Here is a 47,397-nt window from a genome sequence, read left to right as displayed (position 1 = left end):
CGGGGCTGGCCCCGCCGATGAACTCGAACGCATCCGCCACCCCGAAGTGCCGCAGGATCCGCTCGGCGAACACCTCGTTCTTCGACGTCGCGATCGCGAGCCGGCTCCCGGCGCCGCGCACCGCGTCCAGCATCGTCTCGACCCCGTCGAACAGGGCGTTCTCCGCCCAGCCGGTTGCCGCGTAGTACTCGCGGTAGGCGGCGGTGCCCCGATCCACCTGGTCGTCGTCGAGGCCGAGCGCGCGCAGCGAATCGGTCATCGGCGGGCCCAGCAGCCGCACGAGATTGCCGGCCGGTACCTCGACGCCGAGCGTCGTCAGCGCGTGCCGGAACCCGTTGATCACACCGGTCGCGGAATCGGTGAGGGTGCCGTCGAGATCGAACAACACCACCGGCGACGGCAGCACCGGCGGGCGGGTGTCGACGAGGAGAGTCACCGGCCCATTGTCGCTGCTGCCCGCCGCGGCCGCCGCGTAGGGTCGTCTCGGAACCACGGAACGACGGGCGAGGAGGGGCACGTGTCGGCGGCGACATTGCGTGAGGTGCGGCTGCGTGAGGTGATCCAGGTGCTGGAGGCGGCCTACCCGCCGTCGCTGGCCGAGTCGTGGGATTCGGTCGGCCTCGTCGCCGGTGACCCCGACGAACCGGTGAGCAAGGTGCTGCTGGCTGTCGACGCGACCGCCGCGGTCGTCGACGAAGCCCTCGCGTGGGGAGCGCAACTGCTGCTCGTCCACCATCCGCTGCTGCTGCGTGGCGTCGACACCGTCGGTGCGCACACCCCGAAGGGCGCACTGATCCACAAACTGATCCGCGGCGGCTGCGCCCTGTTCACCGCCCACACCAACGCGGACCGCGCCGACCCCGGCGTGTCCGACGCGCTCGCGCAGGCGCTCGGCCTGACCGGGCTGCGGCCCCTGGAACCGAAGCCGGAACCGGCCACCGACAAGTGGGTCGTGATGGTTCCGTCCGAAGCCGCCGACACCGTGCGCGACGCCCTGTTCGCCGCGGGGGCGGGAGCGATCGGCAACTACCGGGAATGCTGCTGGACCGCCTCGGGCACCGGACAGTTCCGGCCGCTCACCGGCGCAGACCCGGCGATCGGCAGCGTCGGGGAACTAGAACGGGTCGCCGAGGACCGCATCGAGGTGATCGCGCCGCGCCGCGCCCGCTCGGCGGTCCTCGCCGCCCTGCGCTCGGCGCACCCCTACGAGGAACCCGCCTTCGACGTGTTCGAACTGGCCGAACTGCCCAGCTCCCGGGGCCTCGGCCGCGTCGGCGAACTGCCCGAACCGCAGACCTTCCGCGCGTTCACCGAGACGGTCGCGGCCGCGCTGCCCGCCACCGAATGGGGGGTGCGCGGCGCCGGCGACCCGGACCGGCAGATCCGCACCGTGGCCGTGTGCGGCGGATCCGGCGACTCTTTCCTCGGGACGGTCGCGAAACTCGGCGTCGACGCCTACGTCACCGCCGATCTGCGGCACCACCCCGCCGACGAGCACCTGCGCGCCGGCGGCCCGGCGCTGGTCGACGTCGCGCACTGGGCCAGCGAATACCCGTGGTGCGAGCAGGCCCGCGGCGTACTCGACGCCGCGTTCGGTGATCGCCCCGGGTGGGTCGCGCGGGTCAGCGAGCTCCGCACCGACCCGTGGACGACCGCCGCCCGGTGACGCGCCCTCGCGCGGTACCGTAATCAGCTACGACCGTCCTCTCCGAAGCCCCTATTCCGAGTTCTCGAAAGCAGGAACCACCCGCGTGAACGTCGAACCCGCCGTGCAGTCCAAGCTTCTGTCCCTCGCCGCCGTGGACGCCGAGCTGAACCGTCTCGCACACCGGCGTCGCACCCTGCCCGAGCAGCAGGAGGTCGAACGTCTCGAAGCCGAGCGCACCAGCCGCAAGGACGCGGCCGTCGCCGTCGAGATCGTCCTCGACGACCTCGACCGGGACATCCGCAAACTCGAGTCCGAGGTCGATGCGGTCCGCCAGCGTGGTGATCGCGACCGCAAGCTCCTCGAGAGCGGAACGGTCGGCGCGAAGCAGCTCACCGAACTGCAGCACGAGCTGAACAGCCTCGAACGTCGTCAGGCGGCACTCGAGGACGAGCTCCTCGAGGTCATGGAACGGCGCGAGGCAACCAAGGCCGATCACGATCACGCGGGCGCGCAGGTCTCGAAGATCGACGAGGAGATCGCCGCGGGCGAGCGGCTGCGCGACGAAGCGCTCGCCGACATCGAGGTTGCCGAGCAGCGCTGCCGCACCGACCGTGCCACCCTCGTCGACTCGTTCCCCGCCGACCTCGTCGCTGCCTACGACAAGCAGCGCGAACGCGCAGGCATCGGCGCAGCGCTGCTGCAGGGCCGCCGCTGCGGCGCGTGCCGCCTCGAACTGGACCGCGGCGAGATCGCCCGGATCACCGCCGCGGCGCCCGACGTGCTGGCGCGCTGCCCCGAATGCAACGCGATCCTGGTCCGCAAGGAAGCCGGGCAGTGACGACGGTCGTCGTCGAAGCCGACGGCGGCTCGCGCGGCAATCCGGGTCCGGCCGGCTACGGCGCGGTCGTGTTCGACGCCGACCGCCGCACGGTGCTGGCCGAGCGCAGCGAGAGCATCGGCATCGCCACCAACAACGTCGCCGAGTACCGGGGGCTGATCGCGGGTCTGACCGCGGCCCGCGAACTCGGCGCCGACGCCGTCGACGTGCGCATGGATTCGAAACTCGTCGTCGAACAGATGTCGGGACGCTGGAAGATCAAGCACCCGGACATGATTCCGCTCGCGGCCCGGGCCCGGGAGCTCGCGGCCGGTTTCGGCCGCGTCGAGTTCACGTGGATCCCGCGCATGCAGAACGCGTACGCGGACAGGCTCGCCAACGAGGCGATGGACGCCGCAGCCGCCGGGGTGGTCGGGGTAGTCGACCCGGTAGTCCCTGTCGACCCGGTCGCGGTGGAGGCTCCCACGACCGCACCGGCCGAGAACACCGCACCCGGCTGGACCGGAGCGGTCGGCTCACCCACCCGGTTCCTGCTGCTGCGGCACGGCCAGACCCCGCTGTCGGTCGAACGGCGCTATTCGGGGCGGGGCAACCCGCAACTCACCGATCTCGGTCGTGCGCAGGCCGAGGCTGCGGCGAACCGCATCGGGGAGCGAGGCGGCGTCGCGGCGATCGTCTCGTCGCCGCTGGACCGGGCACGCGCCACCGCCGCGGCGGCAGGCCGGGCCCTGGACCTGCCCGTGGCCGTGCACGACGGTCTCACCGAAACCGATTTCGGTGCCTGGGAGGGCCTGACCTTCCGCGAAGCGGCGGACCGGGACCCGGATCTGCACCGCGCGTGGCTCGGCGACACCTCCGTGCGGCCGCCGCAGGGGGAGAGCTTCGACGAGGTCAACGCGCGCATCGCGAAGGTCCGCGACGAGCTGATCCGGGAGTATCCGGGACGGACCGTGCTGCTGGTCTCGCACGTCACGCCGATCAAGACGATGCTGCAGTTCGCGCTCGACGCCGGGCCCTCGCTGCTGTACCGGCTGCACCTGGATCTGGCGTCGCTGTCGATCGCAGAGTTCTTCGCCGACGGCGGATCCTCGGTGCGGCTGGTCAACGACACCTCGCACCTGTGACGGTGCGGAGGTGACGTCGGACCGGTGGTGACGGGCGGCTGAGGCTCAGGCGCCGCAGTTGTTGCCGGTCGGTCCGCCGGCGAACTGCGTGTCGAGCCACTGCAGACCCTGCGCGGCCGCGGGTAGCAACCCGACCCCGTGCCCGACGACGGTCTTCTCCAGGACCGGCGGGAGGGGATACCGCTGATAGTCGACGGATACCCCTGCGGCGCACCATTTCCCGACCATCTTGTCGACGCCTGTCACGAGCACGAGATCGTCGGCGGCGTTCTGCCCGACGAACATCGGGATCGACGGAGGGGTGTTGCCCAGTTCCTGCCGTTTCACCGCGCTCGCCCACGGCTCCGCCGACAGATACTCGGCGATGGGCCGCCCGTCGAGCGTGTACCGGGTGGTGGGCGCCAACGGATTCATCAGCGGGAAGTCGTACACGCAGGAGTCCGCGGCCCGGTCCAGAACCTCGCGACCCTCGGGATTGAACACCGCGAGCATCTCCTCGGCATCGTCCGGGTAGGCCGCGACGAAGCCGTTGACGACCCAGCCGATGCCACCGGACAGGATGGAGCTGTCGCCGGCGACGGCGAGATCGGCCAGGGACGCGGGCGGGGATCCGGCGACCGCCGCAACCACCGGCAACTCGGGTGCGTAGCTGTCCTTCAATTCCGCGGCGGCCGCCGAGCTCATTCCGCCCTGCGAATATCCCCAGAACGCGAATGGGGTGTCCTCGGCGATGCCCAGCTCGGTCAGCGACCGTGCGGCCCGCGCCAGATCGAGCATCGCGTGACCCTGCGATTCGCGGTTCAGGTACGGATGGATCCCCGGCGTGCCCAGGCCCTCGTAGTCGGTGACGGCCACGGCGTAGCCGCGCGCGAGCAACGGAGCGATCTGCAGATACTCGTACTCCTGGCCGAAGACCATGAGCTTCGACGGCGCACACTGGTCGCCCATGCCCTGCGTTCCCGGACCGACGATCACCGTCGGCCGCGGTCCGGTCCCGGCCCACGGCAGTGTGGGGACCAGCACGGTGCCGGTGACGGCCACGGGGCCGCCGGCCGCGCCGACGCTCCGGTACATCACCCGGGTGACGGTGGCGTCGATGGCGAGGGGGGTGCCGGGCACGATCGCCGCCACCGACGGCTCGACGCGCAGCACCTCCCCCGGGGAGCCCGCCGGCAGCGGATCGGGTGGCAGGTAGAAATCGGTGTACTCGCCGGAGCGACCGGCCGGGTCGGCCGCGGCCACCGGCGCGGCGAGCGGCGCCGCGACGGTGATTCCCGCGACGGCGATCATCGCGAGATTCCTGAGCTTGCGTGCCATTCGGGTTCCTGCCTGTCTTCAGCGGGTCTGTCTTCAGCGGCCGGAGACCGCGGGATGTGCCTGGTGCACGGACACGTCGACGCGGTCCTGGTAGAACGCGACGTGCCCGCGCAGACGAGCGACCTGCTCGTACGGATCGTCGTAACTCCAGCACAACGGTTCACCGCCGTCGCCCTCGACGCTCCAGTAGGTGGCTTCCCCCTTGTACGGGCACCGGGTCGACGGGGCGTCCGACGGCGCGAGGTCGACGAGGACGTCGGCGCGGGGGAAGTAGAAGACCAGTCCGTGGTCCTGTTCGTCGACGAGCAGCGACCTGCTCGTCTCCGCGAGGCGCACGCCGTTGAGGGTTGCGCGCACCAGGTTGCGGCGCGCGTGGATGTCGACGCGGTAGTCGGGCCGGGCCGCGAAGCCCGGGGAGCGGGTGCTGTCGGTTCCTGTGCTCATGGGTGTCCTCGTTCGGATCGGTCGGGCGCGGTTCGAGGTGTGCTCACAGCCGAGCAGCGGCCGGAATCGCCGCGTCCTCGGGCCGGATCGGCCGGATCATCGCCTCCTGCGTGAACGACGCGAGCAGGTCGCCGGACTCGGTGTGCACCTGACCGCGCACGTACGACATGCCGGAACCGACCTGGGTGCTCTCGTGCGAGTACAGCAGCCAGCCGTCCCAGCGGACCGGTTCGTGGAAGCCGACCGTGACCGTCATGACCCCGGTCGAGATCGTCCGGTGCGCCTGGCTCGTGCCCACGCCCTCGTGCGGGCGCAGCGTCGCCGACACCGACAGATGGTTCGTGAAGTGCGCGAGCAGCGCCTTGGCGAGGTCGGCGCGCTCGGGTACGGGGTCGTAGCGCAACCACGCGTGCAGTTCCGGGGGCCCGACCTCCTCCGGGCTGCGGACGTCCACCACGTCGACGACCCGCAGGTCGCGGCCGGTCATCGGCATGTGCACCGGATGAGCGGCTTCGGGACCGGCGACCTGAGGCCGGGCCGCGTGGTGCCGGACGACGTCGCCGGTGGGCACGTCGGCGAGCACCGAGACCATCGCGTGCCTGCGGCCGTTCTGCCGGACCGTGACCTCCGCGTCGGCCATCGTGCGGCCCTCGTGCAGCACGTCGACCTCGAAGTCGACCGGAACCTCCGAGTCGACCGCCCGCACGAACACCGCCCGCACGGACCGGATCTCCTTGTCGGGGAAACGCTTCGCGGTCGCGACGATCGCCTGGGCGAGCAATTGGGTCGCATCGGCGACACGCCGGCCGCCGCCGTCGCTCTCGCCGGTGAATCGGTTCTCGCCCTTGGGTACGACGTCGAAGATGCGGAGCATGCGCTCCACCGACGATTCCTCGACGGTGGTCACCGGATCCGGTGTAGTCGTCAAGCCCCGCCCCTCCGAAAGCTCCCCCCGTACTCCGAAAGACCCGAGAACGTTGTTCCCCGGCCGTGGGAGTCCGCTTACGTCTGCAATTTGCGGAGCGTACGCATATTCCGCGTCGTTGTCACGGACTTGTACCGTGCACGCCCCGTGCACCTGCCGAACGCGCTGCTCAGCGTCGACCCCTTGACGACGTGCCAGTAGACGACGCCGTCGCCCGGTGCGGTCCGCTCGATCTGCGGGTCCACGGCGACACCGAGCAACTCCTCGCGCACGACGGGGTCGGCCACGAACACGACATAGGTGTGCCAGCCGTCCCGGTTCTCCTCGAACGGGCAGGCATCGGCGAGACCGGCGAGTCGGGCCTGCTCGAGCACGAACACGAACGCCTCGTAACCGAATCGGACGCCCAGAGCCGCCTCGATGTCCGCCTTCAGCGAGGCAGGGTCGGTGTTCTCCGAGTCGAACACGACGTTGCCGGAGGCGAGCACCGTACGCACGTCGCCGTAGCCGAGTCCGGTGAACACATCCTTCAGGTCGGCCATCTTGATGGTGATGCCGCCGACATTGATCCCTCGCAGCAGAGCCACGTAACGCGTCATGGACGGCACCGTAGTTCGCGTAACCGACAGACGGGGCAGTATGGTGGTCGACGCGGACGAGTTGGCCGGGCGGCCGCGGATCAGGGAACCGGCACCACATGGTGTCAGGCCCCGAGCCGAGGAAAGTCCGGACTCCACAGAGCAGGGCGGTTGCTAACGGCAACCCGAGGTGACTCGCGGGACAGTGCCACAGAAAACAGACCGCCTGCCCTTCGGGGCAGGTGAGGGTGAAACGGTGCGGTAAGAGCGCACCAGCACCCCGGGTGACCGGGGTGGCTCGGTAAACCCCGCCCGGAGCAAGGTCGAAGGCCGCACCGCCGCCCCCACGGGGCAGCGGTGCGGCTGCGCAGGTGTTCGAGGGCTGCTCGCCCGAGCCTGCGGGTGGACCGCTCGAGGTACCCGGTGACGGTGTGCCCAGATGGATGGTCGCCACCCCGCCTCGGCGGGGGACAGGATCCGGCTTACAGGCCGACTCGTCCGCCCTTCACGGGCACCGCCGGGTGACCGGAACGGGTCCGATCAGAGCGGGCCGACCACCAGCAGCTGCGCCCAGTAGGTAGCCGCGTCGGCACCCAGGTAGGGCAGCAGGTTGTCGAAGATCAGGTAGGACATGCGGTTCTCCTCGGCTCTCGTTTCGGGTTCGGGGGACCGGACGCGACGGTACCAGCCACGCCCGACCGGCGGGTTCGGCCCGTTCTCGCCCACCGGTGCGGCAGACTGTCGATATGAGTGACGACGGTTGGTACTACGACGTGAGCACCGGCAAGGTCTCCCAGGGCAAGGACCCCAACGCGCTGAATCGGATGGGCCCCTATCCGGACCGTGCCACCGCCGAGCGTGCGCTCGAGATCGCGGCCGAACGCAACAAGGCCGCGGATGCCGCCGACGAAGAGTGGAACAACTGAGGAGCCTCACGCGCCCGTGGTGAACACACGCATTGTCGTCGCGCCCGCGATCGACTTCGGTGCCGTCCGCGCCGAATTCGCGCTCGACGACCGCTACCCCGCGTCCGCGATCGCGGAAGCGGAGAAGACCGTCGACCGTTTCGCAGCCCAGCGGGAGGACCACACGGACCTGCCGCTCGTGACGATCGATCCTCCCGGGTCGATGGACCTCGATCAGGCGCTGCATCTCGAACGCACCGCTGACGGCGGGTTCGTCCTGCACTACGCGATCGCCGATGTGCACGCCGTCGTCGAACCGGGTGGTGCGATCGACAAGGAGAGCCACAAGCGCGGCCAGACCTACTACCTGCCGGACGGTTCGGTACCGCTGCATCCGCGGGCGTTGGCGGAGGGTTCGGCGAGCCTGCTGCCCGGCGAGATCCGGCCCGCGGCGCTGTGGCGGATGGAACTCGACGCGGCCGCTGAACCCGTCTCGGTGTCGGTGCGGCGGGCGCTGGTGCGTTCGGCTGCGCGGTTGGACTACGCCGGGGTGCAGGCCGACGCGGTGGCCGGGACGCTGCATCCGTCGATCGCGGCGCTGCCCGATTTCGGTCGCCTGCGTCAGGCCGCAGCGCGGGCGCGCGGCGCGATCGAGTTGCGGCTGCCGGAGCAGGATGTCGTCGCCGACGGTAAGGGCTGGACGCTGCAGATCGAACCGCGCACCGCGGCCGACGACTGGAACTCACAGGTGTCGCTGCTGACCGGCATGTGCGCGGCGTCGATGATGATCGAGGCGAAGGTCGGGCTGCTGCGCACGCTGCCGCCCGCCGACTCGGAAGCGGTCGCAGCGTTGCGGCACACCGCCGCCGCGCTGAACGTTCCGTGGCCGGCGGAGGTGTCCGTCGGCAACTTCCTGGCGGGCCTGGACGCGAACCTGCCCACCACGCTGGTGCTCATGAGCGAGGCACCGGCGCTGCTGCGCGGTGCATCGTACGGACTGCTCGACGGGTCGCTGCCGGATCTTCTCGTGCACGGCGCGATCGGAGCGCCCTACGCACACGTCACCGCGCCGCTGCGCCGGTTGTCGGACCGCTACGCCACCGAGGTGTGCCTGGCCGTCAGCGCGGGCGAGCCGGTGCCGCAGCAGATCCGGGACGAGCTGGCCGCGATGCCCGACATCATGTCGGCGTCGGATTCGATCGCCGGGAAGATCGCCCGCACGTGCATCGACCTGACCGAGGCGACGGTGCTGGCGCCGCGGGTGGGCGAACAGTTCGACGCGACCGTCATCCGGGGCGCGAACGGCCGGCGCGACGCGCAGGTGTTCGTCCCGTCCGAGACCGTCATCGCCCCGTGCAGCGGCGAGCCGGACGACGGCACCCACGTACGGGTCACGCTCGACGTGGCCGACCCGGTGACGCGCAAGGTGCAGTTCGCGTACTCGCCACCGACGGTACCGTCGACGGCGTGACCGACACCCGATCCGACGCCACGCCCGGTTCCGGCCGCTCCCGGAATCGCCGTCTCGCTGCCGTATTCGTTGCCGTCGTCGCGGTACTCGCGGTCGTGGCCGGGTTCGTGCTGTGGCTCGCGCCGAGCCGCTATCTGCCGTGGGACACCGAACCGTTCCCGGAGATCGACACGACCGCGTTGTCGCCGCAGCAGGCCCGCGTCGTCGAGTTGCTCGAGCAGGAACACGACGCGCAGCGGCCCGGCACCTTCTATTCCGAGGGCGTGAAGGAACCGTGGTGCGCCGACTTCGTCAGCTGGATCATGCGCGAAGCCGGAATGCCGCTGTCCAACCCCAATTCGGGGCACTGGCGGATCCCCGGCGTGTACACGCTGCAGGAGTACTACGAGCAGGAGGGCCGCTTCGTGCCCGCCGGCTCCGGCCGTGGACCCGAGGTCGGTGACGTGGTGCTCTACGACAACACCAGCTGGGTCGGTCAGCACACCAATATCGTCGTCGCGGTCGACGGCACCACCGCGATCACGGTCGGCGGCAACGAGATGGGCCGGATCCGGGTCCACAGCCTGGACTGGGCATCGGACCCGGCCGTCGTCGGATTCGGCCTCCTCGCCGGCTGAGGAGACCGAACGGGGATCACCGGAATCGGTCGGTGGCCTCGACGAGATGGTGGGTGATGCCGGGCTCGTTCGCGGCGTGCCCGGCGTCGTCGACGATGTGCAGTGTCGACTCCGGCCACGCCCGGTGCAGTGCCCACGCGCTCGCCGCCGGGCACACCACGTCGTAGCGTCCCTGCACGATGACCCCGGGAATGCCGTTCAGCAGGTGCGCATCCCGCAGCAACTGACCCTCGTCGAGGAATCCGCGATGGTGGAAGTAGTGGTTCTCGATGCGGGCGAACGCCAGCGCGAAGCGCGGCTCCCCGGTCTCGGCGACGTGTTCCGGCCGCGGCAGCAGCGAACTCGTCGCACCCTCCCAGGTCGACCAGGCGACCGCCGCGTCGAGCGCGACCTCGGGGTCGGGGGAGTGCAGCAGCCGGTGGTAGGTGTCGACCGGATGCTCGCCGGGCTCCGCACCCGCCAGCGGGGCGCAGAACTTCTCCCACAGGTCCGGGAAGATCTGCCCGGCCCCACCGTTGTAGTACCAGTCGATCTCGCTGCGCCGTAGCAGGAACACCCCGCGCAGCACGAGTTCGGTGACCCGTTCGGGATGCTTCTGCGCGTACGCCAGCGCGAGCGTCGATCCCCACGATCCGCCGAAGACCTGCCAGCGATCGATCCCGAGCCGGGTGCGCAGCAGTTCGATGTCCCGCAGCAGATGGCCGGTGGTGTTCGTCGACAGGTCCGCGCCGTCCGCGACGTGCGGCAGGGACCGACCGCAACCACGCTGGTCGAACAGCACGATGCGGTATGCGTCGGGATCGAAGAACTGCCGGTGCAGCGGGGACGTGCCGCCACCCGGGCCACCGTGCAGGAACACCACAGGCTTGCCGTCCGGATTTCCGCTGACCTCCCAGTACACCTGCTGGCCGTCACCGACGTCGAGCATGCCCTGCTCGTACGGCTCGATCGGCGGATAGGGCTTGCGCAACTCGGTCATCAGTAGCCCACGAGCGCCGACGCGAAGTCGGGGATCTCGAGTGCCCTCAGCGCCTCGTCGCGAACGTCCGGGCACTGCGTGGTGGTGATCTCGTCGATGCGGGCGCGGTCACCGGCCAGGGCGATCAGATCGATGCCGTTCGTGGCGGCCCACTCGCCGACGAGCAGGTTCAGGCCGGGCTTGCTCATCGACGGGGTATAGGTGCGCCAGCTCTGCAGCTCCCCCTCCATCCGCGTGCACAGATCCGCCGCCTGCGTCTCGGTGACCCCGCCCGGCAGCGCCGCCGGGGCAGTGGTCTCGGCGGTCGGCGGCGCGGGGTTGGTCGAACCACTCGGCGCGGGTTCGGATCCCGGGGCGCAGGCACCGAGCACGGTGATCGTGGCAGCAGCGACGACGGCCGCGGTCAGCGTGCGTCGGAATCCGGTCATGGAGTCACCTCGGAGGTCGGGCGGTCGATGTCGATACCGAGTCTGCCACCCGCGGACCGCACGGCGGGGGTGCCGTCCGTCACCTGTCAGCCGCGCTCGGCGATGATCCGCGCGATGTTGCGTTCGGCGAGCGCGGCGATCGTCAGCGACGGATTCACCGTGCCGGTGCTGCCCGGGATCAGGGCGCCGTCGACGACGTACAGGCCCGGATGACCGTGCACGCGACCGTAGCCGTCGGTGACCTCGCCGAGGACGGCACCGCCCAGCGGATGGGCGGTGAAGGACGCGTTGACGTCCGGAGCCATCGGCCGCGCGCCCGGCACGGTGCCCCCGGCCTCGGCCATCGCGTTGTGGACGGCGCGCAGGGCTTCCACGCCCTCCCGTTCGCCACCCGACGGCCAGTTCACGACGGCACGGCCGGCGCCGGCGTCGTAGGTGACCTCGGCGCGGCGCGGGTCGAGGGTCATGCCGAGCGAGGCCAGCATGCCCACGTCCTTGGCGGTGCCCGCGACGAACCAGTTCTCGAGGCTCAGCGGCATGCCCGATTCGTCGACGATCCGGGAGGCGGACGGGGCGCCCTGGTCGCCGGCGAATCCGTCGGTGACCGCGAACGAGCGGACCAGCACGGCGTCGCCGTTGGTGCCCCAGCCACGACCGACGCGTTCGTCGAGGTTCGCCAGCGCGCCTGTGTGGCGGGCGCGCAGCAGCAGTTCGGTGGTGCCGATCGATCCGGCGCCGAGCACCAGCCTGTCGCAGGTGAGTGTCCGCGTGCGCAGCACGGTGCCGAAGGGGTCGACGACCTCGACGTCGACGCGGTAACGGCCGTCGGGTTCCTGACCGACGGCGAGCACGCGGTGCGCGTGGCACACGAGTGCGCGCCCGGTGGCCTCGGCGGCCGGAATGTAGTTCTGCGTGAGGTCGAACTTGGCGCCGTTGGAGTTGCCGAGGTTGCTCTCGCCGGCGATCGCCGAGCGCCGCACCCGCCCGGCGAGTTCGTCGCGCACGACGTCCCAGTTCCAGATCCCGTCGATTCGATGCGGGCTGTAGCCGGCCGCGCGGGCGTCCGCGTCCCACCGCCGCGAGTGCGTGAATTCGGGGGCGCCGTAGATGTCGTCGGGCATCGCATCGAGGCGCAGCATGGAGCGCACCTTCGGATACCAGGTGGAGGTCATCTCCCGGTAGTCGAGCCGCGAGCCGAAGACATGCTCGAAGAAGCGCTGCTCGGGCGCGATCATCACGCCGGTGAACACGACGGAGCCGCCGCCGACCACGGCGCCGCGCCACACCGACAGGTTGGGGTAGTCGACCACGTCGAGGACCCCGGCGAAGTCGTCGCAGGTCACCGGGACACCGGTGGGGCCGATGAACGCCACGCGGTGATACAGGCCGCGGCCGTCGGCGAGCAGGTCGGTGGTGAAGATCTCCCGCTGCGGATCTCGCGGCCAGCGCAGGCCGCGCTCGAGGACGGTGACGCGACTGCCGGACTCGGCCAGGCGCAGCGCCGCGGCGCTGGCCCCGAAGCCGGATCCGACGACGATGACCTCGGAGTGGTCGGGCGCGGTTGGGGGAGCGGCGAACAGTTCGGGCACCAGACGCAGGTAGGCATCGGCCCCCACGGGCAGTGCGGAAGCGGACCGCGTTCCTGCGAGCCCCGGCCCGAACGCGACGGCAGCAGCCGCCAAGGTCGATGCCTGCAGGAATCGACGACGCTTCATCCCAAAGCCCCCCAAGGATGTCCGTGATACCCCCGGACATGACCGATCGGTCCCGCCCGCTACCGGCGGTCACTGTAACCGGAGGACCGGCCCGGAGGCCATCCCGGGAGATGCGCGGTGGATTGCCGGCCCCGAATGCCGACGACGGGTGCCACGGCGTGGCCGTGACACCCGTCGGGGCGTGGGGATCAGGGGGTGGGATCAGAAGGAGTGCTCGGGGCCCGGGAACGTGCCCGCAGCGACCTCGGCGGCGTAGTCGGCCGCGGCGCGGCGCAGTTCGTCGCCGACGTTGCCGAACTTCTTGACGAACTTGGCGGTCTTGCCGCTGGTGTAGCCGGCCATGTCCTGCCACACGAGCACCTGCGCGTCGCACTCGTTGCCCGCACCGATGCCGACGGTGGGGATGGTCAGCTTGCGGGTGACCTGACCGGCCAGCTCGGCCGGAACCATCTCCATCACGACGGAGAACGCGCCGGCCTCCTGGACCGCGATCGCGTCGAGGATCAGCTGCTCGGCGCCGTCGCCGCGGCCCTGCACCCGGAACCCGCCGAGGGTATTGACGGATTGCGGGGTGAAACCGATGTGGGCCTGCACCGGGATACCGGCCGCGGTGATCGCCGCGATCTGCGGGGCGACCCGCTCGCCGCCCTCGAGCTTCACCGCGTGGGCGCCGCCCTCCTTCATGAACCGGATCGCAGTCGCGAGGGCCTGCTCGGGGGACGCCTCGTACGTGCCGAACGGCAGGTCGGCGATCACCAGCGCGTGCGGTGCGCCGCGGACGACGCCGCGTACCAGCGGCAGCATCTCGTCGACGGTGACCGGGACGGTTGTGTCGTAGCCGTAGACGACGTTCGCGGCGGAATCGCCGACGAGCAGCACCGGAATGCCAGCATCCTCGAAGATGCGTGCGGACGAGTAGTCGTAGGCGGTCAGCTCGGCCCAGCGTCGACCCTCGGCCTTCATCGCCTGCAGGTGATGCACGCGAGTCTTGCGCTTGGGGGCATCGGACGCGGCAGCGCCGCCGTACACGGAAGTCATGTTGTCGGACATCGCTGTCCCTTTCTGCCTCGAGGCCCGTGCGGGGTCCCCGGGTTGGTGATGACGATCTCGAGTCTGCCACCGCACGCTCCGCGCGTGTACCGGGCGGGTCGTGCGATTGGTCACATTCCCGCTCGTCGCAGCTGCCCGGCTGCGGTCGCTCGCGGCGGCGCCGGACCGTGCGTCGCTAGCATCGCTGGAGTGCCGATCCTCACCTCCGGACTGCGATCCCGTGTCCTCACCGGCCTGGCAGTCGCCGGTCTCGCGCTGGCCACCGCCTGCGGCTCCCCGTCGGACACCACGAGGGCGGTCCCGGCCGAGCCTGTCGGAGTTCCGGACGGATTGGAGCAGTTCTACACCCAGCCCGTGAACTGGGAATCCTGCACGGGTTACGGCACGGACGGTCCCCGCCTCAGGCGCGAGGGCGCGGAATGTGCCCGCATCACCGTTCCCCTCGACTACGACGACCCGGACGGGGCGACCGCGAAGATCGCGATCTCCCGGATGGCCGCGAGCGGTGACCGGATCGGATCCCTCCTGGTCAACCCGGGCGGACCGGGGGCATCCGGTCTGGGCATGGCCACCGTCGCCGCGTCCACCGAACTCGCGGAACGTTTCGACGTCGTCGGTTTCGATCCGCGCGGGGTCGGCGCGTCCGAGCCTGCGGTGCGCTGCCTGACCGACGCGGAGACCGACGCGGAACGGGCCCTCGACGACGGCGACATGTCCCCCGAGGGCATCGCCGCGAGCGAGAAACGGAACCAGGAGTACGCGGACGCGTGCGCCGAGCGGTCCGGACTCGATCTGCTCGCCCACGTCGGTACGCGCGAGGTGGTCCGCGACATGGACGTCATCCGCGGCGTGCTCCGCGACGAGAAGCTCAACTACCTGGGCTTCTCGTACGGCACGCGGCTCGGCACGGTCTACGCCGAGACGTTCCCCGACCGGGTCCGCGCCCTCGTCCTCGACGGCGCGCTCGACCCCGAGCAGGAACCCGTCGACGAGGTGGTGCTGCAGGCCGCCGGTTTCCAGCGGGCGTTCGACGCGTTCGCCGCGGACTGCGCCCGCTACGACACCTGCGCGCTCGGCACCGATCCGGCGCAGGCCGTCGCGCGGTTCCGGGCGCTCGTCGACCCGCTGATCACCGCCCCGGCCCGCACCACCGACCCGCGCGGGCTCAGCCACCGCGACGCGATCACCGGTGTGCAGCAGGCCTTGTACTCGCCGAGTCTCTGGGGGTCGCTGCGCGGCGGCCTGCGGTCGCTGGCCGACGGCAACGGCGACACGTTGTTGTTGCTGGCGGACATGTACGAGGGCAGGGGCGAGGACGGCACCTATACGAACATCAACGACGCGTTCAACGCGATCCGGTGCGTCGACGATCCGCGGATCACCGACCGGGCCCTGGCCGGGGAGGCCGACACCCGGTTCCGGGAGGCAGCGCCGTTCCTCGACGACGGCCGCGGAACCGGGCAGGCCCCGTTGGATCTGTGCGCGTTCTGGCCGGTGCCGAACACCGGCGAGCCGCACACGCCGGAGGTTCCGGGATTGCCTCCGGTGCTGGTGGTCTCGACGACCGAGGATCCCGCGACCCCCTATCAGGCCGGCGTGGATCTGGCCCGTCATCTCGGCGGCGCGCTCATCAGTTTCACCGGTACCCAGCACACCGTGGTGCTCGACGGGGAGGGGTGCGTCGACGACCCGGTGACCCGGTATCTGGTGTCCCTCGAGGTGCCCGAATCCGACCCGCACTGCTGACCTGTAGCGGCTGTGAGCGACACGCCGCATCGATAACTCGCCGATGTAACACGGAGTTAACTCCCAATGCCTAGTCTCGCCACTATGGATCGCCAGAAGGAGTTCGTGCTCCGCACCCTCGAAGAGCGCGACATTCGGTTCGTGCGCCTGTGGTTCACCGATGTCGTCGGTACGCTCAAATCCGTGGCGATCGCCCCGGCCGAACTCGAAGGAGCCTTCGAGGAGGGCATCGGGTTCGACGGCTCGGCCATCGAGGGTTTCTCCCGCATCTCCGAGGCCGACATGGTCGCGCGGCCGGACGCCACGACCTTCCAGGTGCTGCCGTGGATGGACGATCGCGGGCACCAGTACTCGGCGCGGATGTTCTGCGACATCACCATGCCGGACGGCACCCCCAGCTGGGCGGACCCGCGGCACGTGCTGCGCCGCCAGCTGAACAAGGCGTCGGATCTGGGCTTCAGCTGCTACGTGCACCCCGAGATCGAGTTCTTCCTCGTCGAGAACGGTGAGCCCGGCCGGCCCCCGGTCCCGGCCGACGACGGCGGCTACTTCGACCAGTCCGTGCACCGCTCGGCCCCGCACTTCCGTCGGCACGCGATCGACGCGCTCGAATCGATGGGTATCTCGGTCGAGTTCAGCCACCACGAGACCGCCCCCGGCCAGCAGGAGATCGATCTGCGCTACGCCGACGCGCTGTCGATGGCCGACAACGTGATGACCTTCCGCTACGTGGTCAAGGAGATCGCGATGGCGGAGGGTGTGCGCGCGACCTTCATGCCCAAGCCGTTCCGTGAGCACGCCGGCTCGGCGATGCACACGCACATGAGCCTGTTCGAAGGCGAGAACAACGCCTTCCACGATCCGGACGATCCGCTGCAGCTCTCCGCGACCGGCAAGGCGTTCATCGCCGGGGTCCTCGAGCACGCCAACGAGATCAGCGCCGTCACCAACCAGTGGGTGAACTCCTACAAGCGCATCGTGCACGGCGGGGAAGCCCCCACGGCTGCGTGCTGGGGTCCGTCGAACCGTTCGGCGCTGGTGCGCGTGCCGATGTACACGCCGAACAAGGCGTCGTCGCGCCGCGTGGAGATCCGCACCCCGGACTCGGCGTGCAACCCCTACCTGACGTTCGCGGTGCTGCTGGCCGCCGGTCTGCGCGGCATCGAGAAGGGCTACGAGCTCGCCCCCGAGGCCGAGGACGACGTGTGGGCGCTGACCTCCGCCGAGCGGCGCGCGATGGGCTACCGCGAGCTGCCCACCGACCTCGACATCGCGCTGCGCGAGATGGAGAAGTCCGAGCTGGTCGCCGAGGCGCTCGGCGAGCACGTGTTCGACTACTTCCTGCGCAACAAGTGGCGTGAATGGGAGAACTACCGCAGCCAGGTCACCCCCTACGAGCTGGAGCAGTACCTGGGTCTGTAGTCGGCGGCGATAGGGTGAGTGGCGTGCGGACGCGGGTAGAGGAGATCACGGCAGAGCCGACCGGTGCGGGACCGGGGGTGGGTGCGTGGTGAAACCGCCACCCGCCCGGTCCGCGATTCCCGGACCGGGCCGGCTCGGGCTCGTCGAGCCCACGGCCGCAGCCGAACTCGAACAGCTCGCCTGGAACGACACCGACAGCATCGAACTGCTGTGGTCGTTGTCGCGCGCCCCGAACGCCGACCTGGCGTTGCGGAACCTGGCTCGGCTGCAGGAGGCACTCGGCGAGGCGGGGTGGGCCGAACTCGACGCCGCGCTGCGTTTCGACAAGGGACTGCGGGGACGGCTGTTCGGGTTGTTCGGTGCCTCCGCCGCGTTCGGCGACCATGTCGTCGCCCACCCGGATCGCTGGCGCATGCTCGCCGGGAAACTCGAACTGCCCGACCGGCACACGTTCACCGCGCGCATGCTCGACTGCGTGGGAGCGGTCGCCGAGCCGGGCGGTCGCACCGACACGCTCGTCTATCGGGCGCAGCTCACCGGCCCCGCGGCGATACCGGCGCTGCGCACCAGCTATCGCGATCAGCTGATGCTCATCGCCGCCGTGGATCTCGCGGCGACCGTCGAGAACGAGCCGGTGCTGCCGTACATCGAGGTGGGACACAAGCTCGCGGATCTCGCCGACGCGGCCTTGACCGCGGCGCTGGCCGTCGCGGTCGCCACGATCGTCCCCGAGGGACCGTGCCCCGTCGACCTCGCGGTCATCGCGATGGGCAAATGCGGTGCGCGCGAACTGAACTATGTCAGCGACGTCGACGTCGTGTTCGTGGCGGAGCCCGCCGACGCCCGCGCGAGCCGCATCGCCGGGGAGATGATGCGGATCGGCACATCGGCGTTCTTCGACGTCGATGCCGCGCTGCGGCCCGAAGGCAAACGCGGCGAGCTGGTCCGCACGCTCGACTCGCACATCGCCTACTACACCCGGTGGGCCAAGACGTGGGAGTTCCAGGCGCTGTTGAAGGCCCGGCCGATGGCCGGCGATCTCGAACTGGGCCGGCGCTACATCGAGGCGTTGAGCCCGATGGTGTGGACCGCGTCCGAGCGTGAGGCGTTCGTTCCGGAAGTGCAGGCGATGCGCCGGCGCGTCGAGGAACTCGTCCCCGCGGAACTGCGCGAACGCGAACTGAAACTCGGACGCGGCAGCCTGCGCGACGTCGAGTTCGCAGTCCAGCTGCTGCAGCTCGTGCACGGTCGCGCCGACGAATCGCTGCGGGTCCCCAACACGGTCGAAGCGTTGTCGGCGCTCGCGGAAGGCGGGTATGTCGGCCGCGACGACGCCGCGAACCTGCGGGCGTCGTACGAGTTCCTGCGATTGCTCGAACACCGGCTGCAACTGCAGAAGCTCAAGCGCACCCACACCCTGCCGCCCGCCGAGGACCGGGAGGCACTGCGCTGGCTGGCCCGTGCCGCGCACATGCGGCCGGACGGTCGCAACGACGCCCTCGGGGTGCTCGAGGCCGAGATCAAACGGAACTCGGCCCGGGTCCGCAAGCTGCACGCCAAGCTGTTCTACCGTCCGCTGCTCGAATCGGTGGCCCGTCTCGACGCGGAGGCCGTGCGCCTGTCGCCGGAAGGCGCGGTGCGTCAGCTCGCGGCGCTCGGCTACAGCGCACCGGAACACGCGCTCGGACACCTGACCGCGCTGTCCGGTGGTGCCTCGCGCAAGGCGCGGATCCAGGCACTGATTCTTCCGCAGCTGCTCGAATCGCTGAGCGACACAGTCGATCCCGACGCGGGCCTGCTGGCGTACCGGCGTCTGTCCGATGCGATGTACAACGCGGTCTGGTTCCTGCGGACACTGCGCGACGAACCCTCGGTCGCCGAACGGCTGATGACGGTGCTCGGATCGTCGGCGTTCGTGCCGGACCTGCTCATCAACGCCCCCGACGTGGTGCGCCTGTTCGCGGACGGCCCGAACGGTCCGCGCCTGCTCGAACCGCAGCCCGAGGAGGTCGCGAAGGCGATCGTCACGTCGTCGGCGCGGTACGACGATCCGGTGCGTGCGATCGGGGCGGCCCGATCGCTGCGGCGCGCCGAACTCGCCCGCGTCGCCAGCGCCGACATCCTCGGCATGCTCGACGTGCCCCAGGTGTGCCGGGCCCTGTCGAGCGTGTGGTCCGCGGTGCTCGAGGCGGCGCTGGCCGCGGTGATCCGCGCGTCCGTGCAGAAGCAGGGCCCTGCGCCCGCGCGCATCGCGGTGATCGGCATGGGCAGGCTCGGCGGCGCCGAACTGGGCTACGGGTCCGATGCCGACGTGCTGTTCGTGTGCGAGCCGCTACCGGACGCCGACGAAACGGTGGCCGTCAAGTGGTCCAACCAGATCGCCGAACAGGTCCGCAAGCTGCTCGGGGCGCCGAGCACCGATCCGCCGCTCGAGGTGGACACGGGTCTGCGGCCCGAAGGTCGCACCGGGCCGTTGGTGCGCACACTCGCCTCGTACCAGGCGTACTACGCGCAGTGGGCGCAGGCGTGGGAGGTGCAGGCGCTGCTGCGCGCGCACACCGCGGCCGGCGACCCCGATCTCGGTGAGCGGTTCCTGCGCATGATCGACGCGGTGCGCTATCCGGCGGGCGGGGTGTCGCAGGAGGCGGTGCGCGAGATCCGGCGGATCAAGGCGCGCGTCGACTCGGAGCGGCTGCCGCGCGGTGCGGATCCGGCGACCCACACCAAGCTCGGCCGCGGTGGACTGGCGGACATCGAGTGGACCGTGCAGTTGCTGCAACTGCAGCACGCCCACCGTATTCCGGCGCTGCACAACACCTCGACGCTCGAGACGCTCGATGCGATCGGTGCCGCGGAACTGGTCAGCGAGGAGGACGTCGCGCTGCTGCGGGAGTCCTGGCTCCTGGCGACGCGGGCCCGCAACGCGCTCGTGCTGGTGCGGGGCAAACCGACCGATCAATTGCCCGGGCCGGGTAAGACGCTGACCGCCGTCGCGCGGGTCGCCGGATGGGACGGGGACGCCTCCGAGTTCCTGGACCACTATCTGCGGGTCACGCGGCGTGCCCGGGCCGTCGTCGAGCGGGTCTTCGGCGGAACCGACAACGGTTACGGAAGCGCGCACGGGTACGACGGTCACGGATAGGGGGCCACGGGTAGGGGCCTTGGGTCAGGGGGAGCGGTCAGCTCTGCGCGAAGAGGCGGATGCGCTGTTCGCGGCTGCGCTCGAGATGTGCGCGCATGTGCTCGCGCGCGGCGCTTTCGTCGCGGGCCCGCAGGGCGGCCAGGATCTGCTCGTGCTCGGCGTTGAGGAGGTCGGGTTCGCCGTAGTTGGACGGCGGCCCCGAGTCGTAGATGCGCAGCTGGGTGGTCAGGCGCACCAGGAGCGCGGTGATGGTCGAGTTGTGCGCGGCCTGCCACAGGGCCTCGTGGAACCGGAAGTTCCCGCTGCGTACTTCGGCGTCGTCGGTTGCGGCGCAACAGAATCCGTGGAGCTGTTCGAGGCGTGCCATGTCGAGTTCGGTGTGCCGGACGGCGGCGGCCCCGGCGGCTTCGGATTCGAGCGCGACACGTGCGGCGTAGATCTCGATGACATCCTCGGCGGTTCCCGAGCGCACCCGGAAGCCGCGGGTGGCGCGCTCGAGCAGCCCGTCGTGGGCGAGCCAGTTGAGTGCTTCGCGGATCGGGGTGCGGGAGGCTCCGTAGGTCTCGCTGAGCTGAGTCTCGTGCAGGGCGGCGCCCCGGGGGAACTTGCCGGCAAGGATGTCCGCGCGCAGACGCAGGTACTGCTTCGACGTCTGGTCGTCGCGTCCGGTCGGGGGCTCCGAGAGCAGGGAACCGGTCAGGTCCGCGGTGGTGTCGCCGTGGGTCATGGGTCAGATTATGCCATCGACGACATCCGGATACTTGCGTATACGTTATTCGTCGTTTAGCGTCGCTGCGGTGAGCGACGACAGGCGAGACGTACTGATCAGGGCCGAGGACCTGGCCCGGAATCCGGGTGCCTACACGATCCTCGACGCGACCGTCTCGTTCCCCAAGCCCCGCTTCGACGGCGACTACCGGCCCGAATCCGGTCTCGCCGACTGGGAGCGCGCCCACATTCCCGGCTCGCTGCACGCGGATCTGCTCGGCGATTTCAGTGCCGTCGACGCGAACCTGCACTTCACCCGCCCGGCACCCGACCGGCTCGCGGACGCTCTCGCGTCGCTCGGCGTCACACCCGACGCCGAGATCGTGGTGTACGACCAGGGCACGAACACCTGGTCCGCGCGACTGTGGTGGATGCTGCGCAACATCGGGATCGCCGCACGGGTCCTCGACGGCGGACTCGCCCGCTGGACGGCACTCGGACTGCCCGTCGAGACCGGCGCGGGGGAGCTGCGCGCGGCGACCGAACGGTGGGCACAGCCGGCCGACCGTGGCCTGTGGCGCGACCGCGACGCCGTGCTCGCCATCAGCGCCGGCGATGCCCCCGGCACGCTGGTCTGCGCGCTCGACCCGGAGCAGTTCGCGGGCACCGCGACGACTCGCTACTCGCGGCGCGGCCACATCCCGCGCAGTCTCAACCTGCCGGCGAAGAGCCTGCTCGACGACGGGCTGCTGCGGCCGGACGAGGCGGTGTCGGCGGAGGCCGAGGCGGTGCTCGCCGAGGTCGAGCGCCCGGTGGTCCTCTACTGCGGCGGCGGTGTCTCGGCCTGCCTGGTCGCACTCGCCCTCGTGCGCGCGGGGTTCGACGACCTGGCCGTGTACGACGGATCGCTCGAGGAATGGACGGCCGATCCCGCACTGCCGATGGTCACGACCGTGCCTTCCGGGGACCGGGAGGGTGACACATGACGCGATGTCGCCGCTCCTGATCGTCCCGAACCCGACTTCCCCTCTCCGACAGGAACTTCTGTGACTACTACGACGAAAGCCCCCACCGTCGACGATGTGGCCGCCGCGCTCGAGGCGCTGCGTGCCCAAGTGCCGCTGGTGCAGTCGCTGACGAACATCGTCTCCGCCAACTTCCTGACCAACGTGCTGCTCGCGGCCGGTGCCAGCAACGCCCACATCGACAACGCCCACGAGGCCGGTGGGTTCGCCCGGATCGCCGGCGGTGTGCTGGTCAATCTCGGCACCCCGGACGACGGCACCACCGCCGCGTTCACCGAGGCCGCCGGTGCCGCCCGCGAGGCCGGAACTCCGTGGGTCCTCGACCCGGTCGGCGTCGGCGGGTTGCCGTGGCGCACCGGCCTGGCCGCCGATCTGCTGGCCCTGCACCCGACCGCGATCCGGGGCAACGCCTCGGAGATCATCGCGCTCGCCGGTCTGGGCGGCGACACCCGCGGCGTCGACAGCGCCGACGAGGCCGCCGCCGCGGTCCCCGCGGCGCTGGCGCTGCTCGAGCACGCCGACGCTGTCTCGGCCTCCGGGCCCGTCGACTACCTGGTCGGCCGCGACCGCGACGGTGGGATCACCGGCGTGCGCATCGCCGGAGGCAGCGCGATGCTTCCGCGTGTGACCTCCACCGGCTGCTCGCTCGGGGGCCTGGTCGCGGCCTACCTGGCGGTGGCACCGACCCCCTTGATCGGTCTGGCCGCCGCGCACACCCACGTCGCGGTCGCCGCCGAGATCGCCGAGGAGAACTCCACGGGCCCGGGATCGTTCGCCGTTGCCTACCTCGACGCGCTGTACGCGGTCGACGCCGACACGTTGCGGGCCCGCGCCCGCATCGAGGCGCTCGATCTTTCGAACTGAGGACGAAAAACGATGGGCATCAAGACTTTCTGGTATCTCACGCAGGCCGACGGGGACTACCCGTGGAGCCCGGGCGGGCTGTATCCGGTCGACGGGCAGCGGCAGATCGAGCTGGCGAAGACGATCGACAACGGCGGGTTCGACGGCGCGCTCGTCGCGACGTGGCCGAACGATCCGTTCATCTCGGCGACCTGGGCGGCCGCGCACACCACGCGCATGAAGTTCCTCGTCGCGATCTACGCGAACATGACGCCGGCGCGTCTGCTCGCGGAGAAGGCGCTGACGTTCGACGCGTTCAGCGGTGGCCGCCTGATGATCAACTCCGTCAACGGCCGCGAGAACATCCTCACGAAGTACGACATGAACGTCGAGCACGACCGGCGGTACGAACTGGGGGAGAAGTACTGGGCGGACTTCCGGCGGATCTACGCCGAGGGCACCGAGTCGAACTTCCCGAACACGCCGCTGCGTATCGACGCGCCGAGCGACGACCACATCGTTCCGCTGTGGGGAACCGGGGATTCACCTGCGGGACTGCAGAATTCCGGCAAGGTGCTCGACGCGTACCTGGTCATGTTGCGCGAGACGGCGTTCGTCGAGTCCAAGTTCACCGCGGCGCGTGAGTCCGCGGCCGCCGAGGGGCGGGAGTTCAGCGACTTCGGTGCCCTCTCCGGTGTCATCGTCCGGCCGACGCAGTCCGAGGCCCTGGACCGGTTCCGATCGTTGTTCGAGAAGGCCGGGATCGACCGGATCACCGACGTCCTGGACAAGGCGGTGCGCCGTCGCACGGGCGGCAAGCAGGACCTCAAGACGTTCGTCGCGCGCGACGCGCAGCGACAGGGCTGGGTCGACACGATCAACGCCGGTCGACTGCCCGAACCGAAGGACCTGTATCTCGGTGACGGCCTGTATGCCGGCATCACCGCGTGGTCGCCGCTCGACATCTTCGCGACCGGATCGTCGGCCGTGTACTACGCCGGAACGCCGGACGAGATCACGGGGCACGTGCGCGCGCTGCGTGACCGGACGGGCCTGACGACGCTGATCCTGGCCGGCTGGCCACTGATCGACGAGGCGAAAAATGTTGCCGAGCATCTGATTCCGCGCTTCCGCGAACTCTGAGTCGCGCTGCGGCGAGGCCACCACGGCTGGGACCCCGGTCCCGGCGGTGGTGGCCTTTTGCGTTGCGGAAATTCGGACTGGTCAGTAATTGATTGTTAATGTAGGTTGCCCAAAGTAAGGTAAGCCAGACCTCAGTCCGAATCAGAGAAGAGTGACATGCAGTTGACGCGCACCGTTCGGCGCTCTCATGCCGTACCCCTCGTTCTTGCGCCCGCGCTCCTCGTGGCTGCCTGCGGCTCCGGCGACACCACGGACGCCGCGTCCGGTCCGGCAACCGCGGACTCGCTCACCGTCGCCGTCGCCAAGGACAGCGGCCCGCTGAACATCTTCGTCGGCCAGACCGACCAGATGACCGAGCTGGTCTACGACAAGCTCCTGTCGCCGTCGCCGTACGTCGCGGAACCGCAGCCGTGGCTCGCCACCGACGTGCGCCAGGTGAACCCCACGACCTGGGAAGTCGACCTGCGCGACGACGTGACCTGGCACGACGGTGAGGCGTTCACACCCGAGGACGTCGTCTTCAGCTTCCACTTCATGCACGCCGCGCCCACCGGGCGGTTCACCCACCACGTCAACGATGTTCCGTCGATCTCGACGATCGACGTCACCGGTGAGCACTCGGTGCGGTTCGTCTGCGACTACTCGTGCCCGGAACTCGGCACCGTGACGCTCGCCGACCTGCCGATCCTGCCCGAGCACGTGTGGGCGAACGTCGACCCGGCCAAGGTCAAGGAAGTCACCGACCTGCCGGTCGGCACGGGCCCCTTCAAGCTCGTCGACTACAGCCCCACGACCGGATACCGCTTCGAGGCCAACGAGAACTACTTCGCCGGTGCACCGACCGTCGACGAACTGATCATGCCGGTGATCTCCGACTCCTCCGCCGCATTCACCGCGCTTCGTTCCGGACAGGTCGACGCCGTCGACCGGGCGCTGCCCCCCGAGCTGGTCGATCAGTTCACCGCGTCGAACGACATCGGCACGGTGGACGTGGATCCGCTGGGTTTCAGCGAGATGCGGATCAACTTCACCCGTGAACCGTTCGCGCAGGCGGATTTCCGCGCGGCTCTGAGCTTCGCGTTCGACCGCGACAAGATGCTCGACATCGTCGCGCTGGGGAAGGGACGACCCAGCACCCAGGGCTATGTGCACCCGGATGCGCCCTTCGCCGATCCCGACGCACACACCCCTTACGATCTCGCGCGGGCCGAGGCCCTGCTCGACTCCCTCGGATGGAAGGACGTCGACGGCGACGGTACCCGCGAGAACCCGGCCGGTGTGAAGCCTGCTCCGTTCGAGCTGGTCGTCAACGGCGGCAATCCGCAGCACGTGCGTGCCGCCGAACTGATCGCCGAGGACTTCGGTGAGGCCGGATTCGATGTCGTCATCGAGCCCCTCGAGGCGGGTTCTCTGTCGAGTGCGTCGTCCAAGAAGGAGTACGACTTCCTGATCGGCGACATCGTCCCGCACGGGACCGCCGACCCGACGCAGCTGATCATGTCGCACCGCTCCGGCTACCTGTGGGATTCCCCGGACATCGCCTACCCGGAATACGATGCCCTGTACGAGAAGTGGCGTGCCACCGACTCCTACGACGAGCGTGTCGAGATCCTGAAGGAGATCCAGAAGCTGATCAACCGTCAGCCCACCACCCTTCCCCTGTACTACGCGGAGGAGACCTGGGCCTACGACGCCGACAGCTTCGCGGGCTGGGTCGAGACCCCCGGTTACGGCCTCGTCCACAAGTGGTCGTTCCTGCCGGCCGACGTCGTCGCCGCCGCGAACGCGGAAGCGCCGCAGGACTGATCGATGGTCATTCTGCGCCGAGCAGGGCAGTACGCCCTCGTGCTGTGGGCGGCGGTGACGCTGAACTTCGCACTGCCGCACCTCGCACCGGGTGATCCGGTCGGTTACCTCTACGTCGGCGACCTGCAGGCCCTCGACGAGAAATACCTCGCGGAACTCCGCACCGGATACGGCCTCGACAGGCCGATCCTCGAGCAGTACCTCTCGTTCTGGTCGGGGCTGCTGCGAGGAGATCTCGGGATGTCCGTGCAGTACAACAGGCCTGTTCTCGACGTGTTGGGGGAGAAGCTGTCCTGGACGGTCGCGTTGGTCGGCATCTCGATGGTGCTGGCCTTTGTGATCGGCACCCTGCTCGGCGCGTGGGCCGCGTGGCGACGCGGCACCGCGAAGGAGACCGGCACGGTTGTCGGTGTCCTTGCCATGGATTCGATGCCCGGCTTCTGGGTGGGTATGATCCTCATCGCCGTGTTCTCGGTGACGCTCGGCTGGTTCCCGTCCTACGGGGCCGCGACGATCACCGCGACCGGCGGGCAGTGGCTCGCCGAAGTCGCCTCGCGCATGGTTCTTCCCGTCGCGACGCTGACCATCGCGAGCATCGGCGGATTCTTCCTGATGACCCGGGCCGCAATGATCGGCGTGCTCGACGAGCCGTTCATCCGGCTCGCCCGGGCCAAGGGACTCGGGGAGTTCCGGGTGGCGCTCCGGCACGCGCTGCGCAACGCGGTGCTGCCCGTCTACACGACCCTGACCCTGACGGTCGGCGTGCTGCTGTCCGGCGCGGTCGTCGTCGAGTCGGTGTTCGCGTATCCGGGGCTGGGCAAACTCACCTACGACGCAGTGACCGCCCGCGACTATCCGTTGCTGCAGGGTGCGTTCCTGCTCGCGACCGTCGGTATCGTCGCGGCGAACCTGCTGGCCGATCTGACCTATCCGCTGCTCGATCCGCGGGTGCGCCGCGACCGGACCGCGGCCGGACGCACCGAGGTGGCCGTATGAACGTCAGCCGCTTGAACATCGTCGGAACCCGAACGCGATCCCAGCGCCTCGCGCTCGTCGGCGCGGTACTGCTCGGTGTGCTGCTGCTGTGCGCGATTTGCGCACCGTGGCTCGCGCCGTTCGACCCCACCGAACGGGTGACGCGTCCGTTCGCGGCGCCGTCCGCCGAGCACTGGCTCGGCGCCGACGACGTCGGGCACGACCTGCTGTCCATGCTGATCCACGGCGCCCGGATCTCGCTGTTCGTCGGGATCGTCGCCGCGGTCATCGCCACCGCCGTCGGCACGATCGTCGGAGTCGTCGCGGGGTATTCGCGCGGGGTGGTCGACACCGTGCTGATGCGCATCGTCGACGTCGTTCTCGCACTGCCGGTGCTGCCGCTCACCATCGTCATCGGCGTTTTCGCCGGGCCCGGTCTGCGCACGCAGGTCATGGTCATTTCGGGGGTGTTGTGGGCGGGACTGGCTCGCGAGCTGCGCGCACAGGTTCTCACGCTGCGCGAACGCGATCACATCCAGGCCGAACGTGCCATGGGTGCCGGTCCCGGGTACGTGCTGCGGCGTCATATCGCCCCGGCGGTCGTGCCGCTGGTGGTCCCGCAGTTCGTGCTGACCATCAAGACTGCGGTGTTGCTCGAAGCATCGCTCGCGTTCCTGGGACTCGGCGACATCTCCGCCGCGAGCTGGGGATCGATGCTGTCGATGGCGCACGCGCGCAGTGCCTTCCTGACCGACGCCTGGATCTGGTGGGTGATCCCACCCGGTGCGGCCATCGCCGTCACCGTGCTTGCGTTCGCGTTGCTCGGCAACGCCATCGAGGAGCGATCCCGCCCGATCCTCCTGCCGGCGAAGCGGTTCCGGAAGAAGGCCGCCACCGCGCCGGCCCGGATCGATCCGGGCGCGGATGCGGGAGCACCGCTGGTGATCGACGACCTCACCGTCGTCTACGGCGAGGACGGGCGCGGCGCCACGGAAGTCGGATTCACCGTCGGCGCAGGAGAACTCGTCGCCCTAGTCGGGGAATCCGGCAGCGGCAAGTCGACGGTCGCGGCGGCCACGATGGGGTTGCTGCCCCCGGCCGCGCGGATCGTTTCCGGGGCGGTGCGGGTCGACGGCCGTGACGTGGCCGGGATGAGCCCCGTGGAACTCCGGGGCCTGCGCGGCAACCGCATCGCCCTGATTCCGCAGGAGGCGCTGAGCGCCCTCGACCCCGTCCACACGATCGGTTCCCAGATCGACGAAGCCGTCCTCACCCACCGCTCGTGCACGAAAGCTCGAGCGCGCGAACGCACCCTCGAACTCCTGGCCGACGTGGGCCTCGACGCCGACAGGGTCGACGCCTACCCGCACCAGCTCTCGGGCGGCATGCGTCAGCGCGTCGTGATCGCAATGGCACTCGCCAACGAGCCGGACGTGCTCGTCGCCGACGAACCGACCAGTGGACTCGACGTGCTGCGCGAGGCCGAGGTGCTCGCGCTGCTCGACGAGCTTCGGGTGCGCCGGTCCCTCGCGTTGCTGATCGTCACCCACAACCTGCCGGTCGTCGAGCGGATCGCCGACCGCATCGCGGTGATGAAGGACGGCGAACTCGTCGAGATCGGTACCGCCGAACGGATCGTCGGGTCGCCCGTGCACCCGTACACCCGCAAACTCGTCGAATCGGCGCCCCGGCTGCGTCCGGCACTTCAGGAGGTCTTCGCGTGAGTGCACTGCTCGACATCGCGTCGCTTTCCGTCGCGTTCGACGGCAAGCCCGCGATCACGGACGTGACCCTGCAGGTCGCCGCGGGTGATTCCGTCGCGCTGGTGGGTGGTTCCGGAGCCGGGAAGTCCACCGTCGCACGGGCGGTCGCCGGTCTGGTGACCCCGACCGCGGGACGGATCGTCTTCGACGGAGTCGACCTGACCGCGGTGCCGCAGCGCCGGCGCGGCGCGGCGCGCAAGGGGATGCACCTGGTCTTCCAGGACCCGTACGCGTCGCTGCCGCCGACCCTCCGGGTGGGGGACGTCGTCGCCGAGCCGATGGTGATCCACCGTATCGGAGACCGTGACAGCCGCCGGCGGGCCGCGGTCGCGGCGCTCGAATCCGTCCACCTGCGTCCCGCCGAGAGCTTCCTGCAGCGCTACCCGCACGAGTTGTCCGGTGGGCAACGTCAGCGGGTTGCGTTCGCGCGGGCGCTGGTGACCCGGCCGAAACTGCTGCTCGCCGACGAACCGACCAGCGGTCTCGACGCGTCGCTGCGACTCGAGATCGTCGACCTCATGAGCGAACTCGCCGTTTCCGAGAACATGGCCGTCGTCCACATCACCCACGATCTGGCGCTGGCCGCCCGTAGTTGCCGCGACATCGTCGTGATGCAGGGCGGGCGCATCGTCGAAACCGGTCGCGCCGACACCGTTCTCGCCGACCCGGCACACGAATACACCGCCGCGCTCGTCGGTGCCGTGTCCGGTGTCTGAACCCGATTCTGTTGCAACCCGACTCACACCAGGAGATGTCCCGATGTCCGAAACCATCACCGTCGCCGAGAACGGCACCGTCATCGATTTCACCGTCGACGACGTCATGAAGTACCACGGCCCGGGATTCCCGGGCGGAGTTGCACACGCGGTGAAGGTCCTCGAGCGTGCGCTGCCGGTGCTGAGTCCCGACGCGCCCGCGGAGCGCCGCGAGATCACCGTCGCCACCGCGCACCGCGGTCCCGGCGTGTGCGACACGTTCGAGGCGGTGACCCGGGCCGTGACCGACGGACGGTTCACCGTCGACGCGGAACTCGAGCGCCGCGACCGCGGGCAGACGCTGGAGCGGTACGTGTTCGTGCTGACCTACCTCGACCGGACCGTGCGGCTCGAGATCCGCGACGGCTTCGTCACCGACGAATTCATCACCCTCGGGCGCAAGGCCGACCGCACCGACGACGAGGAAGCACGCCTGACCGTGCTCAAGCAGGAGATGGCCGACCGGCTGCTCGCCGCACCCGCGGACGAGGTCTACGACATCGTGAACTGACGCGCACCGCGGTCGATTTCACCGATCGGGCGGACGGTGTCGGACGGTCCCGCTAATCTGCGCCCATGACCGAGAAGGCGAAAGGCCCGGAATCGTACTTTCCGTCGATCGAGAAGAAATACGGTCGCCCGATCGAGGAGTGGAAGGCGATGATCCGCGAGTCGGATCTGACCAAGCACATGGAATTGGTGAACTGGCTCAAGGCCGACCACGGCATGGGCCACGGACACGCCAATGCCCTTGTCGCCCACACCCTGAAAGAGAACGCGGGCTGAACCCGACAGGCCCGCCACCGCAGTGCGGTGGCGGGCCCGTTCGTGCGTAGAGCGTCAGGTGTTGTCGACCCAGCGCAACAGCGAGTACAGGAACCGCGTCGCGCCCGGCATGAAGTTGCTGCCGTGGTGGTACGTCGGATCGAGAGTCGTGACGATCAGGCGGCCCGCAGTCGAAGTGGTGTCCTCGTAGAGCATCATGCCCGCGTCGTGCGGATTGCCCTCGGCATCGGGTTCCTCGGAGACCACGAGCGGCACCACGTCCGCTTGGGTGCGGAGCAGCCCGTGGTGATGCCAGATGACGGATTTGGTGCTCAGGTACGCCCATGCCCCGTGGTCGTGGCTGCGGGTACGGATCAGCGGGTCCTCACCGTGGAGCCACCACCAGAAGTTCGTCGGCCGCGGTTCCCATTCGACGCCGGGAAGCCAGGTGTGGACGCCGTTCTCGCCGAGGACGACGAGCGTGTCGCCGCGCTCGGCGACCGCGCGGAACCGATCGGCATGGCGTGCGACGAGTCCGGGATGCAACCGGTCGGCGACGATCACCGTCGAGTAGCCGTCGAGATCGCCGTCGGCGAGGTCGGCCAGGTAGTGGAAGTCCGGCTGGTAGGCGAGCACCGCCGGGTCCTTCATCGTCTGCAGATGGGGGTAGGACCCGCCGTGGACGATGGCCAGGCGCCGGCTCCGCAGGGGTGCGATGTCGGTGCGGGAGAAGGGTTCGGCGGTGCTCATCGCTGCGTCAGCCAATCGATCAGTTGCGGGGTCATCCGCGCGGACGTGTTCGGGTCGTTCTTCCAGCCGGTCAGGTCGTTCCCGCCGTGGACGAGCACCTGGCCGTCGCCGAGCGGATAGACGAAGTCGAGCGGCAATGCGTGCCGGCCGATGCGGGTCGTGACGATCGCATCGTCGGGAATCTTGTCGACGTAGCCGCGCGCGTAGAAGCCGGTGACGCCCTTACGGGAACTCAGGTCGGCGGGATCGACACCGTCCCACACAGGGTGCGGATCGCCGAGCGTGATCGCGAGGTCCTTCGGGCCGGTGTAGGCGAGCTTGCGCCACACCCCCAGCCCGGGAAGGAAATCCGTCAACGCGTGACCCATGACGGCGATGCGGCCGCCGCGGGTGACGAACCCGATGAGCAGATCGCGGTTGCGCTCGAGGAAGATCTGGTCGACACCGCCGCCGATGATCAGGCCCCGCACTGTCGTGAGGTCGACGTGGGGGAGGTTGTAGACGTCGACCTGGCCGACGCGGGGTCCGGTTCCGGGTTCACCGGCGAGGTTTTCGGTGCCCATCGTCACGTGCAGGACAGCGGCGATCGCGGTGGGCTCGTCGATGGTGGAGGGCGGCCGGTTCGATTGGGGCACTGTTGCTTCCTGGTGTTGGCTTCCGGGGCACGGGTCCGGTCTCCGCGACTGGGTCGCGGGCCGGGCTCGCCGGGTTCGTCCGAATAAGGGGAACCTTAAGTAGTAAAGGTAAACCTAACCCACTCACCCAGGCAAGCTGCCCACGACACAGGGCGTCGGCAGCGGTGTGCTGCCGACGCTGCAAATGTCGCGTGCGCCCGTCAGTTACAGACGACGGTGAGACCGAGGCCCCGCCAGATCTTGTATTCGACGAAGTCCCACTCCTGGTCCCACGAATCCCACTCGGGGCGGATCTCCGTGCGGAAACCCTTGTCCCGCTGCTCGGTGACGTTGCACACGGTCAGCGCGCTGCCGGACTTGTTGGTGATGGTGTACGGGATGCCCTGCGATTCGAGGGTGGCGACGGCATCCTGCTCGCTCATGCCGACGACGTTGGGGATTCCGACGACGAGGATGTCCTCGTACAACCACTCGGCGGATGCAACTCCGGTGCCGAGGGTGAGTGCGGTGGTGGCCGCGAGAACCGCGGCGGTCAGGGTTCTGCGCATGACGACGTCCTTCCGGAGACGATGCCGGATCGAAATGCGGACCCGGCCACGAAAGCCGGGCGACGGGACGGGTCGCCGCAGTGCCCCGCGCTGTGCGGCGAGCCGGATGCGCACGGAAGGATCGGGTCACGCCGGTCGACGTGGCCGCCGAGGTGTGGACGCGATCCGGTGCTCATCGGGTGTAGCTCATCGGGATGTATTCGTCGCGGGCCGTTGCGACGAATGTGCGTTACGTCACAAATCGTACCCCCCGGTCTGTGGAGGTGGTGGCGACTTCGGCAACTCGTTATTGACAGTACACTGTCGAATTGACAGGATGCTGGCATAGAACGAACGACACCGGAGGTTGCCATGACAGCCACGCTCGGCACCGTGTTCCTCGCCGTCTACGACACCCTGGCCGACTGGGAGACCGGCCACGCCGTCGCTCACCTGGCCCGCGCCGGCTACACGATCCGGGCCGTCGGGCCGAGCCGCGAGCCGGTCACGACCATGGCCGGCATCCGCATCGTCCCGGATCTGGCCCTCGACGAGGTCGCTGCCGGCGACGCCGCCCTGCTCGTGCTTCCCGGGGCCGACCTGTGGGACACCGGCGACGAACTGGCGCCGTATTCGCGCCTCGCCCGCGAATTCCTCGACGCCGGCGTGCCCGTCGCGGCGATCTGCGGCGCCACCGCAGGGCTCGCCCGCGAAGGCCTGCTCGACGACCGCGATCACACCAGCAACGTGTCCTTCTACCTCGATGCCACCGGCTACGGGGGAGCGGGTCGCTACGTCGAGGCGGATGCCGTCACCGACGGCATCCTCGTCACCGCCGGTGGCACCGAACCGGTGGCCTTCGCCCGCGAGATCCTCGGCCTTCTCGGCGTGTACGAGGGTGAGGTGCTCGACGCGTGGTACCGGCTGTTCCACGACTCCGACGCCTCCGCCTTCCCCGTCCTCGAGGCGGCCGAACAGGCGGCGGGCGGCGACCGGTGAGCGGTGCCGATCAGGAGCTGCTCAGCCGGGCCGCGCTGAACGTCTTCCGTCTCAACGGCCAATTCCTCTCGGCTGCAGAGGAACTCGCGAAACCGGCAGGCTTGACCGCGGCGCGCTGGCAGGTGCTCGGCGCTGTCCTGCGCGAACCGCTTCCGGTCGCCGGAATCGCTCGCGCGATGGGTATCACGCGGCAGTCGGTACAGCGCATCGCGGATCTGCTCGTCGACCAGGGGCTCGCGGAGTACGCCCCGAACCCGGCGCACCGCCGGGCCAAGTTGGTCGCACCCACGGAAGCGGGCCGCGCGGCGATCGAACGCATCGGTCCGGCACACGCCGAACTGGCCGCGCGACTCGCCGGCGCGCTCGGTGCCGAGGGCTTCGCCGAGACGGTGCGGGTCCTCGAACGGCTCTCCTCGACGCTGGACGCCCTGGGCGTCGCCCGGTAGCACTCTGAGCACCGTGACCACCACGAGGGTGTGGTATGCGTCACAATCGAGCAAAATGCTCAGTTGTTCTCTCTGCTGTTGACGGATTAAATCAGGAATGGAGATTATTGCTGCACCAATTGATGTGATTCGAGCGACACTGCACAACGGATGTCGCAAAGGAACGGTGGTGTGCGATGACCGAGATCGCGGTCCGTGAAAGCGACAGCCTTCCCTACGATCTGAACGACCGATACCGCTCCGGCTCCGGGACGGTCCTGCTCACGGGTGTGCAGGCCATTGCCCGGCAGCTCGTCGAACAGCATGTGCGGGACATCCGCGAGGGCCGTCGCGTGGCGACCTTCGTCTCCGGGTATCCCGGAAGCCCGCTCGGCGGCCTGGACAAGTTGCTGCACGGCATGCCGAAGGTGCTCGCCGAACACGACATCACGTTCACCCCGGGGTTCAACGAGGAACTCGCCGCGACGGCGGTGTGGGGCAGCCAGGCGGACCTCGGAGCGGGCACGCCGACCCACGACGGCGTCGTCGGCGTCTGGTACGGCAAGGGTCCCGGCCTCGACCGCGCCACCGACGCGCTCCGGCACGCCAACATGTACGGCGTCTCGCCCACCGGCGGCGTGCTGCTGATGGTCGGTGACGACCCCGCGTCCAAGTCCTCGACCGTGCCCGCCGTGAGCGAGCGGTCCCTGGCCGCCCTCGGCATCCCGGTGCTGTTCCCGCGCAACGCCGCCGAGATCGTCTCGATGGGCCTGCACGGCGTCGCCCTCTCGCGGGCCTCCGGTTGCGTCGTCGCCCTCAAGATCGTCGCCGATGTCGCCGACGGCGCCTGGAGCGTCGACGGGTCGGTCGCGGACACCGAGATCACCGTTCCCGAAATCTCTTGGGAAGGGAAGCCGTTCGTCTACAAGCAGCGCCCGATGGCCGCGCCGGTCGACAGTGTGATCGCCGAAGCGGACCTGTACGGGCCGCGCTGGGCGATGGTCCAGGCCTACGGCAAGGCCAACGCGCTCGACGTCATCGAGGTCGACCCCGCCCACGCCCGCATCGGCCTCGTTGCCACCGGCACCACCTTCGACGCGCTGCGTCAGGCCCTGCTCGACCTGTCCGTCACCGACGCCGACCTGCACAAGGCCGGAATCCGGCTGATGCGCATCGGCATGCCGTACCCGATCGGACCCGACCTGGTCCGCGAGTTCGCCGACGGGCTCGAGCGCATCGTCGTCGTCGAGGACAAGACCGCCTTCGTCGAAACCCAGATCCGCGAGATCCTCTACGGAACCGAATCGGCGCCGGTCATCGTCGGCAAGAAAGACGCCGACGGACGGCGACTCGTCCCGGTGGACGGCGAACTGACCGCCGGCCGGATCCGCGGGCCGCTGCGCCGCGTGCTGAAGGGGCACGTGGACCTCGGTCCCGCGCCGCTGCCGCAACTCCCGCTCGAGGTGCTCTCGGCCACCCGGACCCCCTACTTCTGCAGCGGTTGCCCGCACAACCGTTCCACCGCGCTGCCGGAAGGGTCGATCGGCGGCGGCGGCATCGGCTGCCACGCGCTCGTCACGATGTCCGGCCGCGCCGACAGTGCGGTCACCGGCCTGACCCAGATGGGCGGTGAGGGCACCCAGTGGATCGGGCAGGCCCCGTTCACCGACGTCGGCCACATGTTCCAGAACCTCGGTGACGGAACGTATTTCCACTCCGGGCAGCTCGCCGTCCAGGCGTGTGTCGCCGCCGGCGTGAACATCACCTTCAAGCTGCTCTACAACGACGTCGTCGCCATGACCGGTGCGCAGGACGCCGAGGGCGCGCTGACCATTCCCGCGCTCACCCACAAGCTCACCACCGAAGGCGTCAAGCAGATCATCATCTGCTCCGACGAACCGAAGCGGCATCGCAAGCGCAAGCTCGCCCGCGGCGTGACGGTCTGGCACCGCGACCGCCTCGACGAAGCGCAACGCGTGCTGCGCGACGTTCCCGGCGTCACCGTGCTCATCTACGACCAGCACTGCGCCGCCGACGCGCGACGTCAGCGCAAGCGCGGCACCCTGCCGACCCGCACGACCCGTGTCGTGATCAACGAAGCGGTGTGCGAAGGCTGCGGCGACTGCGGCGTCAAGAGCAACTGCCTGTCGGTGCAGCCCGTCGACACCGAGTTCGGTTCCAAGACCCGCATCGACCAGACCTCCTGCAACACCGACTACTCGTGCCTCGACGGCGACTGCCCGTCGTTCGTCACCGTCGAGATCGACCCCACCCGCAAGGCCAAGAAGCGCACCGCACCCACGCCGCCCGCCGTGCCCGACGTCGAGACCGCGGTCGCCGGCACCCGCAACGTGTTCCTCGCCGGTATCGGCGGAACCGGCATCGTCACCGTCAACCAGGTCCTCGCGACCGCGGCGATGCGCGCCGGCTTCGAGGTCGAATCCCTCGACCAGATCGGGATGAGCCAGAAGGCCGGACCGGTGGTGTCGCACCTGCGGTTCGCCCCCGACGAGCTCGAACCCGGCAATCGCGTCGGCACCGGCGGTGCGTCCTGCCTGCTGGCCCTCGACCTGCTCACCGCTGCCGACGCGAAGAACCTCGCCTACGCCGATGCGGCCACCACCGTCGCGGTCGCGTCGACGAGCCGCACCCCCACCGGTGACATGGTGTACGACCGGTCGATCCGCCACCCCGACGAGGCGCAGCTGCTGTCGCGGCTCGAGGAGGCCACCGCCCGGCTCGCCTCGTTCGACGCCCTCGCCGCCGCACAGGCCCTGTTCGGGAACACCGCCGCCGCGAACTTCCTCGTCGTCGGTGCCGCCCATCAGCTGGGCGGCCTGCCGATCCCGGCCGAGGCCATCGAGGAGGCCATCGAGCTCAACGGTGTCGCGGTCGCGGCGAACATCGCGGCGTTCCGCTGGGGACGTGCGGCCGTCGCCGACCCCGACGCGTTCGCCGCGGCGACCGAGCCGGTCCGCGCGCAGCGCTCCGAGACCGTCGTCCCGGAGGAGCTGCTGGCCGGGACGACGTTCGACGGTGAGGTGCTGCGTCTGGTCCGGATCCGTGCTGCCGCGCTGATCGACTACCAGGGCCGCCGTCTGGCCGCCCGGTACATCGAGCAGGTGCAGTCCGTCTGGGAGGCCGAGCGTCGCGCCACCGACCGCACCGCCTTCTCCGAGGCGGTCGCCCGCGGCCTGTTCAAGTTCACCGCGTACAAGGACGAATACGAGGTCGCACGGATGCTCGTCGATCCGGCCTTCCTGGACGAGGTGAACGCGCAGGTGCCCGACGGGGCGGACCTGACCTATCGCCTGCACCCGCCGGTCCTCCGGGCACTCGGCCGCAAGAAGAAGGTCGGCTTCGGGCCCAGAACCCATGTGGCACTGCGTCTTCTGGCGAAGGGCAAGCGACTGCGCGGAACCCGGCTCGATCCCTTCGGCTACGCCCACGTGCGCAAGGTCGAACGCGAGCTGCTCGCGCACTACACCGACACCGTCCTGGGTCTCGCCGCAGACCTGAACGAGGACACCTACGACCGCGCGGTCCGCATCGCGGACCTGGCCGACACCGTCCGCGGGTACGAGGACGTCAAGCTGCGCTCGATCGAGCGCTACCGCACGCAGCTCGCCGAACTCGGCGTCTACGCCCCGTCGGCACAAACCCCCGAAACCTCCCAGATCTCCACCGCCCGAAAGGAATCCGTCGCGTGAGCACCCCCACCGTCATCCGCCCCCTCGAGGACACCGCAGCAGGAGTCTTCGGCCGGTCCCGCAATCTGTCGGATCGCCCGCACGAACAGGTCGTGTTCTGTGAGGACGCCGCGACCGGGCTCCGCGCGATCATCGCGATCCACTCCACCGCACTCGGACCCGCGCTCGGCGGAACCCGTTTCTACCCGTACGCCGACGAACGGCAGGCGCTCGACGACGTGCTGCGCCTCTCGCGAGGAATGACCTACAAGGCCGCGGTGTCCGGCGTCAACCTCGGTGGCGGCAAGGCCGTGATCATCGGCGACCCGACCACCGTCAAGACCGAGGCGCTGCTCGCCGCGTACGGCCGGTTCGTCGACTCCCTCGGCGGCCGGTACATCACCGCCGCAGACGTGGGAACCTTCGCCTCCGACCTCGATGTCGTGGGCCGTCACACCGCCCACGCGGTCGGCCGGACCGTCGCGGCCGGTGGATCCGGGGACAGCTCCCCGCTCACCGCGCTCGGCGTGTTCCAGGCGATGCGTGCCGGTGCCGAAAATGTCTGTGGTGCACCGAGTCTCGACGGACGCGTCGTCGGTGTCGAGGGTCTCGGCAAGGTCGGCTACTCGCTCGTCGGCCTGCTCGCCGCGGACGGCGCCCACGTGGTGGTCTCCGACGTGAATCCCGCTGCGATCGAACGTGTCGTCTCGGACTTCCCGAACGTGCGGGTCGCCGACAGTGTCGTCGAGGCGCCGCTGGACGTGTACGCACCGTGTGCGCTGGGCGGCACGCTCTCGTCCGTCACGGCCCGGTCCCTGGACGCGCGGCTCGTGTGCGGCGCTGCGAACAACCAGCTCGCGGCCCCCGAGATCGAAAACCTGCTGGGGGAGCGCGGTATCACGTGGGTGCCCGACTACGTCGCCAACGCCGGCGGCCTGATTCAGGTGGCGGGGGAGGTCGACGGTTTCGACGCGGCGGCCGTGCGTTCCGACGTCGAGGCGATTTTCGACCGCACCTCCGAGATCTTCGAGATGGCACGGGTTCTGGGCACCGGGCTCGGCGCCGCCGCGAACCGGATCGCGGAGCAGCGCATCGACGCAGCGTAGGTAATACGAAACAGAGGCAGGGGAGTCGCTACGGCGGCTCCCCTGCCTCGTTGTGTCCGTCCGTGTGTCGCCGTCAGGGAAGGTCCGCGACCGGCGTCGAACGGCCGTGTCCGGCACCGCGGGTGAGCTGATCGAGCAGGGGCTGCGTCCGGTACGCCACCGGGGTCGTCAGGGCCAGCGTCGTGGTGGTGTGTGCGACGCCTTCGATCGAGTGGATGCGTTCGAGCACCTGCAGCAGATTCTCCTGCGACTGGGCCGCCATGCGGATCAGCAGGTCCTCCCGGCCCGTGGTCGCGTGGACCTCGAGCACCTCGGGGAACCGTTCCAGTTCGGCGATCACGTGGCCCATGCGGGCCTGGACCAGCTCGGCGCCGATGAACGCCTGCAGGGGCAGGCCCAGCTTCGGCAGGTCGACGACCGGCCGGTATCCCGTCACGGCTCCCGACTCCTCGAGCTTCCGGATGCGCGACTGGACGGTGTTGCGTGCGACGCCGAGCTTCGCCGACAGGTCGACGATCCCGGCGCGAGGGTTGTCGGTGAGCTCGGCGAGCAGGGCCGCGTCGAGACGGTCGAGACTGAGCACGGTGACATCCTTTCGACTGTGATGCGGGTCACTAGTTGAGCATAGTGCATAGCTGTTCAAGAAGATATTGACACCAATCTCACCAGTGCCATGATTGCTGCATAGAAATGCTCACAGAATCCCTTATCGACGCACCATGAAGCGCCATCTGTGAGAGAACGTCCCGGGCTACCCACGAGGTCCCCATGGGGCAATACAACCCACACCGAGGAGCACAACATGCCCGGAGTCGGCATCTGGCGCACCAAATCAGTAGAGCAATCGATCGCGGACACCGACGAACCCGGTTCGAGGCTCAAGCGTGAGCTCACCGCGAAAGATCTGACCGTATTCGGTGTCGCCGTCGTGGTCGGCGCCGGCATCTTCACCCTCACCGCACGCACTGCCGGAAACGTGGCCGGCCCCTCGATCTCGCTGGCCTTCGTCCTCGCCGCGATCACCTGTGGCCTCGCCGCCCTCTGTTACGCGGAATTCGCCTCGACGGTTCCCGTCGCCGGCAGCGCCTACACCTTCTCGTACGCGACGTTCGGCGAGTTCGTCGCCTGGATCATCGGCTGGGACCTGATCCTCGAATTCGCCCTGGCATCCGCCGTGGTCGCGAAGGGGTGGTCCATGTATCTCGGCGGATTGTTCGGCGGCAGTGAACAGACCACGATGCACCTCGGGCCCCTCGCATTCGACTGGGGCGCGCTGGTCATCGTCGGTGTCATCACCGTCATCCTGGCCGTCGGTACCAAGGTGTCCTCGCGGGTGTCCGCGGTCGTCACCGCCATCAAGGTCGCGGTCGTGCTGCTCGTGATCGCCGTCGGCGTCTTCTACATCAAGGCGAGCAACTACGCGCCGTACATTCCGCAGGCCGAGGAATCGCAGACCACCGCGACCGGCGTCCACCAGTCCCTGTTCTCGGCGCTCACCGGCGCCGGTGGCAGCACCTACGGCTGGTACGGCCTCCTCGCCGCGGCGAGCCTGGTGTTCTTCGCCTTCATCGGATTCGACGTCGTCGCCACCACCGCCGAGGAAACGAAGAACCCGCAGAAGTCGCTTCCGCGCGGCATCCTCGGATCGCTCGCCATCGTCACCGTCCTCTACGTCGGCGTCACCCTGGTGCTCACCGGCATGGTCAAGTACACCGACCTGCGGACCGGCAGCGCCCTCGTGGGTGACGGCAGCGCCACTCTGGCCACCGCGTTCGAGGCACACGGCATCACGTGGGCGCAGATGGCCATCAACATCGGCGGCCTCGCCGGCCTCACCACGGTCGTGATGGTGATGATGCTGGGCCAGACCCGGGTGCTGTTCGCGATGTCGCGTGACGGCCTCATGCCGAAGAAGCTGGCCACCACGAACCACAAGGGCGTCCCGGTGCGCATCACCCTGGTCGTCGGTGCAGTCGTCGCCGTCCTCGCCGCGGTGTTCCCGATGGGTGTGCTCGAGGAGATGGTCAACATCGGCACGCTGTTCGCGTTCGTGCTCGTGTGCATCGGTGTCATGGTTCTCCGCCGGATCCGTCCGGACCTGCCCCGCGGTTTCCGCGTCCCGATGGTGCCGCTGGTGCCGATCCTCGCGGTGCTCGCGTGCGGCTGGCTGATGCTGAACCTGTCCGTCGAGACCTGGATCCGGTTCGTCGCCTGGATGGCCATCGGTGTGGTGGTGTACTTCGCGTACGGTCGCCGCAAGTCGGTCCTCGGACAGCGACTGAGAGCGGAACAGAAGGCGGCGGAGCGCACGCCCGAGCCGGAACCCGAGCTCGTGTAGCCGAGCTCGTCCAGAAAGCGGCACGCGCCGAAAGGATCCGCCCACTCCGGAATCGGAGTGGGTGGATCCTTCTTTCGTGCGGTCGTCTTCGGTGAAAGATGGCAGCTGTGATGAAACTCGTGTCCCGCCTGACTGTTTGCGCCGCCGCCGTGGCCGGTGCGGTTCTGCTGCCGGCGGCTTCTGCCTCCGCAGCGGACACCGTTCCCTTCCGGATCGATCCGGCACCGTTCGGAAACCCGAACGGCAGCTTCGACGTTCCCCGCGATCCGATGCGTCGCGGTGGTCGGCGAACAGCCCGGCTCGGTGACGATCACCGGCGGCAAGGCAGACGGTTGGGGGTGCATTCTCATGGCCGACGTGCGGTGGCTGAACCTGTCGACCGGGGCATCCGGCACCGCCCGGCTGTCGGACGGGCTGAACGGAATCCCGGCCGCAGCGACCGTGGCGACGGGCCCGGGGCAGGTCGTCGTCGTCCTCACCTCGTCCGCCGGGGGAGTGGTCACGCCCGGGGTCGCCACGTTCTACGTTCCGTGAGCGTCGGTCGACGCTCGTCACCGGTCTCCGAGCCTCGATTCGATGAAGTGCTCGAACTCCTTCATGTCGCCCTTGACCCGATTCGATCCTGTGCGGACCGATGGGCCCGCAAAAGCGAATCGGTCCGCTCGCCCACGGAGGGCGAACGGACCGATTCGTGAAGTGCTGCGGTCAGCGACCTACGCGGCTCAGCAGTCGAAGTACAGCTGGAACTCGTAGGGGTGCGGACGCAGGTTGACCGGAGCGATCTCCTGCTCGCGCTTGAGCGAGATCCAGGTCTCGATCAGGTCGGTGGTGAACACGCCGCCCTCGGTGAGGTACTCGTGGTCCTGCTCGAGACGGTCGATGACCGCGTTGAGGGACGTCGGAGCCTGCGGGATGTTCTTGGCCTCCTCCGGCGGGAGCTCGTAGAGGTCCTTGTCGACCGGAGCCATCGGCTCGATCTTGTTCTTGATGCCGTCCAGGCCGGCCATCATCTGCGCGGCGAAGTTCAGGTACGGGTTGCCCGAGGAGTCCGGCGCGCGGAACTCGAGGCGCTTGGCCTTCGGGTTGTTGCCGGTGATCGGGATGCGGACCGCGGCGGAGCGGTTGCGCTGGCTGTACACGAGGTTGATCGGAGCCTCGTAGCCCGGCACCAGGCGGTGGTACGAGTTGATCGTCGGGTTCGTGAAGGCGAGCAGCGACGGCGCGTGGTGCAGGATGCCGCCGATGTACCAGCGGGCGACGTCCGACAGGCCCGCGTAGCCGGCCTCGTCGTGGAACAGCGGCTTGCCGTCCTTCCACAGCGACTGGTGGACGTGCATGCCCGAGCCGTTGTCACCGAAGAGCGGCTTCGGCATGAAGGTGGCGGTCTTGCCGTTCTTCCACGCGGTGTTCTTGACGATGTACTTGAACAGCTGCAGGTCGTCGGCCGCGGCGAGCAGGGTGTTGAACTTGTAGTTGATCTCGGCCTGGCCGCCGGTGCCCACCTCGTGGTGGCCGCGCTCGAGCTCGAAGCCGGCGAGCTGCAGGTTGGTGGAGATCTCGTCACGCAGGTCGACGTAGTGGTCGTACGGGGCGACCGGGAAGTAGCCACCCTTCGGGCGCACCTTGTAACCGCGGTTCGGGGTGCCGTCGGCGTTGTACTCGGCGCCGGTGTTCCAGGAGCCGGAGATCGAGTCGAGCTCGTAGAACGCGCCGTTCATCTTCGAGTCGTACGAGACGGAGTCGAAGATGTAGAACTCGGCCTCGGCACCGAAGTAGGCGGTGTCGGCGATGCCGGTGCTGATCAGGTATTCCTCGGCCTTACGAGCGACGTTGCGCGGGTCGCGCGAGTAGGACTCGCGGGTGAAGGGGTCGTGGACGAAGAAGCTGACGTTCAGGGTCTTGGCGGCGCGGAAGGGGTCGATACGCGCGGTGGTGACGTCGGGGAGGAGGAGCATGTCCGACTCGTGGATGGACTGGAAGCCGCGGACGGAGGATCCGTCGAAGGCCAGGCCGTCCTCGAAGACATCCTGGTTGAATGCCTTCGCGGGGATCGAGAAGTGCTGCTCGATGCCGGGCAGGTCGGTGAAGCGGATATCGACGTACTCGACGTCTTCGTCCGCGATGTACTTGATGACCTCTTCGGCCGTGGTGAACGCCACGCTTGTGCTCCTTCAGTCGGTGCGCGCCAGTGTGATGGGCGCCTGCGTCGAATGCAGACGGTATGGACTCGGTGTTGCCCGCCCATCAAACCCATGTTTCGCCAGTGTTACACCTCGCGTCGTCCTGCGGTGAGGACGTAGTTTGTGGTAGAAGTCACCGGCGGCGCACGGGCTCGCCCTTCTAGGGCAGCCCACAGCCTATCCTGGACGCATGGCACGGATGACGGGCAGTTGGCTTTCCGGTCCTTCGGCGGCACTGCCGAAGGACCAGCAGCGCGAGCAGGACTATCCCGGGCAGTTGCTCGGACTCCCGCAGAACGGACCCGGATCGCTCGCCACCACGGGCAAGCGCGTGCTCGCTCTGATGATCGACTGGTTCACCGCGATGGGTGTCGCGATGCTGCTCGTCGGCGAGAACCCGCTCGAGAGCTCGAACCTGTCCGCCTACACCCTGATCGTCTGGTTCGTCGTGGGCGTCCTGTGCGTGACGCTGTTCTCGTTCACCCCCGGCCAGTACATCGCCGGCCTCCAGGTCGCGCGGGTCGACGCTCCGAAGCGGGTCGGCATCGTCCGCGCCCTGTCCCGCCAGCTGCTGCTCGTGTTCATCGCCCCCGCACTGGTCACCGACGTCGACAACCGCGGACTGCAGGATCGGGCCACCCAGACCGCCGTCGTACGCAGCCGCTAGGGCTTTCCGGCCCCGGCAATCGACGCGGTGAGTGCGAAGTCGCTCACACTGCAGCTGGGGCGAAATTCCGAAAGCCTGGGCGGATTCCGAATCGCGTTGCGGATCGGAAACGTCGACCTGACACAACGAGAAGGGCCGCTCCCGTGATCGGGGGCGGCCCTTCTCGTTCGTTCTCTTGTCAGCGTCGGCGGATCGTGCGCTGCACGCTGCGCATCTTCGCACCGGGAGGCAGCGGACCCTTCGGCATCGCCGGACCGGACTTCTTGGTGCTCAGCGCGGACAGTCGGCCCTCGATGGCATCCATGCGCTTGGTATCGATGTTGCGGGGCAGCTTCGACAGATGCTTCTGCAACTGCGACAGCTTCACCTGACCCTCGTCGTTGCCGACCACGACCTCGTAGATCGGGGTGTCGCCGACCAGTCGTGCCACGCGCTTCTTCTCCTGCGCGATGAGACCCTTCACCCGGCCGGGCGAACCCTCACCGACGAGGATGACGCCGGGGCGGCCGATCACGCGGTGCACGGCGTCGAGCTGGGTGGTGCCGGCGACGGCCTGGGTCACGCGCCATGCGCCCTGAAGGTTGTCGAGCGCCCAGGCGGCCGCACCGGCCTGGCCCTCCGCTCTCGCGTAGACGGTCTTCTGCACGCGGCGACCGAAGATGATGAACGCCAGCAGCGCGCCGACGATGATGCCGATCGGCAGGAAGAACCACTGCAGCCCGAAGATCAGGCCGATCAGGAAGAACACGACGATCGATGCGACGAGCACACCGATCATCCACGGCAGCAGAAGCTTGTCTTCTTTGCGCTGGATCTGGAAGGCCTGCCAGAGCTGCGTGCGCCGCTCCTTCGATGCCTGCTTGCGCGCGGCCTTCGCCGCGGCTTTCGCTTCCTTGGTGGGTTTGCTGCCGTTCGCCATGCTTATCAGGATACGTTCCCCGTGATGGCGTCCTCGCCACCACGGGTCCCGGCTCCGGCTACTGCCCGAAGCGGGCGAGTACCGAGCTCGCCTCCTGCGACGCGGTGCCCTCCTGGGCGAGATGTGCCTGGCCCGCGGGCAACTCGCGGCCGTGATGGGCCATCGCCTGCGCGTAGAGACGACCGGCGCGATAGGACGAACGCACCAGCGGTCCGGCCATCACACCCGCGAAGCCGATCTCCTCGGCGGTCTTCGAGTGCGCGACGAACTCCTCGGGCTTGACCCACCGCTCCACCGGATGGTGCCGCGGAGACGGACGCAGGTACTGGGTGATGGTCACGATGTCGCAGCCGGCGTCGTGCAGATCGTGCAGCGCCTCGGTCACTTCCTCGGGGGTCTCGCCCATGCCCAGAATCAGGTTGGACTTGGTGACCAGACCGAACTCGCGGGCGGCGGTGATCACATCCAGGGAACGCTGGTAGCGGAACGCCGGGCGGATCCGCTTGAAGATCCGCGGGACGGTCTCGACGTTGTGGGCGAGCACCTCGGGACGGGACTCGAACACTTCCTGCAGAAGCTCGGGCTTGCCGTTGAAGTCGGGAATGAGGTTCTCGACACCGGTGCCCGGGTTCAGTTCGTGGATCTTCCGGACGGTTTCCGCGTAGAGCCAGGCGCCGCCGTCGGGCAGATCGTCGCGCGCGACACCGGTGATGGTCGAGTAGCGCAGCCCCATCGCCTGAACGGACTCGGCGACACGGCGCGGTTCGTCGCGGTCGAGGGCGGTGGGCTTACCGGTGTCGATCTGGCAGAAGTCGCAGCGTCGGGTGCACTGCTCGCCGCCGATGAGGAAGGTCGCTTCGCGGTCCTCCCAGCATTCGTAGATGTTGGGGCAGCCGGCTTCCTCACAGACCGTGTGCAGACCTTCGCTGCGCACCAGGCCCTTGAGCTCGGTGTATTCCGGGCCCATTTTCGCCCGGGTCTTGATCCAGTTCGGTTTGCGTTCGATCGGCGTCTGCGCGTTTCGGGTCTCGATCCGCAGCAGTTTGCGTCCTTCTGGGGCCACAGTCACGGATCCGATCGTACGCCCGGGGAAAGGTCCGGGCCCGGCCGGGGAGCGCCCGGCCGGGCCCGTCTCGTGGAAGCCGTCAGAACCGCATGGTGGTGAACTCGGGGCGCTGCGCGGGCGGCTCGGACGCGGCGACGGCCTGCTCGAACGTGACCCGCTCGATGTCGTGCTCGGTGACCGGAAGCTTCCCGTCGAGCGCATCGACGACCGCGGTCGTCACGGCGTCGGTCACCTCGTCGACGGTGACGTCGCGGCCCAGTTCGCCCGTCAGCGACGCGACGCCCGCATCGCGGATGCCGCACGGAACGATGGAGTCGAACGCGTCGAGTGCGGAATTGCAGTTGAGGGCGAACCCGTGCATCGCGACGCCGCGCTGAACCCGGATCCCGATCGCCGCGATCTTGCGTTCGGGAAGCCACCGGCCGTCGCGCAGTTCGGCAGGCAGCCACACTCCGGAACGGCCCTCGACGCGTCCACACCGCAGTCCCATGTCGGTGCACACGGTGATCAGGGCCTGCTCGAGACGTCGCACGTAGTTCACGACGTCGATCGGCTCGGCGAGCCGCACGATCGGGTACCCGACGAGCTGACCCGGCCCGTGCCAGGTGATCTTGCCGCCGCGGTCGACGTCGATCACCGGGGTGCCGTCCTTGGGCCGGTCGCCTTCCTCGGTGCGCCGACCGGCGGTGTAGACGGGGGGATGCTCGAGCAGGAGAAGCGTGTCGGCGCCGATCCCGTCGGCGCGCTCGGCAGCGAGTTCACGCTGACGCTCCCATGCTTCGAGGTAACCGATCAGCCCCAGGCGGGCAACGACGACGGGATTCGAATCGAGTCGGGCGGAAGCTGTGGCGCTGCTCATGTATGTCGACCCTACGCCGTCCGGTGGGCCGTCAGAAGGGGAGGCGCTTCGCCGAGGGAACGATTTATCGGGCGGGTTCGATCGGTCGCGGAAACACCCGTAGCGGGGCGATGCCGGTGCGGCATCGCCCCGCTACGTGAGGCTTTCGGTCACCCGCAGGAACGGGTCACCGGGTCACAGACCGAGATCGGCCTCGAACGCGCCTTCCTCGAGACGGTGCTTGACCGTGGTGAGGAAGCGGCCGGCATCGGCGCCGTCGATGAGGCGGTGATCGTAGGTCATCGGCAGGTAGCACATCGACCGCACACCGATCGACTCGTTGCCCGCCTCGTCCTTGACGACGACCGGACGCTTGACGATTGCGCCGGTGCCGAGCATCGCCGCCTGCGGCGGCACCAGGATCGGGGTGTCGAACAGCGCGCCCTGGCTGCCGATGTTGGTGATCGTGAACGTGCCACCGGCCAGCTCGTCGGGCTTGAGCCCACCGTTGCGGGCGCGGTCGGCGATGTCGACGATCGCCCGGGCCAGGCCGCCGAGGGTCAGGTCACCGGCGTTGTGGATCACCGGGGAGAGCAGGCCCTGCTCGGTGTCCACGGCGATGCCGAGGTGCTCGGCGGCGTGGTAGGTGATCTCCTTCTTGCCCTCGTCGTAGGACGCGTTGATGTTCGGGTGCACCCGCAGCGCCTCGACCACGGCCTTCGCGAAGAACGGCAGGAAGGTGAGGTTCACGCCCTCGCGTTCGGCGAACGACTTCTTCGCCTGCGCCCGCAGCTGAGCGATCTTGGTGACGTCGACCTCGAAGGTCTGCGTGAGCTGCGCGGTGCTCTGCAGCGATTCGCGGGTCTTGACCGCGGTGATCTGGCGGATGCGGTTGACCTTCTGGGTCGTGCCGCGCAGCTTCGCGAGCTCGGGGCGGACACCCGGGGCGTTCGCCGGTGCCGTCGGCGCCGCAGCCGCCGGGGCTGCAGCGGTGGGAGCCTTCGAAGCCTGGGCCGCGGCGAGCACGTCCTGCTTGCGGATACGTCCGCCGACACCGGTGCCCTTGACGGTCGACAGGTCGACGCCGTTCTCGGCGGCGAGCTTGCGGACCAGCGGGGTCACGTAC

At 69.1% G+C, this 47,397-nt stretch carries 43 protein-coding genes, 1 other RNA gene and 1 pseudogene; 26 read left to right on the top strand and 19 right to left on the bottom strand.

The features are described 5' to 3' along the window. Positions 1 to 436 (bottom strand): HAD hydrolase-like protein (locus tag ACN675_RS12860; protein ID WP_420751200.1); only part of this gene is annotated, 436 nt, incomplete at its 3' end. A 96-nt stretch (positions 437 to 532) separates the two neighbouring features. Here ACN675_RS12860 and ACN675_RS12855 point away from each other — a divergent pair. The 3 genes from ACN675_RS12855 (at position 533) to ACN675_RS12845 (ending at position 3,610) form a co-directional block, all read left to right on the top strand. Continuing rightward, complete coding sequence (locus tag ACN675_RS12855) at positions 533 to 1,666, top strand: Nif3-like dinuclear metal center hexameric protein (protein ID WP_420751204.1); 1,134 nt, start codon at positions 533 to 535, stop codon at positions 1,664 to 1,666. An 85-nt stretch (positions 1,667 to 1,751) separates the two neighbouring features. Further along, positions 1,752 to 2,486, top strand: a complete 735-nt coding sequence (locus ACN675_RS12850) for a zinc ribbon domain-containing protein (protein WP_420751199.1) — start codon at positions 1,752 to 1,754, stop codon at positions 2,484 to 2,486. Beyond that, positions 2,483 to 3,610: a bifunctional RNase H/acid phosphatase gene (locus tag ACN675_RS12845; RefSeq protein ID WP_420751198.1), complete on the top strand. Its 1,128-nt coding sequence runs from the start codon at positions 2,483 to 2,485 to the stop codon at positions 3,608 to 3,610. The genes ACN675_RS12850 and ACN675_RS12845 overlap by 4 nt, the downstream gene beginning before the upstream one ends. A gap of 45 nt (positions 3,611 to 3,655) precedes the next feature. Here ACN675_RS12845 and ACN675_RS12840 read toward each other — a convergent pair whose 3' ends face one another. From ACN675_RS12840 to ACN675_RS12825, 4 genes are all read right to left on the bottom strand, one after another. Further along, positions 3,656 to 4,927: a lipase family protein gene (locus ACN675_RS12840; protein ID WP_420751197.1), complete on the bottom strand. Its 1,272-nt coding sequence runs from the start codon at positions 4,925 to 4,927 to the stop codon at positions 3,656 to 3,658. A gap of 33 nt (positions 4,928 to 4,960) precedes the next feature. Next, the gene (locus ACN675_RS12835) at positions 4,961 to 5,371 is read right to left on the bottom strand and encodes a DUF427 domain-containing protein (protein WP_420751196.1); all 411 of its coding nucleotides are present in this window, start codon (positions 5,369 to 5,371) and stop codon (positions 4,961 to 4,963) included. 43 nt (positions 5,372 to 5,414) lie between these two features. Continuing rightward, positions 5,415 to 6,245, bottom strand: a complete 831-nt coding sequence (locus ACN675_RS12830; RefSeq protein ID WP_420751203.1) for an acyl-CoA thioesterase — start codon at positions 6,243 to 6,245, stop codon at positions 5,415 to 5,417. Positions 6,246 to 6,373: 128 nt separating this feature from the next. Then, positions 6,374 to 6,895, bottom strand: coding sequence for a DUF1697 domain-containing protein (locus tag ACN675_RS12825; RefSeq protein WP_420751195.1), 522 nt, complete (start codon positions 6,893 to 6,895; stop codon positions 6,374 to 6,376). 57 nt (positions 6,896 to 6,952) lie between these two features. Here ACN675_RS12825 and rnpB point away from each other — a divergent pair. From rnpB to ACN675_RS12805, 4 genes are all read left to right on the top strand, one after another. Further along, an RNA gene (rnpB, locus tag ACN675_RS12820) (RNase P RNA component class A) lies at positions 6,953 to 7,375 on the top strand. Between the two features lie 245 nt (positions 7,376 to 7,620). After that, the gene (locus tag ACN675_RS12815) at positions 7,621 to 7,800 is read left to right on the top strand and encodes a hypothetical protein (RefSeq protein ID WP_197250984.1); all 180 of its coding nucleotides are present in this window, start codon (positions 7,621 to 7,623) and stop codon (positions 7,798 to 7,800) included. Beyond that, positions 7,733 to 9,250: an RNB domain-containing ribonuclease gene (locus tag ACN675_RS12810; protein ID WP_420751194.1), complete on the top strand. Its 1,518-nt coding sequence runs from the start codon at positions 7,733 to 7,735 to the stop codon at positions 9,248 to 9,250. The genes ACN675_RS12815 and ACN675_RS12810 overlap by 68 nt, the downstream gene beginning before the upstream one ends. A 95-nt stretch (positions 9,251 to 9,345) precedes the next feature. Continuing rightward, positions 9,346 to 9,867: a CHAP domain-containing protein gene (locus ACN675_RS12805; protein WP_420751202.1), complete on the top strand. Its 522-nt coding sequence runs from the start codon at positions 9,346 to 9,348 to the stop codon at positions 9,865 to 9,867. Between the two features lie 16 nt (positions 9,868 to 9,883). Here the strand turns inward: ACN675_RS12805 and pip are convergent, their stop codons facing one another. The 4 genes from pip to panB form a co-directional block, all read right to left on the bottom strand. Continuing rightward, positions 9,884 to 10,846 (bottom strand): prolyl aminopeptidase, encoded by a 963-nt coding sequence (gene pip / locus ACN675_RS12800; protein ID WP_420751193.1) that lies wholly within the window; start codon positions 10,844 to 10,846, stop codon positions 9,884 to 9,886. Next, complete coding sequence (locus ACN675_RS12795) at positions 10,846 to 11,274, bottom strand: hypothetical protein (protein WP_420751192.1); 429 nt, start codon at positions 11,272 to 11,274, stop codon at positions 10,846 to 10,848. Before ACN675_RS12795 ends, pip begins: the two co-directional genes overlap by 1 nt. 86 nt (positions 11,275 to 11,360) lie before the next feature. After that, positions 11,361 to 12,989, bottom strand: a complete 1,629-nt coding sequence (locus tag ACN675_RS12790; RefSeq protein ID WP_420751191.1) for a GMC oxidoreductase — start codon at positions 12,987 to 12,989, stop codon at positions 11,361 to 11,363. 201 nt (positions 12,990 to 13,190) lie between these two features. Continuing rightward, the gene (panB, locus tag ACN675_RS12785; RefSeq protein ID WP_197250990.1) at positions 13,191 to 14,039 is read right to left on the bottom strand and encodes a 3-methyl-2-oxobutanoate hydroxymethyltransferase; all 849 of its coding nucleotides are present in this window, start codon (positions 14,037 to 14,039) and stop codon (positions 13,191 to 13,193) included. A gap of 195 nt (positions 14,040 to 14,234) precedes the next feature. Here panB and ACN675_RS12780 point away from each other — a divergent pair, with 195 nt between their 5' ends. From ACN675_RS12780 to ACN675_RS12770, 3 genes are all read left to right on the top strand, one after another. Further along, entirely contained in the window at positions 14,235 to 15,785 is a 1,551-nt protein-coding gene (locus tag ACN675_RS12780) for an alpha/beta hydrolase (protein WP_420751201.1), read from the top strand. Positions 15,786 to 15,869: 84 nt separating this feature from the next. Beyond that, positions 15,870 to 17,207: a glutamine synthetase family protein gene (locus ACN675_RS12775; protein ID WP_420751190.1), complete on the top strand. Its 1,338-nt coding sequence runs from the start codon at positions 15,870 to 15,872 to the stop codon at positions 17,205 to 17,207. Positions 17,208 to 17,292: 85 nt separating this feature from the next. Then, complete coding sequence (locus tag ACN675_RS12770; RefSeq protein ID WP_420751189.1) at positions 17,293 to 20,349, top strand: bifunctional [glutamine synthetase] adenylyltransferase/[glutamine synthetase]-adenylyl-L-tyrosine phosphorylase; 3,057 nt, start codon at positions 17,293 to 17,295, stop codon at positions 20,347 to 20,349. 37 nt (positions 20,350 to 20,386) lie between these two features. Here the strand turns inward: ACN675_RS12770 and ACN675_RS12765 are convergent, their stop codons facing one another. Beyond that, positions 20,387 to 21,076 (bottom strand): GntR family transcriptional regulator, encoded by a 690-nt coding sequence (locus tag ACN675_RS12765; protein WP_420751188.1) that lies wholly within the window; start codon positions 21,074 to 21,076, stop codon positions 20,387 to 20,389. Positions 21,077 to 21,146: 70 nt separating this feature from the next. On the opposite strand from ACN675_RS12765, the gene ACN675_RS12760 reads away from it, so the two are divergent. The 9 genes from ACN675_RS12760 to ACN675_RS12720 all read left to right on the top strand — a co-directional run bounded on the left by ACN675_RS12760 (position 21,147) and on the right by ACN675_RS12720 (position 30,153). Next, positions 21,147 to 22,043 carry a sulfurtransferase gene (locus tag ACN675_RS12760; RefSeq protein WP_420751187.1) on the top strand — a complete coding sequence of 299 codons (897 nt, stop codon included), beginning with the start codon at positions 21,147 to 21,149 and terminating at the stop codon, positions 22,041 to 22,043. Positions 22,044 to 22,103: 60 nt separating this feature from the next. Beyond that, entirely contained in the window at positions 22,104 to 22,946 is an 843-nt protein-coding gene (thiM, locus tag ACN675_RS12755) for a hydroxyethylthiazole kinase (protein WP_420751186.1), read from the top strand. 12 nt (positions 22,947 to 22,958) lie between these two features. Continuing rightward, a complete protein-coding gene (locus ACN675_RS12750; protein WP_420751185.1) occupies positions 22,959 to 24,068 on the top strand; it encodes an LLM class flavin-dependent oxidoreductase in 1,110 nt (369 codons plus the stop codon). 156 nt (positions 24,069 to 24,224) lie between these two features. Further along, the gene (locus ACN675_RS12745; protein WP_420751184.1) at positions 24,225 to 25,874 is read left to right on the top strand and encodes an ABC transporter substrate-binding protein; all 1,650 of its coding nucleotides are present in this window, start codon (positions 24,225 to 24,227) and stop codon (positions 25,872 to 25,874) included. Positions 25,875 to 25,877: 3 nt separating this feature from the next. Beyond that, positions 25,878 to 26,870, top strand: coding sequence for an ABC transporter permease (locus tag ACN675_RS12740; protein ID WP_420751183.1), 993 nt, complete (start codon positions 25,878 to 25,880; stop codon positions 26,868 to 26,870). Next, complete coding sequence (locus ACN675_RS12735) at positions 26,867 to 28,573, top strand: dipeptide/oligopeptide/nickel ABC transporter permease/ATP-binding protein (RefSeq protein ID WP_420751182.1); 1,707 nt, start codon at positions 26,867 to 26,869, stop codon at positions 28,571 to 28,573. The genes ACN675_RS12740 and ACN675_RS12735 overlap by 4 nt, the downstream gene beginning before the upstream one ends. Then, positions 28,570 to 29,328 (top strand): ABC transporter ATP-binding protein, encoded by a 759-nt coding sequence (locus tag ACN675_RS12730; protein WP_420751181.1) that lies wholly within the window; start codon positions 28,570 to 28,572, stop codon positions 29,326 to 29,328. The genes ACN675_RS12735 and ACN675_RS12730 overlap by 4 nt, the downstream gene beginning before the upstream one ends. 43 nt (positions 29,329 to 29,371) lie before the next feature. After that, positions 29,372 to 29,878, top strand: coding sequence for a hypothetical protein (locus tag ACN675_RS12725; RefSeq protein WP_420751180.1), 507 nt, complete (start codon positions 29,372 to 29,374; stop codon positions 29,876 to 29,878). Positions 29,879 to 29,943: 65 nt separating this feature from the next. Next, the gene (locus ACN675_RS12720; RefSeq protein ID WP_420751179.1) at positions 29,944 to 30,153 is read left to right on the top strand and encodes a DUF4287 domain-containing protein; all 210 of its coding nucleotides are present in this window, start codon (positions 29,944 to 29,946) and stop codon (positions 30,151 to 30,153) included. Between the two features lie 54 nt (positions 30,154 to 30,207). Here ACN675_RS12720 and ACN675_RS12715 read toward each other — a convergent pair whose 3' ends face one another. The 3 genes from ACN675_RS12715 to ACN675_RS12705 form a co-directional block, all read right to left on the bottom strand. Further along, a complete protein-coding gene (locus ACN675_RS12715; protein WP_420751178.1) occupies positions 30,208 to 30,882 on the bottom strand; it encodes a hypothetical protein in 675 nt (224 codons plus the stop codon). Beyond that, on the bottom strand, positions 30,879 to 31,517 hold the full coding sequence (locus ACN675_RS12710; RefSeq protein ID WP_420751177.1) for a hypothetical protein: 639 nt from the start codon (positions 31,515 to 31,517) through the stop codon (positions 30,879 to 30,881). Before ACN675_RS12710 ends, ACN675_RS12715 begins: the two co-directional genes overlap by 4 nt. Positions 31,518 to 31,717: 200 nt before the next feature. After that, positions 31,718 to 32,065, bottom strand: coding sequence for a PASTA domain-containing protein (locus ACN675_RS12705; protein ID WP_420751176.1), 348 nt, complete (start codon positions 32,063 to 32,065; stop codon positions 31,718 to 31,720). A gap of 351 nt (positions 32,066 to 32,416) precedes the next feature. Between ACN675_RS12705 and ACN675_RS12700 the strand changes: the two genes are divergently transcribed. The 4 genes from ACN675_RS12700 to ACN675_RS12685 all read left to right on the top strand — a co-directional run bounded on the left by ACN675_RS12700 (position 32,417) and on the right by ACN675_RS12685 (position 38,263). Next, positions 32,417 to 33,043, top strand: a complete 627-nt coding sequence (locus ACN675_RS12700) for a DJ-1/PfpI family protein (protein ID WP_420751175.1) — start codon at positions 32,417 to 32,419, stop codon at positions 33,041 to 33,043. Further along, positions 33,040 to 33,489: a MarR family winged helix-turn-helix transcriptional regulator gene (locus ACN675_RS12695; RefSeq protein ID WP_420751174.1), complete on the top strand. Its 450-nt coding sequence runs from the start codon at positions 33,040 to 33,042 to the stop codon at positions 33,487 to 33,489. The genes ACN675_RS12700 and ACN675_RS12695 overlap by 4 nt, the downstream gene beginning before the upstream one ends. 176 nt (positions 33,490 to 33,665) lie before the next feature. Further along, positions 33,666 to 37,178, top strand: a complete 3,513-nt coding sequence (locus tag ACN675_RS12690; protein WP_420751173.1) for an indolepyruvate ferredoxin oxidoreductase family protein — start codon at positions 33,666 to 33,668, stop codon at positions 37,176 to 37,178. Further along, the gene (locus ACN675_RS12685; protein WP_420751172.1) at positions 37,175 to 38,263 is read left to right on the top strand and encodes a Glu/Leu/Phe/Val family dehydrogenase; all 1,089 of its coding nucleotides are present in this window, start codon (positions 37,175 to 37,177) and stop codon (positions 38,261 to 38,263) included. The genes ACN675_RS12690 and ACN675_RS12685 overlap by 4 nt, the downstream gene beginning before the upstream one ends. Before the next feature lie 73 nt (positions 38,264 to 38,336). Here ACN675_RS12685 and ACN675_RS12680 read toward each other — a convergent pair whose 3' ends face one another. Next, positions 38,337 to 38,846, bottom strand: coding sequence for an Lrp/AsnC family transcriptional regulator (locus tag ACN675_RS12680; RefSeq protein WP_248673618.1), 510 nt, complete (start codon positions 38,844 to 38,846; stop codon positions 38,337 to 38,339). A gap of 219 nt (positions 38,847 to 39,065) precedes the next feature. Between ACN675_RS12680 and ACN675_RS12675 the strand changes: the two genes are divergently transcribed. Continuing rightward, positions 39,066 to 40,601 carry an amino acid permease gene (locus tag ACN675_RS12675; RefSeq protein WP_420751171.1) on the top strand — a complete coding sequence of 512 codons (1,536 nt, stop codon included), beginning with the start codon at positions 39,066 to 39,068 and terminating at the stop codon, positions 40,599 to 40,601. Between the two features lie 110 nt (positions 40,602 to 40,711). Continuing rightward, a pseudogene (locus tag ACN675_RS12670) lies at positions 40,712 to 41,135 on the top strand (hypothetical protein). Between the two features lie 188 nt (positions 41,136 to 41,323). Here ACN675_RS12670 and glnA read toward each other — a convergent pair. Then, on the bottom strand, positions 41,324 to 42,760 hold the full coding sequence (gene glnA, locus ACN675_RS12665) for a type I glutamate--ammonia ligase (protein ID WP_420751170.1): 1,437 nt from the start codon (positions 42,758 to 42,760) through the stop codon (positions 41,324 to 41,326). Between the two features lie 211 nt (positions 42,761 to 42,971). On the opposite strand from glnA, the gene ACN675_RS12660 reads away from it, so the two are divergent. Further along, positions 42,972 to 43,448 carry an RDD family protein gene (locus ACN675_RS12660; RefSeq protein WP_420751169.1) on the top strand — a complete coding sequence of 159 codons (477 nt, stop codon included), beginning with the start codon at positions 42,972 to 42,974 and terminating at the stop codon, positions 43,446 to 43,448. A 178-nt stretch (positions 43,449 to 43,626) separates the two neighbouring features. Here ACN675_RS12660 and ACN675_RS12655 read toward each other — a convergent pair whose 3' ends face one another. From ACN675_RS12655 to sucB, 4 genes are all read right to left on the bottom strand, one after another. Further along, on the bottom strand, positions 43,627 to 44,367 hold the full coding sequence (locus ACN675_RS12655; RefSeq protein WP_420751168.1) for a DUF4191 domain-containing protein: 741 nt from the start codon (positions 44,365 to 44,367) through the stop codon (positions 43,627 to 43,629). Positions 44,368 to 44,425: 58 nt separating this feature from the next. Continuing rightward, complete coding sequence (lipA, locus tag ACN675_RS12650) at positions 44,426 to 45,436, bottom strand: lipoyl synthase (RefSeq protein ID WP_197251010.1); 1,011 nt, start codon at positions 45,434 to 45,436, stop codon at positions 44,426 to 44,428. 76 nt (positions 45,437 to 45,512) lie between these two features. After that, positions 45,513 to 46,292: a lipoyl(octanoyl) transferase LipB gene (gene lipB / locus ACN675_RS12645; RefSeq protein ID WP_420751167.1), complete on the bottom strand. Its 780-nt coding sequence runs from the start codon at positions 46,290 to 46,292 to the stop codon at positions 45,513 to 45,515. A 174-nt stretch (positions 46,293 to 46,466) separates the two neighbouring features. Beyond that, positions 46,467 to 47,397 (bottom strand): 2-oxoglutarate dehydrogenase, E2 component, dihydrolipoamide succinyltransferase (sucB, locus tag ACN675_RS12640; protein WP_420751166.1); only part of this gene is annotated, 931 nt, incomplete at its 5' end.

This window comes from Rhodococcus sp. O3, from assembly GCF_048897285.1.
Taxonomy (GTDB): domain Bacteria; phylum Actinomycetota; class Actinomycetes; order Mycobacteriales; family Mycobacteriaceae; genus Rhodococcus.
The sequence above is the reverse complement of the archived record's forward strand: the minus strand, read 5'-3'. Positions and strand labels throughout refer to the sequence as shown.

Bases quoted from the DNA above. Each gene is read 5' to 3' on its own strand.
- ACN675_RS12725 (WP_420751180.1), top strand. From the start codon at position 29,372: ATGTCCGAAACCATCACCGTCGCCGAGAACGGCACCGTCATCGATTTC.
- pip (WP_420751193.1), bottom strand. From the start codon at position 10,846: ATGACCGAGTTGCGCAAGCCCTATCCGCCGATCGAGCCGTACGAGCAG.
- ACN675_RS12740 (WP_420751183.1), top strand. From the start codon at position 25,878: ATGGTCATTCTGCGCCGAGCAGGGCAGTACGCCCTCGTGCTGTGGGCG.
- ACN675_RS12705 (WP_420751176.1), bottom strand. From the start codon at position 32,065: ATGCGCAGAACCCTGACCGCCGCGGTTCTCGCGGCCACCACCGCACTC.
- ACN675_RS12700 (WP_420751175.1), top strand. From the start codon at position 32,417: ATGACAGCCACGCTCGGCACCGTGTTCCTCGCCGTCTACGACACCCTG.
- ACN675_RS12750 (WP_420751185.1), top strand. From the start codon at position 22,959: ATGGGCATCAAGACTTTCTGGTATCTCACGCAGGCCGACGGGGACTAC.
- ACN675_RS12815 (WP_197250984.1), top strand. From the start codon at position 7,621: ATGAGTGACGACGGTTGGTACTACGACGTGAGCACCGGCAAGGTCTCC.
- ACN675_RS12660 (WP_420751169.1), top strand. From the start codon at position 42,972: ATGGCACGGATGACGGGCAGTTGGCTTTCCGGTCCTTCGGCGGCACTG.
- ACN675_RS12795 (WP_420751192.1), bottom strand. From the start codon at position 11,274: ATGACCGGATTCCGACGCACGCTGACCGCGGCCGTCGTCGCTGCTGCC.
- ACN675_RS12840 (WP_420751197.1), bottom strand. From the start codon at position 4,927: ATGGCACGCAAGCTCAGGAATCTCGCGATGATCGCCGTCGCGGGAATC.
- ACN675_RS12775 (WP_420751190.1), top strand. From the start codon at position 15,870: ATGGATCGCCAGAAGGAGTTCGTGCTCCGCACCCTCGAAGAGCGCGAC.
- lipB (WP_420751167.1), bottom strand. From the start codon at position 46,292: ATGAGCAGCGCCACAGCTTCCGCCCGACTCGATTCGAATCCCGTCGTC.
- ACN675_RS12835 (WP_420751196.1), bottom strand. From the start codon at position 5,371: ATGAGCACAGGAACCGACAGCACCCGCTCCCCGGGCTTCGCGGCCCGG.
- panB (WP_197250990.1), bottom strand. From the start codon at position 14,039: ATGTCCGACAACATGACTTCCGTGTACGGCGGCGCTGCCGCGTCCGAT.
- ACN675_RS12735 (WP_420751182.1), top strand. From the start codon at position 26,867: ATGAACGTCAGCCGCTTGAACATCGTCGGAACCCGAACGCGATCCCAG.
- ACN675_RS12690 (WP_420751173.1), top strand. From the start codon at position 33,666: ATGACCGAGATCGCGGTCCGTGAAAGCGACAGCCTTCCCTACGATCTG.
- ACN675_RS12745 (WP_420751184.1), top strand. From the start codon at position 24,225: ATGCAGTTGACGCGCACCGTTCGGCGCTCTCATGCCGTACCCCTCGTT.
- ACN675_RS12825 (WP_420751195.1), bottom strand. From the start codon at position 6,895: ATGACGCGTTACGTGGCTCTGCTGCGAGGGATCAATGTCGGCGGCATC.
- ACN675_RS12830 (WP_420751203.1), bottom strand. From the start codon at position 6,245: ATGCTCCGCATCTTCGACGTCGTACCCAAGGGCGAGAACCGATTCACC.
- ACN675_RS12765 (WP_420751188.1), bottom strand. From the start codon at position 21,076: ATGACCCACGGCGACACCACCGCGGACCTGACCGGTTCCCTGCTCTCG.
- ACN675_RS12655 (WP_420751168.1), bottom strand. From the start codon at position 44,367: ATGGCGAACGGCAGCAAACCCACCAAGGAAGCGAAAGCCGCGGCGAAG.
- ACN675_RS12790 (WP_420751191.1), bottom strand. From the start codon at position 12,989: ATGAAGCGTCGTCGATTCCTGCAGGCATCGACCTTGGCGGCTGCTGCC.
- ACN675_RS12715 (WP_420751178.1), bottom strand. From the start codon at position 30,882: ATGAGCACCGCCGAACCCTTCTCCCGCACCGACATCGCACCCCTGCGG.
- ACN675_RS12675 (WP_420751171.1), top strand. From the start codon at position 39,066: ATGCCCGGAGTCGGCATCTGGCGCACCAAATCAGTAGAGCAATCGATC.
- ACN675_RS12720 (WP_420751179.1), top strand. From the start codon at position 29,944: ATGACCGAGAAGGCGAAAGGCCCGGAATCGTACTTTCCGTCGATCGAG.